This is a genomic window from Gammaproteobacteria bacterium, assembly GCA_032250735.1.
Lineage (GTDB): Bacteria > Pseudomonadota > Gammaproteobacteria > SZUA-152 > SZUA-152 > SZUA-152.
Map to the genome: position 1 here is coordinate 229116 of JAVVEP010000001.1, position 54976 is coordinate 284091.

Annotated in this window: 65 protein-coding genes, 1 tRNA gene and 1 pseudogene (2 of these 67 only partly in view); 8 read left to right on the top strand and 59 right to left on the bottom strand. The window is 56.3% G+C overall.

Features of this window, described 5'->3' with window-relative positions; all coding sequences use genetic code 11:
• The 10 genes from RRB22_01015 to RRB22_01060 form a co-directional block, all read right to left on the bottom strand.
• On the bottom strand, positions 1 to 313 hold the beginning of the coding sequence (locus tag RRB22_01015; protein MDT8382975.1) for a TylF/MycF/NovP-related O-methyltransferase. It extends 428 nt beyond the left edge of the window; the window shows 313 of its 741 coding nt (coding positions 1-313); its start codon is at positions 311 to 313; its stop codon lies off the left edge, out of view.
• A 127-nt stretch (positions 314 to 440) separates the two neighbouring features.
• A complete protein-coding gene (locus RRB22_01020) occupies positions 441 to 1400 on the bottom strand; it encodes a polysaccharide pyruvyl transferase family protein (GenBank protein MDT8382976.1) in 960 nt (319 codons plus the stop codon).
• 4 nt (positions 1401 to 1404) lie between these two features.
• Complete coding sequence (locus RRB22_01025; GenBank protein ID MDT8382977.1) at positions 1405 to 2718, bottom strand: flippase; 1314 nt, start codon at positions 2716 to 2718, stop codon at positions 1405 to 1407.
• Positions 2719 to 3201: 483 nt separating this feature from the next.
• Positions 3202 to 3894 carry a class I SAM-dependent methyltransferase gene (locus tag RRB22_01030; GenBank protein MDT8382978.1) on the bottom strand — a complete coding sequence of 231 codons (693 nt, stop codon included), beginning with the start codon at positions 3892 to 3894 and terminating at the stop codon, positions 3202 to 3204.
• A gap of 172 nt (positions 3895 to 4066) precedes the next feature.
• Positions 4067 to 4924: a glycosyltransferase family 2 protein gene (locus tag RRB22_01035; GenBank protein MDT8382979.1), complete on the bottom strand. Its 858-nt coding sequence runs from the start codon at positions 4922 to 4924 to the stop codon at positions 4067 to 4069.
• Between the two features lie 47 nt (positions 4925 to 4971).
• The gene (locus RRB22_01040) at positions 4972 to 6942 is read right to left on the bottom strand and encodes a hypothetical protein (GenBank protein MDT8382980.1); all 1971 of its coding nucleotides are present in this window, start codon (positions 6940 to 6942) and stop codon (positions 4972 to 4974) included.
• 87 nt (positions 6943 to 7029) lie between these two features.
• A complete protein-coding gene (locus RRB22_01045) occupies positions 7030 to 7473 on the bottom strand; it encodes a pilin (GenBank protein ID MDT8382981.1) in 444 nt (147 codons plus the stop codon).
• Positions 7474 to 7976: 503 nt separating this feature from the next.
• Entirely contained in the window at positions 7977 to 9338 is a 1362-nt protein-coding gene (locus RRB22_01050) for a sigma-54 dependent transcriptional regulator (protein MDT8382982.1), read from the bottom strand.
• Positions 9335 to 11008: an ATP-binding protein gene (locus RRB22_01055; protein ID MDT8382983.1), complete on the bottom strand. Its 1674-nt coding sequence runs from the start codon at positions 11006 to 11008 to the stop codon at positions 9335 to 9337. Before RRB22_01055 ends, RRB22_01050 begins: the two co-directional genes overlap by 4 nt.
• 16 nt (positions 11009 to 11024) lie before the next feature.
• A complete protein-coding gene (locus tag RRB22_01060) occupies positions 11025 to 11279 on the bottom strand; it encodes a PP0621 family protein (protein MDT8382984.1) in 255 nt (84 codons plus the stop codon).
• A gap of 158 nt (positions 11280 to 11437) precedes the next feature.
• Here RRB22_01060 and RRB22_01065 point away from each other — a divergent pair, with 158 nt between their 5' ends.
• Positions 11438 to 12610: a fused response regulator/phosphatase gene (locus tag RRB22_01065; GenBank protein ID MDT8382985.1), complete on the top strand. Its 1173-nt coding sequence runs from the start codon at positions 11438 to 11440 to the stop codon at positions 12608 to 12610.
• Between the two features lie 7 nt (positions 12611 to 12617).
• Here the strand turns inward: RRB22_01065 and nfi are convergent, their stop codons facing one another.
• From nfi to RRB22_01090, 5 genes are all read right to left on the bottom strand, one after another.
• Complete coding sequence (nfi, locus tag RRB22_01070; GenBank protein ID MDT8382986.1) at positions 12618 to 13295, bottom strand: deoxyribonuclease V; 678 nt, start codon at positions 13293 to 13295, stop codon at positions 12618 to 12620.
• Positions 13296 to 13414: 119 nt separating this feature from the next.
• Entirely contained in the window at positions 13415 to 13831 is a 417-nt protein-coding gene (locus RRB22_01075) for a DNA-binding domain-containing protein (protein MDT8382987.1), read from the bottom strand.
• Entirely contained in the window at positions 13812 to 14012 is a 201-nt protein-coding gene (locus RRB22_01080; protein ID MDT8382988.1) for a hypothetical protein, read from the bottom strand. Before RRB22_01080 ends, RRB22_01075 begins: the two co-directional genes overlap by 20 nt.
• Before the next feature lie 353 nt (positions 14013 to 14365).
• The gene (locus RRB22_01085) at positions 14366 to 14596 is read right to left on the bottom strand and encodes a hypothetical protein (GenBank protein ID MDT8382989.1); all 231 of its coding nucleotides are present in this window, start codon (positions 14594 to 14596) and stop codon (positions 14366 to 14368) included.
• 62 nt (positions 14597 to 14658) lie between these two features.
• Positions 14659 to 20127: a hypothetical protein gene (locus tag RRB22_01090; protein MDT8382990.1), complete on the bottom strand. Its 5469-nt coding sequence runs from the start codon at positions 20125 to 20127 to the stop codon at positions 14659 to 14661.
• Positions 20128 to 20160: 33 nt separating this feature from the next.
• Here RRB22_01090 and RRB22_01095 point away from each other — a divergent pair, with 33 nt between their 5' ends.
• Positions 20161 to 20535 carry a hypothetical protein gene (locus RRB22_01095; protein ID MDT8382991.1) on the top strand — a complete coding sequence of 125 codons (375 nt, stop codon included), beginning with the start codon at positions 20161 to 20163 and terminating at the stop codon, positions 20533 to 20535.
• A gap of 197 nt (positions 20536 to 20732) precedes the next feature.
• On the opposite strand, the gene RRB22_01100 is transcribed toward RRB22_01095, so the two are convergent.
• A complete protein-coding gene (locus tag RRB22_01100; protein MDT8382992.1) occupies positions 20733 to 21128 on the bottom strand; it encodes a hypothetical protein in 396 nt (131 codons plus the stop codon).
• Entirely contained in the window at positions 21125 to 23368 is a 2244-nt protein-coding gene (locus RRB22_01105) for a tape measure protein (GenBank protein MDT8382993.1), read from the bottom strand. The genes RRB22_01100 and RRB22_01105 overlap by 4 nt, the downstream gene beginning before the upstream one ends.
• Positions 23369 to 23394: 26 nt before the next feature.
• Here RRB22_01105 and RRB22_01110 point away from each other — a divergent pair, with 26 nt between their 5' ends.
• Entirely contained in the window at positions 23395 to 23697 is a 303-nt protein-coding gene (locus tag RRB22_01110) for a hypothetical protein (GenBank protein ID MDT8382994.1), read from the top strand.
• Between the two features lie 303 nt (positions 23698 to 24000).
• On the opposite strand, the gene RRB22_01115 is transcribed toward RRB22_01110, so the two are convergent.
• From RRB22_01115 to RRB22_01155, 9 genes are all read right to left on the bottom strand, one after another.
• Positions 24001 to 24369 (bottom strand): hypothetical protein, encoded by a 369-nt coding sequence (locus tag RRB22_01115; GenBank protein MDT8382995.1) that lies wholly within the window; start codon positions 24367 to 24369, stop codon positions 24001 to 24003.
• Between the two features lie 64 nt (positions 24370 to 24433).
• The gene (locus RRB22_01120) at positions 24434 to 24649 is read right to left on the bottom strand and encodes a hypothetical protein (protein MDT8382996.1); all 216 of its coding nucleotides are present in this window, start codon (positions 24647 to 24649) and stop codon (positions 24434 to 24436) included.
• Positions 24650 to 24687: 38 nt separating this feature from the next.
• Positions 24688 to 25629 (bottom strand): phage tail tube protein, encoded by a 942-nt coding sequence (locus tag RRB22_01125; GenBank protein MDT8382997.1) that lies wholly within the window; start codon positions 25627 to 25629, stop codon positions 24688 to 24690.
• Positions 25629 to 26060, bottom strand: coding sequence for a hypothetical protein (locus tag RRB22_01130; GenBank protein ID MDT8382998.1), 432 nt, complete (start codon positions 26058 to 26060; stop codon positions 25629 to 25631). Before RRB22_01130 ends, RRB22_01125 begins: the two co-directional genes overlap by 1 nt.
• The gene (locus RRB22_01135) at positions 26060 to 26479 is read right to left on the bottom strand and encodes a phage protein Gp36 family protein (GenBank protein ID MDT8382999.1); all 420 of its coding nucleotides are present in this window, start codon (positions 26477 to 26479) and stop codon (positions 26060 to 26062) included. Before RRB22_01135 ends, RRB22_01130 begins: the two co-directional genes overlap by 1 nt.
• 6 nt (positions 26480 to 26485) lie before the next feature.
• Entirely contained in the window at positions 26486 to 26845 is a 360-nt protein-coding gene (locus RRB22_01140) for a hypothetical protein (protein MDT8383000.1), read from the bottom strand.
• Between the two features lie 94 nt (positions 26846 to 26939).
• Complete coding sequence (locus RRB22_01145; GenBank protein ID MDT8383001.1) at positions 26940 to 27995, bottom strand: Mu-like prophage major head subunit gpT family protein; 1056 nt, start codon at positions 27993 to 27995, stop codon at positions 26940 to 26942.
• Between the two features lie 63 nt (positions 27996 to 28058).
• Complete coding sequence (locus RRB22_01150; GenBank protein ID MDT8383002.1) at positions 28059 to 28460, bottom strand: hypothetical protein; 402 nt, start codon at positions 28458 to 28460, stop codon at positions 28059 to 28061.
• 50 nt (positions 28461 to 28510) lie between these two features.
• Positions 28511 to 29596 carry a phage protease gene (locus RRB22_01155; GenBank protein MDT8383003.1) on the bottom strand — a complete coding sequence of 362 codons (1086 nt, stop codon included), beginning with the start codon at positions 29594 to 29596 and terminating at the stop codon, positions 28511 to 28513.
• 172 nt (positions 29597 to 29768) lie between these two features.
• On the opposite strand from RRB22_01155, the gene RRB22_01160 reads away from it, so the two are divergent.
• Complete coding sequence (locus RRB22_01160; GenBank protein MDT8383004.1) at positions 29769 to 30395, top strand: hypothetical protein; 627 nt, start codon at positions 29769 to 29771, stop codon at positions 30393 to 30395.
• A gap of 27 nt (positions 30396 to 30422) precedes the next feature.
• Here RRB22_01160 and RRB22_01165 read toward each other — a convergent pair whose 3' ends face one another.
• The 31 genes and pseudogenes from RRB22_01165 to RRB22_01315 form a co-directional block, all read right to left on the bottom strand.
• Entirely contained in the window at positions 30423 to 30989 is a 567-nt protein-coding gene (locus RRB22_01165; GenBank protein ID MDT8383005.1) for a phage virion morphogenesis protein, read from the bottom strand.
• A gap of 115 nt (positions 30990 to 31104) precedes the next feature.
• Positions 31105 to 32316, bottom strand: coding sequence for a PBECR2 nuclease fold domain-containing protein (locus RRB22_01170; protein MDT8383006.1), 1212 nt, complete (start codon positions 32314 to 32316; stop codon positions 31105 to 31107).
• Positions 32309 to 32614 (bottom strand): hypothetical protein, encoded by a 306-nt coding sequence (locus RRB22_01175; protein ID MDT8383007.1) that lies wholly within the window; start codon positions 32612 to 32614, stop codon positions 32309 to 32311. The genes RRB22_01170 and RRB22_01175 overlap by 8 nt, the downstream gene beginning before the upstream one ends.
• Positions 32615 to 32786: 172 nt before the next feature.
• A complete protein-coding gene (locus RRB22_01180; GenBank protein MDT8383008.1) occupies positions 32787 to 34370 on the bottom strand; it encodes a DUF935 domain-containing protein in 1584 nt (527 codons plus the stop codon).
• A gap of 2 nt (positions 34371 to 34372) precedes the next feature.
• Positions 34373 to 34609 (bottom strand): hypothetical protein, encoded by a 237-nt coding sequence (locus tag RRB22_01185; GenBank protein MDT8383009.1) that lies wholly within the window; start codon positions 34607 to 34609, stop codon positions 34373 to 34375.
• A 33-nt stretch (positions 34610 to 34642) separates the two neighbouring features.
• Positions 34643 to 35050 carry a hypothetical protein gene (locus tag RRB22_01190; GenBank protein ID MDT8383010.1) on the bottom strand — a complete coding sequence of 136 codons (408 nt, stop codon included), beginning with the start codon at positions 35048 to 35050 and terminating at the stop codon, positions 34643 to 34645.
• A gap of 12 nt (positions 35051 to 35062) precedes the next feature.
• Positions 35063 to 35386, bottom strand: a complete 324-nt coding sequence (locus RRB22_01195; GenBank protein ID MDT8383011.1) for a hypothetical protein — start codon at positions 35384 to 35386, stop codon at positions 35063 to 35065.
• Positions 35386 to 37293: a LamG-like jellyroll fold domain-containing protein gene (locus RRB22_01200; protein ID MDT8383012.1), complete on the bottom strand. Its 1908-nt coding sequence runs from the start codon at positions 37291 to 37293 to the stop codon at positions 35386 to 35388. Before RRB22_01200 ends, RRB22_01195 begins: the two co-directional genes overlap by 1 nt.
• Positions 37293 to 37766, bottom strand: a complete 474-nt coding sequence (locus tag RRB22_01205; GenBank protein MDT8383013.1) for a hypothetical protein — start codon at positions 37764 to 37766, stop codon at positions 37293 to 37295. Before RRB22_01205 ends, RRB22_01200 begins: the two co-directional genes overlap by 1 nt.
• Position 37767: 1 nt before the next feature.
• Complete coding sequence (locus RRB22_01210; protein MDT8383014.1) at positions 37768 to 38082, bottom strand: hypothetical protein; 315 nt, start codon at positions 38080 to 38082, stop codon at positions 37768 to 37770.
• Between the two features lie 39 nt (positions 38083 to 38121).
• Positions 38122 to 39762 (bottom strand): hypothetical protein, encoded by a 1641-nt coding sequence (locus RRB22_01215; GenBank protein ID MDT8383015.1) that lies wholly within the window; start codon positions 39760 to 39762, stop codon positions 38122 to 38124.
• A 136-nt stretch (positions 39763 to 39898) separates the two neighbouring features.
• Positions 39899 to 40756, bottom strand: a complete 858-nt coding sequence (locus RRB22_01220; protein MDT8383016.1) for a DUF3486 family protein — start codon at positions 40754 to 40756, stop codon at positions 39899 to 39901.
• The gene (locus tag RRB22_01225) at positions 40737 to 41132 is read right to left on the bottom strand and encodes a hypothetical protein (GenBank protein ID MDT8383017.1); all 396 of its coding nucleotides are present in this window, start codon (positions 41130 to 41132) and stop codon (positions 40737 to 40739) included. Before RRB22_01225 ends, RRB22_01220 begins: the two co-directional genes overlap by 20 nt.
• Entirely contained in the window at positions 41129 to 41362 is a 234-nt protein-coding gene (locus tag RRB22_01230; GenBank protein ID MDT8383018.1) for a TraR/DksA C4-type zinc finger protein, read from the bottom strand. The genes RRB22_01225 and RRB22_01230 overlap by 4 nt, the downstream gene beginning before the upstream one ends.
• The gene (locus RRB22_01235) at positions 41355 to 41933 is read right to left on the bottom strand and encodes a 3TM-type holin (GenBank protein MDT8383019.1); all 579 of its coding nucleotides are present in this window, start codon (positions 41931 to 41933) and stop codon (positions 41355 to 41357) included. Before RRB22_01235 ends, RRB22_01230 begins: the two co-directional genes overlap by 8 nt.
• Entirely contained in the window at positions 41930 to 42433 is a 504-nt protein-coding gene (locus RRB22_01240; protein MDT8383020.1) for a D-Ala-D-Ala carboxypeptidase family metallohydrolase, read from the bottom strand. The genes RRB22_01235 and RRB22_01240 overlap by 4 nt, the downstream gene beginning before the upstream one ends.
• Before the next feature lie 109 nt (positions 42434 to 42542).
• Positions 42543 to 42932: a Mor transcription activator family protein gene (locus tag RRB22_01245; protein ID MDT8383021.1), complete on the bottom strand. Its 390-nt coding sequence runs from the start codon at positions 42930 to 42932 to the stop codon at positions 42543 to 42545.
• The gene (locus tag RRB22_01250) at positions 42929 to 43651 is read right to left on the bottom strand and encodes a hypothetical protein (protein ID MDT8383022.1); all 723 of its coding nucleotides are present in this window, start codon (positions 43649 to 43651) and stop codon (positions 42929 to 42931) included. Before RRB22_01250 ends, RRB22_01245 begins: the two co-directional genes overlap by 4 nt.
• Positions 43651 to 43977: pseudogene (locus tag RRB22_01255) on the bottom strand (phage protein GemA/Gp16 family protein). Before RRB22_01255 ends, RRB22_01250 begins: the two are co-directional and overlap by 1 nt.
• A gap of 105 nt (positions 43978 to 44082) precedes the next feature.
• On the bottom strand, positions 44083 to 44349 hold the full coding sequence (locus tag RRB22_01260; protein MDT8383023.1) for a hypothetical protein: 267 nt from the start codon (positions 44347 to 44349) through the stop codon (positions 44083 to 44085).
• A 12-nt stretch (positions 44350 to 44361) separates the two neighbouring features.
• Positions 44362 to 44796 (bottom strand): hypothetical protein, encoded by a 435-nt coding sequence (locus RRB22_01265; protein ID MDT8383024.1) that lies wholly within the window; start codon positions 44794 to 44796, stop codon positions 44362 to 44364.
• Positions 44793 to 44963 (bottom strand): DUF1737 domain-containing protein, encoded by a 171-nt coding sequence (locus tag RRB22_01270; GenBank protein MDT8383025.1) that lies wholly within the window; start codon positions 44961 to 44963, stop codon positions 44793 to 44795. The genes RRB22_01265 and RRB22_01270 overlap by 4 nt, the downstream gene beginning before the upstream one ends.
• Before the next feature lie 233 nt (positions 44964 to 45196).
• A complete protein-coding gene (locus RRB22_01275) occupies positions 45197 to 45733 on the bottom strand; it encodes a hypothetical protein (GenBank protein ID MDT8383026.1) in 537 nt (178 codons plus the stop codon).
• A gap of 16 nt (positions 45734 to 45749) precedes the next feature.
• Entirely contained in the window at positions 45750 to 46088 is a 339-nt protein-coding gene (locus RRB22_01280) for a hypothetical protein (GenBank protein MDT8383027.1), read from the bottom strand.
• Positions 46089 to 46254: 166 nt separating this feature from the next.
• The gene (locus RRB22_01285; GenBank protein ID MDT8383028.1) at positions 46255 to 46533 is read right to left on the bottom strand and encodes a hypothetical protein; all 279 of its coding nucleotides are present in this window, start codon (positions 46531 to 46533) and stop codon (positions 46255 to 46257) included.
• The gene (locus RRB22_01290; GenBank protein ID MDT8383029.1) at positions 46530 to 46901 is read right to left on the bottom strand and encodes a transcriptional regulator; all 372 of its coding nucleotides are present in this window, start codon (positions 46899 to 46901) and stop codon (positions 46530 to 46532) included. The genes RRB22_01285 and RRB22_01290 overlap by 4 nt, the downstream gene beginning before the upstream one ends.
• Positions 46894 to 47550 carry a hypothetical protein gene (locus RRB22_01295; protein ID MDT8383030.1) on the bottom strand — a complete coding sequence of 219 codons (657 nt, stop codon included), beginning with the start codon at positions 47548 to 47550 and terminating at the stop codon, positions 46894 to 46896. Before RRB22_01295 ends, RRB22_01290 begins: the two co-directional genes overlap by 8 nt.
• Positions 47550 to 48287: an AAA family ATPase gene (locus RRB22_01300; GenBank protein ID MDT8383031.1), complete on the bottom strand. Its 738-nt coding sequence runs from the start codon at positions 48285 to 48287 to the stop codon at positions 47550 to 47552. Before RRB22_01300 ends, RRB22_01295 begins: the two co-directional genes overlap by 1 nt.
• 87 nt (positions 48288 to 48374) lie before the next feature.
• Positions 48375 to 50507 carry a transposase domain-containing protein gene (locus RRB22_01305; GenBank protein MDT8383032.1) on the bottom strand — a complete coding sequence of 711 codons (2133 nt, stop codon included), beginning with the start codon at positions 50505 to 50507 and terminating at the stop codon, positions 48375 to 48377.
• Positions 50504 to 50986: a hypothetical protein gene (locus tag RRB22_01310; GenBank protein MDT8383033.1), complete on the bottom strand. Its 483-nt coding sequence runs from the start codon at positions 50984 to 50986 to the stop codon at positions 50504 to 50506. Before RRB22_01310 ends, RRB22_01305 begins: the two co-directional genes overlap by 4 nt.
• Positions 50987 to 51106: 120 nt before the next feature.
• Positions 51107 to 51451: a helix-turn-helix transcriptional regulator gene (locus tag RRB22_01315; GenBank protein MDT8383034.1), complete on the bottom strand. Its 345-nt coding sequence runs from the start codon at positions 51449 to 51451 to the stop codon at positions 51107 to 51109.
• Between the two features lie 108 nt (positions 51452 to 51559).
• Between RRB22_01315 and RRB22_01320 the strand changes: the two genes are divergently transcribed.
• Together RRB22_01320 and RRB22_01325 are read left to right on the top strand one after the other, a co-directional pair.
• Positions 51560 to 52036, top strand: a complete 477-nt coding sequence (locus tag RRB22_01320) for a helix-turn-helix domain-containing protein (GenBank protein ID MDT8383035.1) — start codon at positions 51560 to 51562, stop codon at positions 52034 to 52036.
• Positions 52037 to 52049: 13 nt separating this feature from the next.
• The gene (locus RRB22_01325; GenBank protein MDT8383036.1) at positions 52050 to 52412 is read left to right on the top strand and encodes a hypothetical protein; all 363 of its coding nucleotides are present in this window, start codon (positions 52050 to 52052) and stop codon (positions 52410 to 52412) included.
• Between the two features lie 531 nt (positions 52413 to 52943).
• Here RRB22_01325 and RRB22_01330 read toward each other — a convergent pair.
• Positions 52944 to 53020: transfer RNA gene (locus RRB22_01330), tRNA-Pro, on the bottom strand.
• Between the two features lie 91 nt (positions 53021 to 53111).
• Positions 53112 to 54086, bottom strand: coding sequence for an octaprenyl diphosphate synthase (ispB, locus tag RRB22_01335; GenBank protein MDT8383037.1), 975 nt, complete (start codon positions 54084 to 54086; stop codon positions 53112 to 53114).
• Between the two features lie 356 nt (positions 54087 to 54442).
• Between ispB and rplU the strand changes: the two genes are divergently transcribed.
• Both rplU and rpmA read left to right on the top strand, forming a co-directional pair.
• A complete protein-coding gene (gene rplU / locus RRB22_01340; protein MDT8383038.1) occupies positions 54443 to 54754 on the top strand; it encodes a 50S ribosomal protein L21 in 312 nt (103 codons plus the stop codon).
• Positions 54755 to 54819: 65 nt separating this feature from the next.
• A protein-coding gene (rpmA, locus tag RRB22_01345) for a 50S ribosomal protein L27 (GenBank protein ID MDT8383039.1) crosses the window boundary here: on the top strand, positions 54820 to 54976 show its 5' portion. The gene runs 101 nt beyond the window's last position; only the first 157 of its 258 coding nucleotides appear in the window; the start codon lies at positions 54820 to 54822; its stop codon lies beyond the right edge, outside the window.

The window sequence follows — 54976 nt, forward strand, 5'->3', positions numbered from 1 at the left end:
CCTTTGTTGGTGGAGGGATCATGCCGAAAACATCATAAACGAAAAAGGGGCGTTTGTTTTTTTTCATTGAAGCAATTAAAATGCTAGACCCGCCAAGCGCACAGCCAGCTTCTATAAAAATTCCAGGCAGAGCATTAGTCTCTATTTGTCGGCATGTGTGCGCAATGCGGGCAAGTTTTTTGACTGACAAATAAGTAATCATTTGCGAACGAATACGATGTATCAGTTCGCATTCTTCGTGGTTTAATCCGGATAGAATGGATTTCTCTGAAACGCTTATTGTTTTTAAGAATCGCTTGATTCGTTGCAGCATAATTTATCCTGGGTTTTTGGGCTTGTGCTCCATTGTAATAAATGGATTGAAGTAACTAATAGTAAGGTGATCTAAATTTTTTGCCGGTGAGAAAATTGGCGGCGTGTTGTTATATTTGTTTTTTTAGTCATAAGCGTTCAAGCGCTTCCTTCATGTTGGTTAATATTCTTTCTTTAGTAGCTTCAACGTTTATAGCTGTTGTTGGCCAGGCGATGTTGCGATAATAAAAAAAGTATCTTACACGATAAAATATAAACTTGAATAAGCCGTATGTTAGTAATAGGAACCGTTTCCATAACGGCTTGTCCATTTGGCTTATCTCACCTCTCATATCCAAAGAAAAATAAGGGTGAATAGGGATAAATTCCTCAACTAGCTGTAAACGCTTATCATTCTGATCTCCCAGCACAACGACTGGAATTCCCATTGCGATACAGGGTAGCGCGCAATGTAGTCGACTCGTAACAACTAATTTTGCCCGTGTTCTGTACATCTCTAAAAAACCCTCAGCAATATTCATCTTTATATCGTGCGAAAGCTTTGCGGGAAGGATGTGTTTGGCATATTCAATTTTTTGATTTTTGAGTTCTTTTGGCAGGGGTACAAATGTATCTAAATCGACAATAAATATTGTGTCTGCACTGACAGCATATTCTTTCTTTCTCCTGTTGAAAGTAAGTGTTAAGCAGTAGTTGAAGTAGGTGTCGATACCGAGTGAATTTAATATTTTTTCAGTATTCCTGTCTCTGCAACCGATGGGGGAGTTATTTTTAAGGTATGCAATCGCTTCTTTTGTCAGTAGTTTGTTCTGGGTTAAGCTAGTAGAGCTAATATGTATATTGCTAAAGACGGGAGTGATATTTTCGTCTAGCGGAAACGTTTCCTGACTGATCGAGAACCAGCCGTTGATGATGAGGATGCATTCAATATTTCCAAGCGTGGGGTGGTCTCTGTCCAAGTATCCGCTAATACTTAATCCAAGTAATTTCAGGGCGTGGATGGCTGCTAGTGTCTGTATTTCATCACCTACATTTACAGAATCTGGATACTTAAAGCTATATATGTTCTTGTTTAATTGTGATTTCATAAATTCATGCCGTGGGGTTGGTTGGCCTCCAGGAAGGCCATGTTCTTATGTGTTCTTTTTTATACAGATACACAAGAGCAATCATGCGCCAACTAACTAACGCTATGCCGCTGGCTGTGGCTGCACCAAGAGCACCATATCTTGGAATTAATGCTATACAAAGTGCTATGTTAAGTAAAATTGATAGGATGGATATTTTAAGTGCCGCGGCTTGATATATGGTCATCATCATAATTATAGCCACAGGACCTGCGGCTGCGTTGATTATTTGCGCGACAACTAAGACCATCATGGCTGGGTAAGCAGAGGAGAATTCCCTCCCAAAAGCGCTAAGCAATACTGGGCCAAATGCCAATAAAACTATCCCTATAATAATCGCTACGAAAAACCCATAATTTGCAGACCGGGTAAGTACTGTCTGAAGGGTTCTATTGTCACGCTTTTGAAATAATTCAGATGCAATTGGCGCAAAAGCCATATTGATGGTGATTAATCCAAAGGAAGTTAATTCAGCGATTCTTGCGGCTACTGAATATAAGCCAACAGACTTGTCGTCTGACAATATGCCTAGAATGATAATCCCAAGATTCATTTGTGCCACGGATAGGATGCCTACCCCGTAAAGAACCCATCTTACAGAGGCCCATTCCTGTTGTTTTTCTTCTGGCAAAGGAGATGAAGATTTATCTAATTTTATATGATGCAAGAACACGCTGGATGCAATCAGCGCTACGCTCGCAGAAAGAAGGTGGATATAAAGCATCATGTTGGCTTTCGTTGAGAAGCCGAAAAGAATAAGCGATGCTGAAATTAGCGCAAGTAGCCCCGGTCTTATAATGGCATCAGGGACAAAGCTTTTCTTCATGTATCGCAACCCTTGCAGGATGCCTTGCCTGACAGTAAGCGTAGCGAGTATAAGGATTAACAATGAGCCTGCGATTAAATAGCTGCTTATTTCCGATGTGTTTAATTTAATTAAAAGAGCCAAACCAAATGCCGGAATGGTTAGTGTGGATAATAATAGAATAATGTTTTCAGAATATCTTCGAAAATGAGAAATTGATAACCAGTCTTTGTCCGAGCGATAGCGAGAAACAAAGCGTGTTGCAGCAGTATCTAATCCGCCTGTTGTTAGTCTCGCCAGTACTACGATCCAGGCAACCACGAAAGAGTAGAGTCCGAATTCGCTTGCACCCATTAACCTTGCAAGTAATATTTGCGTAAGGAGCAGAATGGCAAGCGATGTTGCACGGATGATGAATGTGCCTGTAGTGCTTCGCAACAATATCGCTAGGTAGTCGGGTCGTAATTCAGACATATATGGTCACTTGATTATACACAGTAAGTCGATATTAATGCTTCAAGCAATTATCGATTTCTAATGCGATGATGTTTTAAACCAAGGCTGATTAGCATGCTGGTCGGGTTAAAATAAATACGTTCCATGCTGCGCGCTGTGCCTTTGGAATAAAATTAATAAAGCAGAGCGCGATAATTTGTGTGATTGCTCTAGTACAAATACGCGCTTCAAATAATCGTCTCGTGGATAGCAACTATGTCCTCTATGATAATCCAGTAAATTATTAATCGACTGCTTTCCAATACGCATGACGGAGAGGTGAGCGTTAGCGCTTGTCTGTTCGGCCTTTCACTAATCAGAAATTCTTTGTTCTATATTTATGGCGTGAAGAGTTCCAGCACATCCTCTTAAATACAGAAATCTTTTCGTTAGGCTGGTGATTCCTCCTTAGGCTCCGACACAATTTGTGGTTGAGATAAATGAGGAGACCCTTTTCATATGTTAATCAAGTACGAGTAAATAGCCAACTGCAAAAGGCGTGCTGCTACTGCTTTCTGGTGATTGGCTTCCGATAATGGCGAGCAGGTTAAATAAAGGAACGACGATGAATGTCAACACTGCCAGAGGTAGGAGAGCCAATGGTGATACATGCAACATTTGCCATGCCAAAGATAAATTGAATAGCAATACACTTGATTCAATAGCATTGCCAAAGACAACTGATCGACGAATAGCCAATCCGCTCTTTCTTGTAAGGTGTTGCAGGCCGTGGTACGTCCAGCGCGTGTAGTCTCCTGGCGCGTCATGAATTGGATAAAGAAATGGCGTGGAAATGATTATGCATCCTCCGGGGGAGACGATGCGACGCGCTTCTTGCAGAGCGAAATATGGATCAGTGAGGTGTTCCAACACCTCAAGCATCACTATAGTGTCGAAGCTTCCGTTGGCGAATGGTAACTTATGCGCATCGCCGAATACGTCTGGGCGAGCGGCATACAGTTTTTTGCCCGTCATTGGGTAGTCCAAGCTGTAATAATCGCAGCTCGTTTTAATATATTTTCGAAGCGGTTGGCGGCCGCATCCAATATCTAGAATTTTGCCTGCGGCTTCATTGGCAACAAGCTTATAACGCCTGTGTTCAAATCGATATGCTAAATATTGTGGATGAAACAGCGTATAGCGCACATGGTGCATTATTTGTCGAAGGAGTGATGCACGTATCATACGATTTACATTTCTGACTTAGCGGAAGTAAAAATAGAATTTGTTGCCCATAGTTCTAACTTGGTTCTGAAGTTCTAATGATGATCTTACTATTTATGTCGATTTGAATGTTTAAGATGATGCGGTCAATTTTAATGAAATGTTATTTGTCATTTTTCTCAGATTTGTACATTAATTGTGTGATTTGTTCGGAAACAAGACCAATAAGAAATATGGTCACTGATGCTGTGAGAAGAAAGATGGTCGCGAGTGACAGGCGGCCCTGTGTTGCAAAGGTGTAAGCATAATACGTGATGCCAGCTAGCGCGTGCAGAAATGCGACGGGAAAAAATAATTTGAGTGGCGAATACAAAGTTCCAATTTTGAAAATGATGAGTAGAAAACGCACTCCGTCTTTCACTAGATGAATATGGCTATTGCCAAGTCGTTTCGCTGCCGTTATGGAGATGTATGCAACCGGATAGCCAGCACGAAAGAATGCCATTGTGCTAGTGGTAGGGTAGGAGAAACCGTTCGGTAGTAGATAGAGATATTCGCGAAAGCGGTTCGCTCGTGCTGCACGAAAACCGGATGTGAGATCTTCGATTTTCTGTCCTGTCATGTAGCTTGCTAGGCGATTATAGAGGCGGTTAGCGATGCTACGCCCGGCACTAGCCTGGGAACTGAGGCCACGCGCACCCACTACCATTTCATAGCCTTGGTCGAGTTTTTCCAACAGGCGCGGGATGTCGGCAGGGTCATGTTGGCCATCAGCATCCATGAACACGATGATGTCTCCCTTCGCCATACGGGCGCCACTCTTAATCGCTGCTCCATTACCCATGCTATACGGGTGATGCAAGATGGTCGCCCCATGGTTTAGGCCAACCTGTGCTGTATCGTCGCTCGAGCCATCGTCGACGATCAGTATCTCGGCATCAGGACAGGTAACGCGAAGCTGTGGCAGGAGATGGTTCAGGCCCGCGGCCTCGTTTTTGGCAGGTAGTACAATCGTCAGCATAGGGCAATGTACCTGTGTGATGTCGGTTGGGCACCTGTTGACAGTAGTCATTGAGCTAATCCTGTGGCTGTGGTGGCTTTTCTGCGACTCTGCATTTGGTCAATCATCCGAAATTTTTCTGCGTACAGTTCATTGTTGCTCATGTGGTACCACGTTTGCTTGGCATGTTCCCGCGATTGTGCCACCGTTAGCCATTGGCGTGCATCATCAAATTGTTGCGCCAGTAGATAAAGGTTGGCGACGCGTTGCGCAGAAGCAGCGGTGGGCGCGATTTGGTCGATGATCTGATAGGCCGTCAGTGCTCCGGATGGGTTCTCCTGTTTACGATACAAGTCTCCGCTCAATACATACATGCCGGAGATGCTGCGATGCCAGAGTTCATTATCTTCTAGATTAAACAAAGCTGGTATCAGATTATGCAAATCGGCGGTCTGGTTATGGCAGCTGGTCGTGAGTATGCCTGAAAAAAGGCTTTGCATCGCTGGCCGCAGGCCGTCGGTCATGCGGTGAGAAGGCGTTGCTGAGGCGAGTTCGCTGAAATGGTAGCGCAGGGGTTTGTTGTTCCGGCAGGCAATGTCGATAGACATGATCGGTATGCTCAAATCGTGTGGGAATCGCCGATAGGCTTCGTCGAGTTCATCTAGCGCCACACCAGCCAGACCAGCACCAACGAGTGTTTGCGCGTAGGTACGCTGGGCCCGCGGGGAATCGGGGTGTTCCACTGCCCATATCGGTATGATGCGCATGAGTGAGCCCCACTCGCTGGCATAACCCCAGGTAGTGGCGGCAGTGATGCCGATGATGATGGTTGCCAATACCGGCGCCAGTCGGCGTAGATCGGAGGTGTATTTTCCCAGAGTATTATTGATAGCGACCGTCGCAGCCAGCAGTGGGCCAAATATAGGCAGGTAGTTTCTGTGCTCGAAATACAGCTCCAACGATACCGTGGTGGATTCCAGCAGATGCCCTCCAAGGAACCACAGCGCACCAAAGCTTAGTAGCGGACGATGCAGGCGATAACGGATGGCTCCAATCAGTGCAACCGTGATCACGAGTGCGCTGAACAGGGCCATGGGTTGTAACAGGCTGGAATAGATCGGGAAGTCATCATGGAACAGCCCCAGCCCCGATACGCGCATGCTGAACAGGCTAGACAGATAGTCCAGCAAGACGACTGGTTGGGTGATGACCCGCTCTAGCAGAGTGAAGTCCCGTGTCTGATAAGAACCGATCCAACGAGGTAAGTAGGCGAGGTAAGCGACCAGAGCAACGGAGGGAAACACGATGAAGGTGCGACGCCACCAAATGAATGCCCGATTGGTGGGAAGGTGCGCAAGCAGAGTGAATTCCACCACCAGTAGATACACCGCCAGCAAGATGCCTGATTCCTTGCTCAAGACTGCTAGCAAGGTGCTGAGTCCCAGCGAAAGTGTCATCCAAACCATTGCGCGGCTATTGGGGTTCGGGTTGCGCAGGCGTAATTGGAGATGTAACGCGACACCGATGACCACAAACAGCGTGGAAAGTTGGGTCATGCGTTGAACCACATAGCTTACTGTGGATACCTGTAATGGATGCACCAACCATAGGGCCATTATGGTAAGCGCCAGCCAATCGGCCCCTGCCGTGCTGGTAAAGGGCCGTAGCATCTGCCGTCCTGCGATAAATAGCACTATCCCAATGAGCAGGTGCAATAAGAGATTGGTACGTTTGAAGCCTCCCGGCTGTGAGGGCCAGGCGTTGTCGTCAAGTAGAAATGACAGTTTGGAGATCGGACGTCCAAGGGGGCCGGCTTGGCCATCTCGAAGGTATCCACGTAGTGACTCAATGTCGTTCACCGGGCGTAGGGTACCTAGGTTGTCGAAGTCATCCAGCATGAAAAAGCCAGGAATCGCTGGCTGGAAAACCATCCAGGTCAGTGCAAGCAGTCCGAGGAATGTTGCTGCGACTAGGAGGGGATGCCTAGGATTAGGCAGGTTGGAGCTAGAGTTGTTCAATGTGGTCAAATCATCACGCATTAGCAGTTTATTATGTGTAGTTGCGCACAAAAATAAAGCCCCCTTGCGGGGGCTTCATCACATCATTCTCGTCATGCTACTGCCGGGTTATAAGCGGCAATTAGCGGGGCGATATTTGGCTGGCAGGGTGCCGCCAGTACAATCAACCTGCACACCATTCGCGTTGCCTATGACTTGATACAGGAACGTTGTGGTATCAGCGCCTGCGCCAAGATTTGCCAGGGTATAGGTCAGCAAGGTGCCGCCGGAGCTGGTTGCAAAGGCGATGGCGCTGACAAATTCACTCTGGTCTGCATTTGTATTGATACCTGCGGCGGCGGTTGTGGCCGGCATGCTGCCCGTAGAAATGTAGTATTCAGCGACGCTGGTACGGGCAGCGCTGGCGAGTACCAGTACTTCACTCACTTTGGCGCGAATGGTGTAATCCTGATAGGCCGGAATTGCGATGGCGGCCAGGATGCCGATGATGGCTACCACGATCATCAGTTCGATCAGGGTGAAACCCTTTTGTACTGTTCTTATGTGTTGCATGGATAAATCCTCCAGTGTGTTCATGAAAAACCGTTTGTTGCGCATTTCCCGATGTTGAGTATTACCGTCTAGATCGGTGGTGACGTTTTCCTTATTCGGTCGTTGCCGCAGATTCTTTAGTCTCTGTGGCGGGCGCCCAAAACGGGGAAATCCGCACTTGCCAGAGTACTTGCATGTGGTGTGCCAAAAGCTATCGGGGTGACTGTTTTAGCCGGCCGGGGTATTGTGAGTGGATAAAATGCCAATTATAACAAAAAGTTATAATCGTGTTTTGGGGCTCGAGGTTTCGGGTCGGTGTGCGGGGATTGACGCCCTTCGCCTTGTTGGGCAGGCGGCGCCTTTCACGCCGGGTCACAATGTGACAATTTTGGTCAGTCTGTTAGGGGTAAGTGCTAAGTACTAAGTGCTGAGTTGGGCCGGCACTATACGCAGTTTATTTATGTGTCTGCGTATAGTGTCTGGATGTTTTCTGTTCCTGGCGAGTTCCCGTTGCTATTCCAGTGCTATTCCAGTCCCAGTTTTTTGAGGCGATACCGCAGCGCCCTAAAGCTGAGCCCCAGCAGCTTGGCGGCGGCGGTCTTGTTGTATCGGGTCTGCTCCAGGGCTTGGAGGATGGCCATCTTTTCGATCTCGCCGAGGTGTGCTTCGAGGTGGATCTGGCCGGAGTCCAGTGGGCCGGGCATGGGCGGGATAAGAGAGGTGGTGTCCGTGGTCTGCGGCAGGTGCAGGTCACGCTGGCGTATGGTGTTGTCTTCGCACAGGGTCATGGCCCGTTCGAGGATGTTTTCCAATTCGCGCACGTTGCCGGGGAAGCGGTACTGGCTGAGCGCCCCCAAGGCATCGGGGGCGAGGGTGGGGGTGGGCAGGTCCATCTGCCGGGCAAGTTTGTGCAGGGTGTGCGCGGTGAGCTGGGGGATGTCCTCGGCGCGATCACGTAGCGGTGGCACCGGCAGCTGGATGACGTTGATGCGGTAGTACAGATCCTGTCGGAATTTGCCCTCTTCGACCAGCCGGCTCAGGCCCTTGTGGGTGGCGCTGAGGATGCGTACGTCGATGCTGGTCTCGTTGGCCGCGCCGACCGGGCGGATGGCCTTTTCCTGGATGGCGCGCAGTAGTTTGACCTGCATGTGCAGGGGCAGGTCGGCGACCTCATCCAGAAACAGGGTGCCGCCATCGGCGGCCTGGAACAGGCCCGCCTTGTCGGCGATGGCGCCGGTGAAGCTGCCCTTTTGATGGCCGAAAAATTCGCTCTCCATGAGTTCGTCGGGGATCGCTCCGCAGTTGACGGGGATGAAGGGCTGATTGGCGCGCGGCCCCTTGCTGTGGATCAGCCGGGCTACCAGTTCCTTGCCGGTGCCGGATTCGCCGCTGATGTAGATGGGCGCCTGGCTGCGCGCGACTTTGGCGATGGTGGCGCGGGTGTGGCGCATGAGTTCGGAGTCGCCGAGCAATTCATCGCGGGAACGGCGATCCAGCTGCGGCTGACTTTCGGAGACCCGGAGCGCGGTATTGACCAGGTTGCGCAGGATGTGCAGATCCACCGGCTTGGAGACAAAATCAAACGCGCCGGCCTTGAGGGCCTTGATCGCCCATTCCATATTGCCGTGGGCGGTGATCATGGCGACCGGGATCTTCGGGTAATGCTGCTGGATGTGTTCCACCAGCTCCAGGCCGTTGCCGTCGGGCAGTTTCATGTCGGTGAGGCACAGGTCGAAGTGGTGTCTGGATAACAGGTCCCGGGCCTGGCCGAGGTCCGCCGCGGCGCGGGTGTCGATATTCATGCGCCCCAGCGTCAGCTCCAGCAGTTCGCAGATGTCGGGTTCGTCGTCGACGATGAGGGCATGGGGTTGAGTGGCGGTATTCATGGATTTTTGACGCGGCTAATGGACTCTGTGGTGGATTTGGCCGACACGGGCGCATTGGCAAATTCTAACCGAAAACAGGCCCCGCCGGTGGGGATCGCCACATAATTGAGCCGCGCCTGATTGCTTTCACACAGCTCGCGGGCGATGTACAGGCCCAGACCGGAGCCTTTGCTCTCGGTGGTAAAGAAGGGTTCGAAGATGTTGGGTGCGACATCGGGCGGAATGCCGGGGCCCTGGTCAATCACGTCGATGAAGGGGGCGTGGGATTTGGTGGACTGGCCACAATGCAGTTCCAGTTTTGGCTGACGCGGAAATCCCTGGCTGTGACGCAGGCCGTTGTGACACAGGTTCCACAGCACCTGGTGCAGCTGGGTGGCGTCCATGTGGGCGGTGATGTCAGCCGGTTCCACGTGCAGGCGGATGTCGGCCGGATCGCATTTCTGGCTGTGCACAAATTCGTTGACGAAGTCTTCCAGCCACGGTTTCAGGGCAATGGTTTCCGGCATGGAGTGATCGCGGCGGCTCAATTGCAGCACGTTTTCAATGATGTCATTGACCCGTCGGCTGTTGGTGTGAATGATCTCCAGCAGGCGTTTTTCCGAGGGATTGTCGCTGGCCGTCTCCGTCAGCAACTGCTCGGCATGGCTGATGGCGCCAAGCGGGTTGCGGATCTCGTGGGCGATGCTGGCGGTGAGGCGGCCCAGCGAGGCGAGCTTCATCTGCTGGGCCTGCTGGGCCATGCGTGCGGTGTCCTCGAGAAAAATCAGCGTGCCGGCGCGGGCTTCGCTACCCAGCGCCGTCATGTTGGGCAGCAGTTCTACCGAGCCGCCGCCGGGGCGAAACATGCGCGCCTCCGACAGGCCGCCACGGCGCCAGTCGATCAGTTGCTCGGCCAGCTCCGGGGAGATGAGTTTCAGGCTTTTGCTGCTCGTGCTACCCATGGAGGGCAGGCCCAGCATGTACCAGGCCGATTCGTTCATCAGTCGCACCCGCAGGTCGGCATCGACCACCACAATGCCGGACTGCATGCGCTGCAGGACGTGTTGATTGAGTTGCGCAAGATTGGCCAGGTCGACACCGCGCTGCGCCGCCAGTGCCTCGCTCTCGCGTATGCGCGACGACAGCACATGGGCCAGAAAGGCGGTGGCAAACAGGCTCGCCCCCAGGATCCCGGCCTGGGTGAAATTGGAGGTCAGTGCCGGATCCTGATGGGCGAGCACCTGTTCGCCCAGTACCGCGATGGCCGCGATGGCCGCGAAAAGATTGGCCGCCCGGCTGCTGAGCAACAGGCTGTTGCCGGCGATGGCCACGATCAGCAGCATGCCAAGCCCCGTCTCGATGCCGCCACTGGCGCGCATGATCAGGGTGAGCGAGAGGATGTCGATGACCATCAGCCCGTAGGTGAGGACGCGGAATTCTGTCCACCGCAGACGGATCGCAAAACTGGCAGCCAGGGCGACGCCGAGATAGACAAAGCTGATGGTCTGAAACAGCGAGGGGTTGGCGCTGCCCAGTACCGGCAGGTTGCCCTTTACAAACACGGCGCTGACAAACAGCGCCGCCAGGGTAATGCGATACAGATTGAGGTAATGCAGCGGGCGCCAGGCGCGCTCACTATCAAGGTGCGAGAGGGTGCTGGTTTCGGCCTGGGAAAAACTCGATGTGGGCACGGTTTATGGGGTCTGATCAGTGGCTTTGATATTGCTGGCGGCAGTCCGCACTACAGAAATAGCGGCCATCCTGATGAATTGTTTCAGTTTTTGGCGCATGCGTCCGACAATGGTCACAGGCAACGGTTTGGGCGTAGGCCATGCTGCGGGGAGGTCTGTCGGTGGTTTGCTGGCGTTGACGCTGTTGTTGATGAGACCGATACAGCTGGCGAATCAGCAGTAGGGCCAGGCCGATGGCTGCGATCAGAAATATCCCGCGAAGAAATGGCATGGGCGAGAGTATACGCGGCAGACTGTGTGGCGGCGAGTGGGGCGGTCTCAATATTAGATTAGGTGTTTTACGGCAGCGAGGGATGTGCGGCTATCGGTCGTGGATTTTGCAATCGCTTATGTAATCGATGATGCAATCGTAGACTTTGGATCAAGTGAATGGATGTTAAACCGTTAAAAATTCTGGCTGTTGATGACACAGAAATGAACATCAACCTGCTGGGACGTTTTCTGCACAAGTTCGGGCATGAAATGGTGGTCGCCACCAATGGACAGGAGGCGATTGATTGTTTCGAAACCGAACGCCCGGACCTCGTGTTGATGGACGTGATGATGCCGGTGATGGACGGTTATGAGGCCACGCGGGAGATTCGTAAACGCAGTGGCGAACAGTGGGTGCCGATCATTTTCATGAGCGCCAAGGCCGCTGTCGAGGACCAGGTGATGGGGCTCGATGCGGGGGGTGACGATTACCTCACCAAGCCCGTGAACATGCACATCCTCGGGGCCAAGATAAAGGCCATGCAGCGCATCGCCGAAATGCGCGATGCGCTGGCGGTGCAGGCAAAGGCGCTTGAGGCCTATCAGGCCAAGGCCGAGGAAGAAAAATATCTCGGCAATGTGCTGATGGAACGCATGACCCGCACCAGCGATTTAACGGACGAGCTGGTGGACAGCTGGTTGCTGCCGGCAGAGCATATGAGCGGTGATCTGGTGGCCTCCTGCCGCGGCAAGGATGGCCGGCTGTATGTGATGGTGGCCGATGCCACGGGTCACGGCCTGTTGGCGGCCATGATGCAGATCCCTGTTTCGCAAACCTTTTATCACATGACCGATCGTGGTTATTCCCTGAGCAGCATTGTCAGCCGCATGAATAGCCAGCTGCGGGTGCTGGTGCCGCGTGACCGTTTTGTTGCCGCGACGCTGATCATGGTGGATGCCCACAACCGGCTGATCGAGGTGTGGAATGGCGGGGGTTCGGAAACACTGTTTCTGGATAGCCAACGGAAAATCCTGCACCGTTTTACATCCAACGCCGCGCCGCTGGGAATTATTCCGGAACAGCAGTTTGAGCCGCAGACGCAGGTCTATCAATGGCAACAGGCCGGTGAGCTGCTGGCCTGTTCCGATGGCGCGGTGGATGCCCTCAATGATGAACAGCAGCCCTACGGTGAAGAAAGACTGGCACAATCGCTGAGCCGCTATCGCGATAAAACGGCCTGTGCCGCCGTGGCCGAGGGTCTGCGGGAATACCTGAAAGGGGGGCGGGCGCAGGATGATATCAGCGTGGTCAGCGTGTATTGCCCGATGCCGGAGAATAACCTTAATTAGTTGTCTATCAGCCCGATGCCAGGCGGTGCGCCCAGCGCGTGGTCTCCGGCAGCCGGAAACGCGTGGTGCAACGTAACACAAAGTTGATTGCCGTCGGCAGGTCCACTCGATGGCCGATCGACACAAACAGCGGCCGCACATGATCCCGCGTGCGCAGTACCGCCCCGATCATCTCTTCCTCTTCAGTGTCACCCCACAATGGCTCCCAGGCCCCCTTGTCGCCGGCCGGTTCCTGATAGTGGCCGATGAGTCGCGACTTGGCGACGCCGATCGTCGGCAGGCCGGAAAGTACCCCCAGGTGGCAGGCCAGTCCGAAGCGACGCGGGTGGGCAATGCCCTGACCATCACACAGCAGCAAATCAGGCATGGCATGCAGCTGTTGCAGGGCCTGCATGACCCCCGGCAGTTCACGAAAGGACAGGTAGCCCGGCACATAGGGGAAGCGCGTCGGGACGCGGGCGATGGTCTGCTCGTGCAGCGTCAGGGCGGGGAAGTTCAGTACCGCGATCGCGGCACGGGTGGTCTTGCCGCTGTCTTCAAATCCCACATCCACTCCGGCCACAAGGCCGATCGGCTCCGGCAGCTCATTGCGGCGGATCACCTGATCGCGCAGCTGCTGCTGAATAATCCTGGCCTGGTCGATCCGGGTAGGCCAGTTGATGTCGGGCAAATGGGGCATGGGCATTGCCGGTGTAACGCGACACATGAAATGCGAATCCGCGACAATGGAGTTGCGAAACACATAAATCGGAGAATTAAGGGGGTTTTTCGGCACTTAAACCTTGCGAAAACCCCCTTTTAAGGTCAATTTTCGGCGTACCTACTACGGGCCTTAAGTCCTTCTCTTTTCATGCGCCGCCTAAAGGTGTTTTCAGACGGCACATCCCACTTCTGCCGCAGCCCTTCAGCCACCACCTCTTGATACGCTTCAGCGATATTTGGGGGGTCTATTTCCTCGTATCGTTTCTTAAAGAAAGACCACGCAGCAGGCGTCATGCTGGCGGTAACGGTCCGCCCTTTATACTGGCTTGCCAGCAATTCCACCCATTCGCCCCGGGGCTGCCCTTTAACCGTGTCAAACCACCTATAAAGAGCCGCCTTGCTTACGCCAAACTCTTCGCCGGTAAGCTGCCATGCCTGGACTGGTGGGACCCCCTTTTTGATTAGAGCCAATCCGTATAGCAAAGCCTTGTGTCGTGTTTCAGCCGAGGTCGCCACCATTCCCCCCTTGCAGCAATGATTCAAAGCGGCTAGCTATTGACTCCAGGCGATCGAGGACCGCGCTATCCATTTTTTTAGGGATGACGCAGTTCTTCAGAAAGGCATCGAAGTGCTCCATTTTGCTCTCTGATTTATGACTACCCGCATCAGAGTTGAGGGGGAACCTAATAATTTCAGCCATGACGGCCTCCTTATGCTTTAGTAAATGTTGCCGCTTAGTAGGCGGCGGGACTCAACTACCGGCATAAGTCGGCGGAGGGTATTTCCCCGAAGGGTCTTGTATTTTCCTCTCTAATCCCACCTGGTAATTAAGATACCATGTGATGGGATAATTGTCTGACAATGCCAGTAGTAGTCCTAAAGGTAGACTGTCTCGCTTCATGTGTCAATATGTATTTATTTAAAAGGCATTTGATGTGCCCGGCTGCGTCGACGCGGCGGGGGGCCTTGCCTGGGTCACAGTGTTCACTCACTGCGGTTTAGGGTCTGGGCCGTGTTGGCGCACGGCTCAGTCGCCCCTTTTATTATTGCCCTCTACTCGGCTGTGGGCGATGCGTCGCTGTCGCCTTCATCGCTCGCGCCATCATTACTCTTGGCCGCCTTTTGCGGCGACAGACATTCCACTGTCTGCAGGATTACACTGATCTCATCGAGGCGGTTGCGTATCATTTCAGTGCGCTTTTTCAGGTGGAACAATTCCACTGCGAGCTGGGCCTGTTCATTGACGTGCTGGTTGCGCACGTCTGTTGCTGTGGTCGTGGTCATATCATCTTCCCTTTGTTGGTTATACATTCTGATTTTGCGTGGCCATGCTGGCCAATTAACCGTTACTGCCCATAAAGCACTTTCAACTCCCCCACCCTCATCGCGGCCCAACTGCTCCCTGCCGTAACCGTCTTACCGTGAATTCTGAATATTTCGGCGGATGAGACGGATGGCATCAAGCCCCAGCCTGTTATTGTCCCCCCTAGAACACCATCAACATAAAAATTTGCAGTGTAAGTGGCCGCGATATACTCGACTTCCAGCAAGTAATCGGTATTTATGAGCAAAGTGGCAATCGCGGACGTGCGGGTTTGAGTGGCTCCTCTGTTGGCCTCTCCCATTAAAACTCCGTCCTGAACAATAAATCCAAGGGTATGTGTTCCCAGGGTAGAGCCAGTCGTGACGGACCAATGCCGCCCAGAATCCATCGCATTCTGGTAAAACCGGACTTTAGTTTTAAACTTTCTATTCACTGTCCACAAAAACCCGTTACTAGCGAGCATCAGTTGCTGCTCAAGTGAACACCATGCCTCACTGTCCAGTGTTGCCATTGTCAATATCTGTATGCTGGTAGAGGGCACGCTCGTCACTGAGCCGTCAAGGGCTGTGCCTGTTATATAGTTGCTAGGACTCCGCATCAGCTCATGGATGTAAACTGAGTCGTTATCGTAGGCGCTTGCACCCAGCAACTTTGTATTTTCTCCGACGACCAAATCAGTGCCGTTAAAATGAATGCTCTTTTTGGCGTCATGATCGCCCACGTCAAACTGATAGGCGCCGCCATCGTATCCGAGGAAAAACCCAGCCCCGGCGCCCACCACTTTCCCTGTGCTTTTGATAGCGCCACCCGCGGATAGCGTTATGCCGCCGCCAGTGAGCAGCGCATCCAGGGCGGTGATTTTTCCGTCGGTTGAGGAAAGACGAAATACGGGTGTGGCACTGTTGGCTTTATAGCCGTACAACCCGGTGTCGTTCGCCAGTATGCCTTGCCCATTTGCGCTGCCGTCACCTACCGTGCTGCTGGTGCGCAAAATGCCCGAGGAGGTGATGTTAAATATCGTGCTATTGATGATGCCGCTAGCAAAAAGGGGGATTGATCCATCGGTCGGTAATTTAAATACAGTACCCAGCGTTGCATGCACACCGAGAATGCCTTCGGCGTCCGACCTGACGTAAGTTGTGCCCGCTGCGTTTTGTAACTGTATCCGCTGATTCCCGGCATCCAGGATGACCCGGTTATTTGCGCTTTTTATAGTTGATGCACCAATCGACCAGCCACCAATTGTGCCGGCTTTGGTGGTCAGTGCGCCCGCAGGTGTAACGCTAAAAGGTGCATTGGCAATCAGGTCGGCACCCATCCAGATGCCTGTGGTGGGGTTCAGCTCAAGATGGGCTACACCTAATCCAGTGCTGAGTTTACCGGCAGTAATATCCCAGCCGCCAATGGTGCCCGCTGTTGCGTAAATTGTGCCTGTTACCGCCAGCGTGGTTCCGTCCCACGTGAGTCGATTGCCACCCGACACGCCGACAGAAAACTTCCATTTGGCCGCGTCATAACCAAGAAAGAATCCCGTACCGCCATTAAAGCCTGTTTGCCCCGCCCGGATGGATGGCGCTGCCCCCGAGGTTATGATTAATCCTGAGGACGAAAGATTAGTAGCCGAGAGAGTCCAGCCGCCGATGCTGCCGGACTTGGACGTCAACGCACCGGCAGGTGTAACACTAAAAGGTGCATTGGCAATCAGGTCGGCACCCATCCAGATACCCGAGGCAGGGTTCAGTTCAAGGTGGGCTACACCGGATCCAATGCTGAGCTTGGCGGCAGCGATATTCCAACCACCGATGCTGCCGGACTTGGACGTCAACGCACCGGCAGGTGTCACACTAAAAGGTGCGTTGGCAATCAGGTCGGCACCCATCCATATACCCGAGGCAGGGTTCAGTTCAAGATGGGCTACACCGGACCCAATGCTGAGCTTGTCGGCAACGATGCTCCAGCCGCCGATACTGCCGGACTTGGATGTCAGCGCACCGGCAGGTGTAACACTAAAAGGTGCATCGGCAATCAGGTCGGCACCCATCCAGATACCCGAGGCAGGGTTCAGTTCAAGGTGGGCTACACCGGATCCAATGCTGAGCTTGGCGGCAGCGATATTCCAACCACCGATGCTGCCGGACTTGGACGTCAACGCACCGGCAGGTGTCACACTAAAAGGTGCGTTGGCAATCAGGTCGGCACCCATCCATATACCCGAGGCAGGGTTCAGTTCAAGATGGGCTACACCGGACCCAATGCTGAGCTTGTCGGCAACGATGCTCCAGCCGCCGATACTGCCGGACTTGGATGTCAGCGCACCGGCAGGTGTAACACTAAAAGGTGCATCGGCAATCAGGTCGGCACCCATCCAGATACCCGAGGCAGGGTTCAGTTCAAGGTGGGCTACACCGGATCCAATGCTGAGCTTGGCGGCAGCGATATTCCAACCACCGATGCTGCCGGACTTGGATGTCAGCGCACCGGCAGGTGTAACACTAAAAGGTGCATCGGCAATCAGGTCGGCACCCATCCAGATACCCGAGGCAGGGTTCAGTTCAAGGTGGGCTACACCGGATCCAATGCTGAGCTTGGCGGCAGCGATATTCCAACCACCGATGCTGCCGGACTTGGACGTCAACACACCGGCAGGTGTCACACTAAAAGGTGCGCTGGCAATCAGGTCGGCACCCATCCAGATACCCGAGGTAGGGTTCAGTTCAAGATGGGCTACACCGGATCCGACGCTGAGTTTGGCAGAAGTGATGAGCCAGCCGCCGATGCTGCCTGCCAGTGCGGTAATAGAGCCCGTAAGATTTACATCAACAGCGGTGATCTTGCCCGTGCTGGCATCAATGCGGGTTTTTTCAGCGCCCGTCGGGCTGTATCCGACGATGGCATTGCCGCCGATAATGAGCCCCTGGCCATTGGTCACCTCGCCGACGGTATCGCTGGTTTGCACCTGGTTGCCGCTGCCAATAACAACAATACCCGCCGTGGCCTGCACGGTGTAGCTGTCTTCGATATAGGCATCGGAAACATTGCCGTTAATGGCGATGGGGTGGGCCTTGATGTTGTAGGTAGCCGCATCCGCAGGTACCCAGACGACCTTTTCTTCGTTGCCGGCGGCATCGCCCACCAGGGTCCATGAATCCGTGCCTTGCAGTTTTATATAGAGCCGTGATGCCCGGTAGTTGGTGTCTGTTGGCGGGTCTACGGACAGCTCAAGCCCTATGATGTTCAGGCCATTTTTTGTGGCCTGTTGAACCTGCACATTGATCGACAGTGCGCGACCGGTTTCGCTTGGCGGATCAGGTTCGGGGGCAATGCTGTCGTCTCGCAAATGCTGGATGCGCAGATTGGCATCGGCGCGAGAGCCGACCGGCATGCCGACGTAGTGCGAGGTGGTAGTGCCGTACGGCGCGTGGGGCACATAACCGGCATCCAACACCGTGCCGACGGTGGGGGACAGGCCCTGGTCTGCCGTCAGCGTAATGAAGGCGAACCCCGGCCCATCGATAACGGCCAGTAGCCCGCTGGGCGCACCGCCGGCACCGGCACCGGCGCGCATGGTGCGGCTACCATTCACAACGTGATCGGAACCTTCAGCGCCATCGCCGCCGCTGAGGTTGTAGCTGCCGGCGGCGCCTTCGTAGATGTTTTGCGCGACAATAATCAGCGCTGCCGGTCCATTGCCGCCGTTGCCACCGGCCACGCCTGGCACGCCCTCCATAAAGGTGCCGCCGCCTGACGAACCAGGCGTGCCGCGCAGGTCGCTGGGCAAGCCGACGAGGTTGGCACCGTCCCAGCGAATGTCGAACACCGGCAGCGATGTCCAGGAGCCCTCAACCACGCCACCCCTCCACGAATCTGCACGGAACCCGCCGCCGGATCGGTGGCGGTAATTGACAGAGCCGCCCGACTCCGTCACGCCAATCGCGCCAGGCGAGGCCAGCGTGAAGCGGTTCGACGTACTGACCGGCGGCACCGCCACCGCGCCGGGAAGGCCGCGACCCACGCCATCGACCGTGCCATTGCGCGTCCATTCCTTTATACGCAGCTGCACATTGTCATCAATGTAGAGCGTCACGCCCGGGTCAAGCGTCACAGAGCCGTTGAATGAATAGATGGCGGAAAGGTTGTTGGCATCGGCATGGCCGACCAGCGTGCTGTCGGCCGTGATATGCCAAACCGGTCCCACATAAGCGCCGGTGGTCACTGTCGTGATATCCGTGCCGGCCTCGTAAAAGCCATCAGGCAGTATCGCGTTCGCCGCATCGGCAATTGGCGCCGCCGCCTGGCTGGAGCCAAACAGCACCAGCACCACCTCGCCCGTCATCCAGTTCTTGCGCGTGCCAAGGATGATGAATGAGCGATCCAGATCGCCGCCGGTAATCGGGTCGCGGACTGCCGAGGTTTGGCAACGCACGATATCGCCGCACTCCAGCACGTTCAGGTGCGGCATGCCTTTTACCGTCATCAGCAGTGGCCCACCGGCGTGCATGTCGCGCGCGGAGTCCCGCAGGCCGGCCAGGGTGGCCTGGGTGTGCGTGTAACCGGTCAGCCCCTCGAAGCTGAACTCCATCGGGGAAGTCGCGCCATGCACGAGCACCGAGTCAGGGTCAAACAGGGTCTGATGCCGATTGGGCTTACCGGTCGTTGAATCCGGGTTCCAATGGAAGGTAAAGACGTTATGAATCTGCTCGAAATCCTGTTTTAGATTTCCCCAGCCACCCTTTGCCACATTGTTGTCATTCAGCACCGCCACATAGGCGGAATCCGGCGCAACACGGCCAAACCGACGAAGCTCAAGCTGGCCATCGTTGCGCACCCGCATAAAGCAGCCGCCCAGACGCAGCAGCTGCTCCTCGATAAACTTCTTGCCGTCACGTTTTGAGAGCTTTTGAAAGTGCGCAGTAAACCCCAGCACATCATTGCTGGTGTCCCACAGGTCGGCTCCTATGCCCAGGAAGGAGGCGGTGGCCACCCACTTCGTATCGATGCCCAGGGTCCAGTTTGACGGGAACGGTTGCGCCTGACCTTCCACATTGCCGGTGAGCATTGCCAGCAACATTTTCACCAGCGGCATTTCGATGTAGATGTTTTCCGTGACCTTGGTGCGCCGGTCGGGCGCATCGCTGGTGTTTATCTCGTGCGCCACAGCGCGGGTGTTCAGCGCGCCCCGGGTGCAGTTATAAAATTGCACATCCGCCAGCACGTTAACGTTGGCGCCCGCCGCCTCCGTGGTAACCGACTCCAGCACCAGGATCTTGTTGGCCGCAGGTCCGGTGGGCGCGATGGTAAACGCCACATCGTTGAGCGCCGAGCCCGTGATGATCAGCTGCTGGCCACTCGAGAACACGGATAAATCCGTGGCAACAGAATTGATGGAGTTGTCGGCAGCGCTGAAGCTGATATCGCTACCGATCAACGAAATGGCAACATCTACCTTGTCGGTAGCACGAACCGTCTCCTTGTCGACATCGACGTAGATCACTGTCTCATTCGGTGCGTCGGTATAACTGCTACCGTGAGTATTAAATTCAATGTCGCTGGTGGAGTAGACCGGCAACACTGTGTCGGTATCGGTGATGGACGCCCGCAGGTTGGTCTCGCGGTTCTCGAACACGTTTTGCCGCGTCAGGCGCTGCACGTCAGAGCAGTTGAAATCCCGCAGGCCGCCCTTGAAAGACTCATCGGTGATGATTTGCGTTTCGGTCTGAATATAGCTGTCCCACACCATACCCTTACCGCCCATCCACACCCGCACCACCTTGTGGCGCAGGCCGCGGCCGGCCGCAAGCTGGGCGCTGATCAGGTTGGTGACCTCGCGATCAGCATCAACCAGGCTGAAATTGATCGACCCGATACTGCTCCAGCCTTTGATCGGCGTCAGTTTTTGTGAGGATGCGCTAATGCCTTTTGCGCGAATGACATCCCACACCACATTGGTGCCCACATAAGGTGGCACCGCGCAATCGTCATGGGACGTGATCGCCCAGGTCTGGGCCTGATCATTGGGATCGAATTCGATCTCGATCGTGTAGCGTGGGTCTTTGTCTTCGGAGAAATTGAAATCCGCAAAGGCGAGGTTGTCATTCCTCATACCGCGCGCACCCGGAAGCTGATGCGGAACGTCATGGTGGTCCCATGCCGCGCCTCTTTGTAGTCACCGACACGCTTGACTGAGATGGGATCTACCGGCACGGCAGCGGTGCCGTAACGATCAAACGTAAACACTTCACCACCGTCCGTGGAGTCCAGGAATTCATACCAGGCAGGCAGGTCGGTTGACAGAATGCGAATCGTCGTTACATCGAATTCAATGCTTTGCTTGTAGCGAATAATCTCCAGGCGGCCACCCACCGACTCATGCTGCTCCTTGTCGGTTTCCGGCAGGCGGTTATTCTTGCCGGCCTTCATGTCCAGGTCATAGGTATCATCGGCAACGTGGCCGGCGATGATGGATCGCTTCGCAGTGTAGTTAACGGTGGTCATGCGGCCCGCTCAACGCCTTCCGTCAGTTCCAGGCCCTGGCGGCTGTTGCGAGTGAACAGAATCCGGTCACCGCGCTCTGTGGCTTCCTCGATGGCCGTAAACATCTGCTCCACCTGCTCGCCGCTGAGCTGGTCATTACTGGTGCCTGCAAAATTGAAATAGCTGACACCGCCACCGGTTGAGCTTTGCGCGGTCTGCGCACTGGCGGAACGGGCGAACGGATCCGCGCTGGAGGTCGGCAGGCCGGTAGAGGGGCTGGCGGAATAGGTGCCCACGGCGCCGCCGCCACCGAAGCTGGCATTCTTGATCGCGCTGATATTCGCCAGGCCAGCGGCCAGCACGATGGGCGCCAGTATGGGTCCGAGAATCGGCCCCATCGCCCAGGCCTTCATCACGCCCTCGTAGGTTGAGATGGTGGCATTGGCAATACCAACCACCTGGTTGATCTTGAACAGCTTCTTGTTATGTTGCGCTGCAGAACCCAGCACGCCAGACATAAAGCCGAGCACGGTTTTGGATTGGTTCAGCGCCGACATCTGCTCGAATTTTTCGCGGTCACTCAGCCCCTGCTGGGTGATCTTTGTCAGCCGGTCTTCATGCTGCAGCTTCAGCCGTGTGCGCAGTTCGTCATAGCCGACCAGCGTCTTCAGCTTGGCGTCTTCGGCCAGCTTCAGTTGGTCCAGGGCCGCCTGGTACCGCTGCGCCTCCAGCTCTGTCTCGGTCGCCGCCATCTGGGTAACGGCGGCCAGGGCATCGACGGCGGCCTGCTGCTTCTGGGCCGCCAGTTGCGCATTCGTCGCAATGGCCTCGTTTTGCGTGGCGATGGCATCGCGCACGGCCTCATCATTGGCCTTGATGAAATCCAGCTCGTTGGCCTTGTCGATCAGCAGGTCTTTTTGGGCTGCGCTGAGGCCCTGCAATGCGCCATGCTCAATCTCATAACGCACCTTGGCTTCCTGGCCTACGGCACCGTAGAGGGCAATCTCACGCTCGAGCTTTTGTTGGAGACTGTCGCCGGCCTTGGTGGCGGTGGCATCGACGGGAGTTTCCGTTGTCCTAGGAGTTTTATTTTTGGATTGTTCGGATTCGATAGTTGTAAGACGACCGTAAAGTGCTCTCCTATCTTCAATCAACTGTTGCAATTGTCGATTTTCAATAGCGAAATGGCTTGCACGTTTGCTTCTACCCGAGCCAGTAGTGCTAGTCCGCTGATTTTCTGGAATGGCAGCAATACGTGATTCTGCTGCATTGATTTGAGACTCAAGAGTGGTTATGGCATTCCTAATTTGATCAGGGTTACTTGACCCTAATCGCGCCTGCAATAACTCAGCTTGGAGTTCGGCCAGGTGGAGGGTTAATCCACCTCTGCGTCCTCGGCGATTAGTGGTGCTACTGATTTTTGTTTCCAGTGCGGCAATGTCAGCCTCAATGTCGCTGATGCTGCGAGGCATACCGGATAAACTATTTGTCAACTCAGTGATTAGGCTAATGCTGTCTTTTAATACACTATTGAGTCCAGATTTCTCGCCAAATGACCTGGCTAATTTAGTAACGGCATCTTCAAGGTTGGAGAAATTACCGCCCAAGGTATTCATCTGGCGCTCCATTCCGCCGGCAAATTCTACATCGCCGATGTTGCGCAAGTATTTTTCTATTTCCGTTGCGCTGTTGCCCACCTCGGTTGTTATGCCTCGGAAGCGGAATTTTACCTTGTCACCTTGAACGCTTGATTTGATGCCAAACTCTTTGAGGCGCTCAAATTCCCCTGTGGTGGCATCGGCCACAGCTTCGATCATTTGATCCAAGCTCTTACCCATACCGGATGCAGTATTACCATAGGCGCGAAGCGCTGCCTCCGAAGGGTCAAGGCCTAAGGCCTTTAATTTTATGAATGCCCCGACAACCTCCTGGAGCTGATAGGGTGTCTTGGTGGCAAAATCCTCAATGGTGGAAAAGGCGATGTCTGCAGCCTCTGCCGAACCTGTCACCGTAACCAGGCTGGCATGAAGACTGTCGAACTCCACGTTTACATTAATAATGTCCCGCACCAACCTACCGATTTGCAAGGCAGCAAAACCGGCAGTGAGCAGCTTTACTGCCCCGGATAAATGGTTGACATCTGCTGAAGAATTTCTGGCCTGGTCACCAAAATCCTTGGTTTCATCGGTAGCCTTGCGAACACCCGCCGTGTATTCTTTTCCATCGACGGTTATGACAACATTAACTTTCGGATCAGACATCACATCCGCCTTCAGGAGACTTCACCATGAAAAAATTGTACTTGGCGCTACTTTTAGCCTTTCCATTGATCGCACACGCAGGGTGGGACGGCGCTATATCAGAAATTAAGAGTGAGCCAAAGGTGAAAGATGTTTTACACAAAGGTGGCATCCTGTACGTTGGCGTGATCTCTGACGGAAAAAACCGAGATGGTTATGCGAGTTATATTTGCGAAATACTGCGCGACCACGCCATTAAAGGAAGCATTGATATCTATATTACGGATATCGTTAAAGTCACGCGAGACAATGATTGGGCAAAGTTGGGTAAGCATTACTGTCGCCTTTAATCCATCACTCTTCGTTAACATCTTTTGTCAGAAATGCGGTCTCGATGCATTTCAATAAATCCAGCGCCAGATCAACGTCCCAGCCTTTTGCCACGATGCGTGGCATGTAAACGTTTAAGTCCAGGCCGACAGGTGTCGCATCAACGTAGCGCCACTGGCTGTTTAACTGCTGATAAAGGCGCCATAAAGGGGCCTCCCATTGCAGTCCCGGCGGTAGGTCGTCAGCGGTCGGCTCCTCACCCAGATCCTGCAGCGCCTCAATCCCCTCTGGGCCGCCTGTGCGAATCCAGCCGACCAGGGCGCTTAGTCTTTTTTTGCGTCTTCGGCCTCGTTGACGATGTGCAGCGACAAGCCCTTTACGCTGGCGAAAACGAAATCAGAGGCCTTATCAATCAGCATGAAGCTGTCGATATTCTTCTCGGTGCACTTCAGTGGTTTCTTTTTGGCATCCACAACACCGCTCCAACCCTTGATGCAATGGTTGCCAACCAGCTGCGCATAGCGGGCCGTGTCGCGCAAAATATTCACCAGCTTGCCGTCGTCATCGCGAACCTCTTTCATTGTCGCCGCGATAAACTCCTGATCCTTGTCCTCCGGCAGCGGAAGCAGGTCCAGGGAAATGCCGGCCTCTGGCCAGTCCTTTTTTTGCGGTGGTGCGCCTAACATCAACATCCGTTTTTCTCCTTTATGCCCTATGTCGTTTCAGCGAGTTAAGTTGCAGCCAGGTACGTTGCAGCTAGGTACGCTGCAGGCCGTACAGATTATCCAGCGCCTCAATCAGCGCGGGCTCATCCACGGTCACCTTGCTATTGATTACCGCCAGCGTTCGCGTGCCGCCATTCACCGTAAGCGCCAGGGTGCGCTGCTTGTAGCCGGCGTCATGGAATGTCACCGGCGTGGTTTTGGTTGCCTTCTCTGCGGTGGGTTTGTCTGTGGGTCTGTCTTTGGCCATTGTTCAATCCTTATCGATAATCTTGTGAGCATTTATCGCTAGTAGGTAGCGATACCGTTGACCAGTTCGATCGTTGCGGTGCCGTGAGCGCTCCACTCGGTATCAACCACCAGGCCTTTGGACGTTGCCACCTTGTGCTTGATCTCGCCGAACTCCACGGCGGACAGGATCAGCTTCATCCAGTTGTCGCCGGCCTCATTGGTGCTGATCAATGTCATGGGCTTGCTGGTATGGTCACGGCCGTGGTCGAAGATGTTCACGGTGTCGTCAAACAGCGCAGAGACCGATCCGCTTATCGCAGGCTGGCCGACCAGCACCTCGCCGAAGCCTTCCGTGCCGTCGGCAATATTCTGTCCCTCGTTGTCGTTGGCGATGGTGACCGAAGCCTTTGTGATACGCCCCAGCGTGGATGCACCATCCACGTCATACACCTCACCGCCCTTGCTCACTGCGCGGTTCTTTGCATAGACAGTGGGCGCCGCATCAAACGCCACCACTGGCTCGGGGCTGGTCTCCTCGCCGGCCATCAGCTCAACCGTGAAGGACTGGTCCGCCTCTTTCACTTCCCACGCCAGGCTGTTGACCATCACCCCCAGCCACTGCGGGAATTTGCTGGCATTGATATACCCCAGCTGCAGCAGCGCATCTGGCCGCTGGCTGAGGTCCAGCGTAAACGTGTGCGTGTAGGGTCCAGCGCCGGTGGTGACCGGCGCACCCCACAGCAACGACAGCCATTGGCCGATGTCATTCAGGCACAGAATGGCCTTGATGCTGCCGCCGAACACCGGCTCGCCGCTATCCTTCTTGCTGGCCAGCGGTGAGTTCGTGATGGTTGGGTCTTCCTGCCGCTGAGGATCCCGCCCCATTTCAAGTTCCGAGAACTTCATGCTGAAAGCACCGACCGGCGCCGGCACGGCGCGATAGGCTCCGGTGTTGCGTTGCAGTAAAAGTTGAGTGTTACGACCGTGACGAATAGGCATTAGGATTCCTCCGAGATATCGAATCTAAAAATAATTTCATAGATGGCGGATACTTTATCCACCAGCACCGATGCGATGGACACCAGGTACAGCGCCCCGTTGCCGGCGTCCGGCTGAAAGCCCAGCAGGGCATCACCGGCGGCAGTAATCAGCTCATAGGCGCCCGCGCTCTCCTTGCGTGCTGCCCCTTTGCCGCGCACGTTTCTCGCCACCACAAAAACGGACACATCCAGAGTGCCCTCCTGGTAGTTTGAATGGCCGATGGGCGGGCTGAATTGGCCGCGGCCGATTAACACAAAGGCGCTGGCCGGCGGCAGCTTTGAATCGAGCAGATCTTCCTCGCTATCCAGCGTTTCCACTTGACGAAAGACCGTTGCGGACGCCTTCAGCCGGGTGATGATGGCGTCGTCCAGTGCGGCGAGATCATGCATTACATAAACCCGTTATCGTCGCGGCCAAAGGTGCGGCCGCCCGATTGCATCGTGGCGCCATCGCTGGCCTTGGGTTTTGCGCCGGTATCCGACAGCCCCAGCCTGGTGCGGCCGCTGGATACCTGCTTGAGGAAATCCATCGCCGAATTGTAGCCACGCTCCACCGCCTTGGTGGCGCGGTCGTCATACAGGAAGTAGCGTGCTAGGTCCGCGCAATACAGTTCCAGTACGCGCGGCACCGTGGACAACGGCAACGCATAGCGACTGCCGATGTAGCCATCCATTAACGCGCTGGCGTTCTCAATCGCCACCATCAACACAGTGGAGTCAATCACCCCGAGGTTGTCGCGGTCGGTCAGCTGCACCATTTCCACATCGCCATAGCGATCAATCATGTCCTGTTCGGTGCAATACGGCATCGCGGCTTAGTCCTGCTCAGCCTTGTCCTGGCTCAGCCGGACAACACCCTCGAGCGCATCCGCATTGATGCTGCCTTCCTCCACCACCAGCATCGGCTCGCTCATGATGCTGTCAATCTGCTCATCACTGAGGTCGCTCACCAGCACACCAAAGCCGGCCTTTGTAAAGCGCAGGCCTGCGCGATGGAAGTGGGATTTTTTGCACTTCACAAACAGCACGGCGATCTGGTCGCCCGGCTTACTATCTTTTGCGGCAGACTTTTTCGTGGCAGACTTTTTCGCAGCAGTCTTTTCTTGTGGGGCCGGCGCCTGCGAGGCATTCGCCTTGGCGCTAATGTCCTGATCGTTATTGTCTTCGGTTGGCATCGTCATTGCTCCTGATCACATTCGGTTCGTTGTGCGCCTTAAGAAAAAGGGCGGCCACTGATAATCAAGCCGCCCTTTTGATCCTGCTACGCGCTTAGGTGGTGCCCAGGGAGCCGTGGCTTAACTGCCACAGGCCGTAAGCGCCCGCCGCACGCGCTTCCGCGCCGAACTTGTATTTCTTGCGACTGAATACATCGTCCGCCTGCATGTCGGTCTGCGACACGAACACCGGTGCCTTACGCTCCTGGTAGATGAACGGCTTGACCGGCATGTTGGTCACGTGCAGGAACCAGGCAGTGGTGGACGTCAGGCGGGGATTCACCATCACCGTGGCCGTACCCCGATAGGGGTTTGGCGTGTCGTCGGCCAGCTTTTCCATTTCCACCAGGTTACGCGCCGTCATCTCCAGCGCCGGCGGCACTTCCAGTACGTCGGGGATCAATGCCAGGGGGCGGCCTTCGGCATCTTTCTGGCTCAGCACGGCCGTGCGTGCGACGCCGTAACTGGCATCGGCAGCAGCGCGGGTGGCGGCCGACAAAGCCTTCGTCATCTTGTTGCTGGCGACGCCGTTGCCGACGGGGTGATCCGTGTCGTAGAAGTACTGGCCGTCAAAGCACTCGCTGGCAAAGGCGGCGTTCTTCAGGTCGGCGTCGATTTCATCCGGCAACTGCCGTGCGGAAAATCCGGCCATCTGTGCCTGTGGTGCATAGATGCCCAGGTTGTCGTCTTCGATATCATTGCGGTCCACCTCGACCGTGGCCTCGAAGTCATCATTGGTCACGGAGTACTTGAAGGCACCCAACGATTTAACGACCTTGTCACCCACCCACTTACGCATTTTGGGAAAAGCCGTTAGCCAGGTGTAATCGTTCTGGCTGGATCCGCTGGGCACCAGCATGGTGGTCCGCTCCCAGTTGCTGGGTGCCGCTGCAAAGGCATTGTTGAAGATGGTCTTGATCGACGTGAAGGCCGCGCCCAGGGACTCCTTGTTAACGATCAGCCCGGCAAAGCCCAGCATGGGCAATCCTGCGCTACCGATATCGGTCGCTACCATCGTTTGAAAATCAACCGGCGGCACGCCCGCAAAGGCGGCCATCGCCACGCCGACCAGGGCGATCGTTCCTATCATAAAAACTGCAATGCGTTTCATAGCATTTTCTCCGTATTTAATAACTGTTAAATAAACTGTTTACTGCGCGCCAAAATGCCGGGCTTATTCGATCCACACACCGTCGGCATCAATGCCGATCACGATACCGGCGGCCGATCGCGTACCCGTACCGTTGGTAGCCGACACGGTTTCGTCGTCCTCGATGTAGCAGACCTTGCCCAGGCTGGCCTGGGTAACGGCGTCGCCGGCCGAGTTCGCAAACTGAAAGGCCTTGTTGCGGCGCACCAGCACATCAACCGCGCCATCCGCGCCGCCAGTGTTGTCCTTCTTCTCTTCAAAGCGTCCCAGATAGGTGAGCGTGGTGGCCACGGATCCCGGTGCGGCAAACCCGGTCGCGTTCGCAACCGCCAAACCGCCGGCGAAGCAAACGGCACCAGCCGCTACCGGTACGGGAATAATCTCACCGTCCTTCATGTATGTATTTCGATCTGCAACTAGTGGCATGTCCTTCTCCTTATCTTTGTCTTTTGGGTGTCGTCAGGGTTGTTGGCGGGCTAGACGGCCAGGGATTTCTTGTAGTCTTCTTCGCTGATGCCCATCTGTTTGCAGACCGCGATGGCCTCATCACTGAGCGTGACGTCATCAGCATCGAGCTTCTTGCTGTCGCTCTGGTTGCCCTTCAGCGCGGCAATGGGTTGCGCGGACTCCAGGTACGCCGTCAGTGCGGCCACGTCTGATTCGCCCAGATCCCGCGCCCACTCTTCCTGGGCGGGTAACAGCTTGCCGTTGCTCAGCCCGAGCTCGACCAGGTCGTCCACCCGGGCGGTATTGATCTGGGTGGTCAATGCCGCCACCTGTGTTTGCAGGTCTTTCACCACGTCCACTGGTACAAACTTGGCAGGGTCAGGTTTCGTGCTGACGGCACTCTTTAAAGCAGCAATTGCAGCAACACCGTCATCATCATCCGCTATCACCAATGCGGCATTCATCGCCGCTAGTTTCGTGGTCAGGGCTGCCACGGCCTGTTGAACGTCTTCTTCATTCGCGTCCTCATTCAGGCCGAGCAGCTTGAGCAGTGCTTTGTTCATGATGTTTTTCTCCGTAGGTTCAGGATTGAAATTGAAGCGAGCGGCCGCCAGTTTTGCGACGCCTTCCATGCCATCTATGGCGGGATCATTGGTGAGCGCGGCATGGAAAAAACCCATCACCGCGCCGGTGGTTTTGTTGTAGGGAAATACGGGGGAAATAAATTCGTATTCATCGTTCTCGATGAATGCTTTGGCCTGGGCTGTCCACTCAACATCAATGGCATACAGCCCATCACCTTCACGCCACTCCAGCTGTGTGAATTTTGCCGAGCGCGGCGCAGGCTTACCGTTGTCTTTAGACAGCAGGGTCTGGTGTTCGTAATCGATCAGGTAAGGGGTTGTGCGCAGTGCGGCATCGGCGATCAGGCGCCGGGCGATCCCGGCGTCGATGTACCAGCTGTCCACCTCGTTCGGTCGACCGTCACGCGCTTTAAAGCGGCCGGCAGGGAAGAGTTGCACTTCCGTGCTGGCCGCACTGACCTTAAACGCGCAAGCGGCGAAGCCGATCTGGCCGGAGAGGTAATTGGGTTTGGCTGAGGGAATACCGTACATGCCGCCAGAGTAGCGGGATGCACTGATAAAATTACGGGGGAACGTGTTCCGGGGGAGTGCGGGGGAATTGACGGTTAAGGCTATCTTGTTCGCTCACGAATGACAAGACCGCGGTGCGGCGGTATGCTGCTACTCTTTGTTATCCTTTCACGCTCACACGGGGGAAATTTAAATGGATCTTAGACTGATGTTTGTTGGCCTCTTTTTAATAGCCGCATCAGGCTGCGCGACAATCCAGGCAACAGCGCCAACCAGTATTAATCCTGACGTCAATAAACCGGATACAGTGCAAGCGGATGGTAAGGATGGGGAAACGGTCCGCACGTTCTCATCTGGAGTTATGCATTATGATCGACGGTACCAGGCTTGGCAGACAACCAGAATAAACGACCCGTTACAGCCCTCTCCAGAAATAAAGCTTTGCGCTCAATTTGAGCCGAACGAAAAAAATTCATTTTATATGGATCCTAAATACACGAAGCCGAAATTTTGCTTCCGTTTTTATGGAGCGACATTAGTGGCAGTTGAGCCATTCAAGCCCTTCAGCAAAGGATACTGGCCCTATTGCGATTATGATTACATGCCCTACAAAGTCGACAACCATAAGCCTGATACTGTTCCCGTCAGGAGGCCTGGGGGTGGCGTATGCTCAACCATGCTGCACCCGTCAGACAACGCATTCATCCGACAGATGCTAACCGGCGAAACGCTTTTTGTTCAGCTACACAATACTCGCGGCCAGGTTGCGCTTAACGGTTTTGCTGCTGCCTGGGAATACGCACAAGCGCAGTTTAAATAACAAACCGCCAGGCAGCAGCATAATTCCTCAACCCTGTTTTTCCGGGCGCAGATGCCGGCGCAGGATCCGCAGCACGATCTTCCTATCTTCGCGAGAGACGCCCAGGTACGGCCGGGCGGGAATGGTCACCGCGTGCGCGCCGATGCTGGTGAAGGCCACGCCAATGGCGCCGCGCTTGCGCTTGCTGGCGGCCTTGCGGCTGGTGAAGCGGCCACGGCCGTTAAAGGCCAGGGTCTGGCTGCGGGCCTTCTTTTTGATCTCGCCGCCATTTTGGTGGATCGCGCCATAGGGGGAGTTGGTGCCCCAGACCACGCGATTCGTGCTCGCCTGGTAGGCCATACTGCCGCGCAGGTAGCCACGCTCGGTGAGGATCTTCTTGTTGCGCTTGTGCTTCAGCGTGCGCGGGCTCAGCGGGGCCCAGGCGCTTCCCTCGGGGTCTACCTGGCTGCGAAATCGCTTGTCCGTGGAAATGAGCATGGCCTCGCCGATGTCGCGCATCGCGGGCTCGGTGTGCCGGCCTTTGGACTGCATTTTGCTGAACAGCGCCTGCACCTCGCGGTCCTGGTAGGTCAGGTCGATCTTGAAGTTACTCATGGCGTTACCTATACTTTGCGTTCGATGTTGCCGCGAGGGCTGCGCCCCGTTTGAGCTGCTGCATCCGCCCACCTCCGCCGGAGGGGTGATGGCCCCATTTCAGTCCTGCGCAGAATTAGCGCCCTAGCATCAAAAAGCCCCGGCGCTGCTGTTTCAAATACTTCATGTCTGACGTAGGTAAAAACGTCCAGGCCTCCAGCATGCCCTTCACGGCGTTGGCCACCACCAGCACCCCCTTGCCCTTGCCGATGTCCACCGCCTTGATGATGCGCTGGCGCAGCACCACCTTGCCGGTTGCCTGGTGTTTATCAAAGCTCAACCACACCTCATAAGGGTCGTTTAAGGTCTCGTTAATCAGGGGTATAAACTCGGCCCGATTTGCATCAATATGCTGTGCCAGGCTTTGCGCATTCACCAGCAGCGGCTGCCCGGCCACGGTGAAGACCTTCTCCGGTCCACCCAGCGCGGTTTCCAGCGCCGCCTGCACATCCTCCACGGATTTGACGCGACGCCCCAGCGAAGCCACGGGCGCTTCCAGGGGAATGTGTTCAGGGCGCCCGGCGGTTTTCCAGCCACCGGGCGTAAGCGGGGCCCAGGCTTTCGCGCCCTGAGCCTTCCAGCTGGCCATCGCCTGTTCGCTCAGCTGGCGGCCCCAGGCGGCATCGCCCACGTTATAGGCGAAGCCCGGGTCGATGCCTGCCGGCACCCGGTGCACCTCGCCGGTGGCCTTGTCCAGCCACTCATAGCTGCCATCGCTCGGGGCGGCAGGCGCAACCTTAAAACCGCGCAGCTCGGCCTCGTCCGCGCTGATCGAAAACTTCTTGCAGGAACAGCCCCAGCCATTCATGGGCGTGTGGGTTCGCCACCAGGGATCGTCCAGGGGCAGCACCAGGCCATCCCAACTCAGATGCAGGGGCCGTGGTGTCGCGGAATCGCCGTGACGATAGAGCCCGTACGGCCGAGTCTCGCGCAGCTGCGGATCCGCCATCTGCAGTTCACGCCCGGCGTTGTATGCCTGGCGCACGTTGGTGTCGTAAATCACCCGGGAGCGCCAGCCGCGCCCCCCTTTATACGCCCAGCCATGTTTCTGCACGATACTGTCGAAATCCTTGCGGAAGGTGTCCAGCGTCACGCCATCGGTGATCGCCCGATCCACCGCACTGCGAAAGTCCGTGAGCAGATCCTGCTTCATCGCGCCGGCCACCACAAAGGCGCGGGCGTGCATGCCCTCCCAGATGTCCGTCCAGGTTTCAGTGGGCAGGCTGAGCTTCTGGCGGAAGAAGTCGATGGCCTCGGGGAAGGGAAGTTTTTCGTAGGGTTCAGGCATGGGGTTTCAGGTCTTCAATTCCGATAAATGCAATCAGCACGTCGAGCGTTCCATACATCGCCTGCACCGCCTTTTTGTTTTCAGGGTTCAGATGTTGGCCGTACACCTTCGCAAAGAAACAAACCTTGCCGATCATCCGTGCCTGTTTTCCATATCCCTTGGACAAAACCACCTCACGCCCAACCGTGCAGGTTTTTTCATTCCAGCGAGGACCATACAGGCGCAGCTCTCCAGTTTTGCTGCCGTCCTTATAGGCATTGAAATATTGGGTGTACAAGGGAAGGAAGAGAGGCCTCATTGCCCAAAATCCCCCCTCATTCGCCAAACCCCGACATCCACCATCCCGTCCCACCCCGAACCGGCACTAACCCCGTTTAAATCGGCCCGAAAACGTTTAAAAGGTTCGCGGCCGGGCCAGCGTAGCCATTTCCCGGCTGCGCGGCTCTCAGAGCCTCTCAGGCGGCATTTCCTCATTGGCCGTTTTGCACCTCAAAACGCCCCGCCAGGTCCACGGCGGCGAAGGCCAGCTGCATCTGGGTGGCCAGGGTGGATTCGTCCATTGTGCTGCTGAGTGCCACGATGCCGTCGCGGATCTCTTCCAGGCTGCCGGCGGCCATCACCAGCTGGGCGACCGGGTCGATGAGGCCGGCCAGGGTGGCCTGGGTGACGGCGTCCAGCTGGGTGGTGTAGGTATCGGCCACATCGGCCGGGCCGGTCTCGGCGCGGGCCTTGAGCGCGGCCAGCCCCGCTTTGAGGGCAGCGGGGATGGGCAGGGTGTCAGTCGGAGGGGTGGGCGTTGCGGGGGCCCCCAGGGTTTCTTCATCCTCTTCCGCCTGCGGGATGCGCAGCTTTTCGTGTGCCCAGGCCACGGGAATACGCATGCCGGCTGCGACCAGCTTGGGCACGGCCTCGGAGATTAGCGCCAGGTCTTCCGGCTCCTGGGTGTCAAACACCAGGCGCGGGCAGCGGCGCAGGCTGGTGACGCCGGCACGGTTGAGCGCGAGGATGGGAAACACCAGGTCACGGGTGAGCGTGGAGCCAAACTGGCGGGCATCGGCATCCATCAGGTCGTGGCGCACTTCATTGTGCACATTGCCCAGGGCGTTGGTGGATGAGGCGCCGTCCGACTGGGAGGTGAGCGTACCGCCGAGGATGGCCTTGGATTGGGTGCGTTCGCACCAGTCCATCATCGCCTCGTAGGGATCCTTGTTGCCCTTGGCGGACTCCTTGAAGTCGATGACCATGCCCTCCGGCACGATGCCGGCCGCCGCATGGCCGATGTTGACCACGGCGTTTAACAGGGTGGCCTTTTCGTCGTCGGACGCGCCGGAGGGATACGTGCCGAGGCGCATGGGCAGGCCGTAAATCTCCAGAAATTCGGCCAGATCCCGCACGCTGTAGTTTTTGAACAGGAACGGCCAGGCCAGCACGCGACCCAGACCCGCCCGGGTGATGTAGCCACTCTTGGCCTTATGGATATGGCTGATCCAGCCGAAGGGCTGCAACGCGGCGCCGTCCACCGTGGCATCGCGCAGGCGCAGTTCGTTGCGGTCATCCGGGCGCACCTTAAACCAACTTTGCGGACGGTATTCGATTTTGGGTATCCATTCACCGTCCGCCCGGCGCCACTCCAGTTCCAGATTGGAAAAGCCCTTGCCGATGGCGTCGCCCATGTCCAGCAGCACGTCCTCGAAGTTGGGCAGGTCCTGGATGAAGTCCCTGGCGTAGGCGGCGTCGTCCTCTTCCTGTTTGCTGGCATTGCGCGGCGGCACGATGTCCCAATCCAGCCCCAGCAGGGCGCGCTTGCGCTTGCCCAGCTCGGCGAAGATGTGCCCGTCCTTTTCTTCCATGTCCTCGAACAGGTCACACTGCGCGCGCAGGTCACCCTGCTCGGCCTCTTCCAGGATGCGGGCCAGCTTGCCGGGCGATAGCCCGCGCACCGGATGCGACGCAAACTCCTGGCGAAGATGACCCAGCCGGGCCGTTTGCGGCTCGGTGATTTCTTTGAGCCGAAACGGCTGGCCGTACGGGTCGAGGATGCGGGACGTTGCCATTGCTATTCTCCGTTGACACCTTCGGCGGATGCGATGCCACCGGGGTTAAGCACTTGCAGCTTGGCGCCGTGCTTTTCCTGCAGCTTTTTCACGTCCTCGGCCAGCGCAGCATCGGCGCGTTTTGCGTCGAGCACGGCGACCAGTTCCTTTTGCTGTTCGCGGATCTCGGCCTTGGCCTGCATCAGCCTGGCGTTTTCGTCTTCCAGCTCCTGCACCGTCATCGTGTTGTATTTTTTCATGATCACTATCTCCGTTGATTATTGACGCTTCGCTTACAGCTTAAAGATTTTGTTGGCGCCGGCATCCCACTGCGTCTGGATGTCTCCGCCGTTGGGGGTTACCGGCAGGCCGCTGGCGGTATCGATGTAGGCGATCAGGCGCGAGGTAGCCTCCACGCCGGTGTCCTGAACAATGACTAGCGCCTCCGAAGGGTCGCCCACCACGGCAGAGAAGGTCACATCGTCCGCATCGGCCACGCCGGCCGTTACCGTCTTGCCGGTCATGTTGGCCGAGGTCGCGACCCTGGCGCCGGCGATAATGTCAGACAGGAATTGGTGGGTAGCCAGGTCGACCACATAGTCGGCAGCATCCACCAGGATGGTTTTAATGTTGTCCGTGTCCCAGTCTATAGAGCCGTCCAGAAAACCCTCGCGGCCTTTGTCATATAGTGCATTTGGCATTGTCTTTGCTCCTTAGTTTGAACCGATGATTACTGTAAAAAACTTCTGCCACTCGCGGTGAAAGCCGCCGCCGGCATCGGCCACCACCACCGCCTTCACCTTTTGCTTGTGTGCGAGCGTCAGCGTGTAGGCTGCCGTTGCACGATAGGTGCCCGCGCTGCCGGCAACATAATCCATCGCCAGCGGCCAGACCTGTCCGGGTATCTCCGTGTCGCCGGTTGTCAAAAGCGTGAGCTGCACGGTGGCATTGTTTACCGCCGCGCCAGTGAGGCCGTTGGTGAGCGCGGGGATCTCGATGATGTTGTCGCTATTGAGAATGAGAGTGTCGTCTAACATTATTTGTCTCCTGGTCGCGCGCTAATGTCGCCATCGAGCGCGGGCGTGGCCTGCAGTGATCCATCCATCGCCGGCGCTGCTGTCACCTGTGCGGCCAACGCCGGGTATGCCGTAATCGCGCCGAGCAGCCAGCCGATAAAGACATTACCGCCGACGATTAAAATGGAGCCGAACTGCTCACCGCTTTCAATGCCGGATGGCGCAATCACCGTGGCGCCCGGTATCACAAACGCATCACCGAACAGCTCTGCACTCACCACACCATTGGGCACGATAATCACCGAGCCTGGCTGCACCGTGAGCGCGCCAAAAGCCTCGCCGCTACCGATGCCGGCAACATCAATGGACACTGCACCGGGCGCCACACTCAGCGCACCCACGGCCTCGGCGCTGGCGATGCCGGTCGGCAGCAACAGGCCGCTGGCCACAATCTGCGGACTGCCCAGAGCCTCTGCCGAGGCGATGCCCAGGGGCTGCAGCGAGATCGCGCCATTGAGCAAGGTGACGGCGCCAAAGGCCTCGGCACCGGGAATGGCAGCCGGCTGCACAGCCACCGCGCCAGGGACAACCGCAGGGCTGCCCAGCGCCTCCAGGGAGGCGATGGCCTGCGCAATGATCGTGGTGGCACTGGAAAGACTGTGTGCGCCGACGGCCTCGGCACTAGGAATGGCAGACGGCTGCACCGCTACCGTGCCTGGCAATACCGCAGGGCTGCTCACCGCCTCCAGGGAAGCGATGGCCTGCGCAATGATCGTGGTGACACTGGAAAGGCTATGCGTGCCGATGGCCTCGGCACTGGGAATGGAAGATGGCTGCACCGCCACCACTCCAGGGGCAACCGTTGGCGCACCAATAGCTTCGGCGCTGGCAATGGCGGACGGCTGCACCGCCACCGTGCCAGGCAATACCGCAGGGCTGCCCATCGCCTCCAGGGAAGCGATGGCCTGCGCAATGATCGTGGAGATGGCAGACAAGCTGTGCGCGCCAAAGGCCTCACCACTAGCGATGCCGCCAGGCAGCAACACCACCGCCCCAGGGGCAACCGTTGCCGCGCCGACGGCCTCGGCGCTGGCGATGGCGGAAGGGGTGAGTATTTGAGGGCCGCCTCCTGCCGAAACAGGAATGTATTGGGTGCGCGGCCGAAATGCCCGCCCATTAAAATCTTCTGAGTAGTAAGCAATTTCCTCATTACTCATCGCCCTGTTGTGGATCGCAAGGAAATCGCCAGTACAGTGTGGGCCGTTTGAAGAATCAGACCAAAGCCCCCTAATAAAACCAGACGCGTGATCTATTGGCTCCGCCTGGAAGTCCGACGAAATAGCGACTGAGTGGACCTCCACACCGTTAGCAAAAAATCTAAGCGTGGAAAAATCATAAACGACCGCGACCACCGTAACCTCATTAACAGTGGCGACAGCATTGGGCGTGATATGTGTATGGATGGCAAGCGCAGAATCAGTCCAGCGGAAGAACAACTTCGTAGCGTAATGATTCGTGGGATTTATGATGAAATTGTAGTGCTTGAAATATCCGCCAGGATTCCACCCAGTATCTGAGTCTGCGAGGATAATCTGCCCATACTTATTAGTCTGGTGCATATTAACGCGCGCCATAATTGTAATCGGCTTATTCGGGCGGACCTTGCCTCCCGCGCCAGCATGTAACTGGCACGCCACATTGCTCGTATTTTCTGGAAACACCCAGCTGCGCCCTAGTGAGCGGCTAATACTGGGGGCGAGCGTTCCGCCACCCAAATTCCAATCCCCCCTGGTCTGCGGCGCTATATTCGCCCAACCAGCAGCAGCTGGCACGATAAACTGCCACAAATCTTTTGCAAACTCACTGGATGGTTGAGCGCCCGAGGGCGGCTTCCGAGTCCACGGTCGTTTTTGGAAAATTAGTGGCATTAGGTAATATCTATGCTTACTGAATCACCGTCCGCCCCAGATGCCGGAATGGTTTGCCCGGAATTGTTGTCTACAACGAAACCGAAAAACTGCGGGGCTACAGAACACCCAAGCACCGCATTAATCGAATCAATATTGACCTCGACCTCTGCGCGATTCGATGCGTTATATACAGTTGTATAACTGCCCACCCACTTCAGTTCAGGAGCAGCATCAACCTTAGCCGCTACATCACCCACGTTCGCTGGATCAATATTGGCATCCCACTCAACTCCGTCCTGCGATGTCACGCAATAAACGTCATAAGTCCCAGCTACCGCGCTGGCGTTGATAGGGATTTGTAGATTGATTGAATAGTCCAGCTTACCGCTCGAATTATCAATCCCACCAAAAGCCTCCGCCACGCCGTTAGCGTTTGAGTGCAGCCGGTCAGTATTGGCCAGTGCAGTTCTTGTACCTGCTGTGTATGCCATTTTACACCCCTAATAATCTGTCAATTGATTCGTCAATGGCGGCCTGAACGATCGCGTCATTAGTGTCAGTATCGCCGTCAATGATGCCCATAATTGTGGCCAGGGTGGCGGCACTTTTATCTGCCAGCACATAGTTTATTGCCGCCTCCAGTTTTGATTCTGGATTACCAATAGCTGCTTTAGCCCATGCCATTTTCTCAGCGACAGGAGTTGCTTCTTGCGCAATAGCATGTGCCTTCTTTGCAATAGCCATAGCGCACTTGTTTCGCAGCAAAGAATTTGACCGTAATGTCTGTAATTCTAAATATGTCGCCATGTCATACGTCTCCGTTATTTTTCAGTTTATCAATTGTCATTACCAAGCCCCCTTGCCAACAACCCGCACATCGCCAACGTCATCCGCATCGGGATCCCAGCGGCTGGCTTTGGTGGGGGCTGCGGTGTATTCGATGGGACAGGCGTCCTGGTTGCTGGCGTAGTACGCCAGGGCGATGGCGATGGCGGAATCGCCGTGGCGTTTGAAGGCGGCGTTTTTGGTGTCGGCCTGGCGCAGGCCCGGCAGTTTGATGATGCCATCAATCATCTGCAGGGCGCGGATGTCGTTTTTAATGTCGGCATCCTGCGGCAGGTCCAGCATCTGGTCCTGGAAGGCGGTTTGGAACGGCACCATGTTGTCGCGGTACCAGGCGTTGTTGAGCATCACCTGGTCGATGCGGGTGTGGCCGAATTTGTCGGCGGTGTACTCGGCGATGGTGGCACCGTTACCGGTGGCGTCCATCGCGCCTTTGCGGAACTTTGGCAGGGCCTTGATGATCGTCCAGAGAATCTGCTCTTGCTGGCGCGTGGGCACGTTGTGCATCTCGACCAGGAAGGGGACGCGCCGCACCAGGCTCTGGCCGATTTCCATTGGCGCGATGACGGAGAAGTCACCGTGGCGTGCAAAGTCTTCGCCGTAGACATGTTCCAGGCCGGGGCTCAGGCTATCTAACAGCGGCTTTAAATTGACGTTAATCCACGCCTCACACCACGTCCGTCGATACTCTTCAGAGCGCAGGGCAAAGTCGCTTTGCAATGCCAGGCGCAGCACGGGCCGCTTTTCATGCATGCAGTTTTCGACCAGTACGCCGGGGATGGCGACGCCGGATCCGTCGCGCGGGATGACGTCCAGCTCTTCGCGCATGGCGGCGGTGTTGGCGCCGTAGCCCTTGCGGACTTTCTCGTACCAGGCCTTCTTGCCTTCCTCGGTGGGCTCCCAGCCTTTGACGAAGCACACGCGCTCATACAGGCCGTTGGCCACGGCATCATCAAACGACACATAGAAAACTTTGAAGGCGTTGAGGCTTGACCTGGCATCTTTGATGAGCTGGTTGAACGGGTTGTTGGTGCCGTTGTGGGTGGAGATGATGCGGATCTTGCCGCCCCAGATGATCAACGCCGTGGCGGCGTCGATCACCGACTGCACGTTGGCATGGAAGGCGGCTTCATCGATTACCACGATGCCCTGCAGGCCACGAATGTTGGCCGGGTTGCTGGACAGCGCGACGATCTGAAACCCGGAGGCAAAGCGTATGCGATAGGCGGTGATGTTTTTGCTGGTGCCGTCCGGCTGCTGGTCTTCAAACAGGAAGACCTCGATGCCGTTCCAGCCTTCGGCCATTGCCATTGCCATCACCTTGGCCATGTGTGCGCAGTAGCCGATAAACTCCAGGCCCTTCTCTTTGGTGTCGCCGACGTAGTAGACGTTATCGCCGCCGGCGTCCTTGCGACTGGCGGAGGTGATGGATGAGTCCAGTGCGGTGGCGTAGGTGATGCCGGTGCGTCGGCCCTTTTCCGAAATGGTTAGATCTTCTGCGTGACACAGCGCCAGCCATTGCTGCTGGTGCAGCATCAGCACGCCATCGGCCAGCGGGTTCTGGGCGGCGGGGATTTCGCGTACCGAGGCCGGCAGCTCTTCCCAGCTGACGGTGCGGATGACGTCGGAAGGTGCGCCCTGCATTACCAGCCACGCGCAAGGCACTGGTGAAAAAACAGGGCTCCAGCAATACAGGCGCCCCATGCCCAGAACGGTCCGCCTGCGACGATAACAATCAGGCTGCCTGTCAGGCAGACATGGTTGCGTGCTACATCGCTCATCACTTCACACCCAGCACTTGCTGGCGCCAGAACTGCGCCTGGTCCTTGGTGAGGCCCTGCTGCTGGGCGGCAATCTCTACGGCGTCGGCGGCTTCGTCCAGCGCCTTGTGGCGGGCGGCCTGCTCGATCTGAAACTTGCGGGTGTTGACGTCCGAGCGGTTGAGGCTGGCAATGCTGCGGATGAGCGCCGGCAGCTTGATGTCTTCATCGTATTCGCCGTTGCGTATCACCGACATCAGTTCCTGCTGCGCCAGGGCGGTGAGGGTCTGGTTCATAGCGGCGCCGTCATCACCCACTACCTCGGCAAAGGCCTTGGCCATTTCAATAGATTGCCTTAGCTGCTTCTGCTCCTCTTTGAATTTCTTGCCGTAGCGGCCGATGGCGCTCTTGCTGATTTCATAGCCCTGGCCTTCGAGTAGTACGGCCAGGTCGATATAGCCGGTGAAGCGCCGGCGCACCAGCTCCTGGTCAAGCCATGCTTTGACCTCCGACGGCAGCGAGGTGATGCTGGAATTGCGTCCGTGCAGGCCGGTGGTGTCGGGCTCGGGTTTTTCGGATGGATGGTAGACGCCCTCCACACCATTGGTATTTTCGGCGGCGAGGAAGGCCATGCCCAGGCTGGTGACACGGCCTGCCATCCAATCAGAATTATCCACGCGCAGCAATTCAACAAGGCCTTTTTCTCCCAGGGTAGACAATGAGCGACGCACGCGCTCAATGGTGGGCGATAGCTCGGGGTCCGTTTGCAGGGCGTTAAGCACGGCGATCTCGCCTTGCGGATCCGGATAAGAGCGGTGCAGCGCCTGGAGGATGCGCAGGCAGCGCAGCCGATCAAGATTATCGTTGTTCGTTTTCATTGGTCTGGCGTTCTATATCGCTTTTGACTTTTCCGTTGTGTGCGCCGATGAGCTGGTTCAGGTCTTTGGCGACGGCATCCATCTTTTTGAACATGGCCTTGAAGTTGTCGCTGGCCACCTTGGTCATGTTCTGCAGGTCGTTTCTGTAGGTGTCCTCGCGCACGTAATCCTTATGGATCTCGTCGCGGGTATCGTTGATCTTTTTCTCGTTGGTCCGGATATCCGTACTGTTCTTTTCGATCTTGTTGTGGTGCTCGCTGAACCGCTCGTCGATACTCTCCTTGTGTTTGTCGAGCAGGTAGAAGACATACTTCAGCAGACCGGCAACCGAGCCGGCGATGGCGACCACGACGCCTACGGTGTTCCAGTCGATCATTTGTGCTTTCTCTCCCAGTCCTGTTTGCAGTAAATACAGCGCACGGCATCCGGCCTGGCTTTGAGTCTTTCCTTGGGAATAATGTCGGTGCAATCGATGCAGATAACCCGTCCGCGAGTATCGATCCGCTGTTGCTCGCCCTGGCCTTTGTCTGGCGCTGACAGCGCGGCATCGATCGATCGCTGGCGATGCTCCATCTCCAGCTCTTTGGCGCGGTCCAGATCATCCATTGGTTTTATTCCCGGTGATGCGCTGCGCCAGTGCGCCGGCGATGCCGATCGGCAATGCCTGGCCGGCGGCAATGGCCTTGTCCTGGCTGCGCTTATGCACGGAGATGCCGAGCACGGATAATGCGACACCCCAGATCACTGACAGGCTGGCCATCGCGGCGATCAGGCCAGCGGCTTCTTTAGGATGCCAGACAATGACAATGCTGATGGCCAGCATTTGCATGCCCCAGGTGATGGCGACGATATAACCGAAGAACGGGCGCCAGCGGCTAGTAAACTTGTCACCGCTTTGGCTCTCTGCCCGCATGGTGGCGTTGACGGATTCCAGCCGTTTGGTGTCGGCCTCCAGCTCGGCCACCACCATTGGCGTGATGGCGTTCTGGAATTTGATCCGTAGCTCGGGGTCTTTCTTGATGGCGTCGATGGCGGTGTTGACATCGCCGATGCCGGTAATCTCCTGGGCAACCTCCAGCGCCTTGTCGGCCACATCGGCGGCCTTTTTTCCACCCAGCAGACGGACCAGTCCGGGGACGTATTCAGCGAGCCCCAATACAGCGGCGATAGATATCATGCGATCATCCTCAGTGCGTCTTCCATGCTCAATAGACCGGGCACATAGACCGTTTTCGGTTTGCGTAACAGGCGGGGTTGTTTGATGGCGGTGAGGGGTTGCGCGCGATCGAACACCACGGCAGCAGAGGTTGACACATGCGTCCACTGGCCGAACTCATGGATCACCTGGTCATACAGGCACGAGTAATAGATCCAGCGCGCAACTTCTAACGGCGTGTGGCCGGTGACAACAATGTCCGCAGCGCAGCCGGAGATGTGTTGCGATGTCTTTGATCCGCCAATCAGGGTATTGAGCTGCACGGGACGCACGCCGCTCAGTATGTGCACCGGCCCCAGGGCCTCTCGCAGGGGTTGCAGTACGTTGATGCACAGGCGCAGCAGGTTCAGGTAAACCGCGTCATTGATCTGCACGTCAATGACAATGCCGTGGCGCGCCGCCACATCAGAGCGGGTGAATTCGTCGAGATAAAAATTGTTGGTTAGCTGTATGCGGCTCATGCCTACAGACTAGGGGCATGGGGCCGGGGATGGACGGGGGAACGGGTACCGGGGGAATGCTTAAGGGGTGCTTTTTACATTACAGCAAGGCGCAATAGTGGGCAATAGTTTAAAACAATTCCTGCTGGTCATCCGGCGCCTTGTCACCGACGCGACGCTTGAGCTTGCGAATGCCGCGCTCGGTGTAACCGTAACGACGTGCAAGCTGAGAATTAGATTCGCCCGCATTGACAATTTCCTGCTCTCGGAGCGCGCGCATGGCGGCATGGCAACGGGGGATCTCGATCTCTTCGCCGGCGTACATGTCGACCAGGTTGTTAAAGGCTTGCGCACCGATTCCGTCCATCAGCCAGTGGTCGTGCCGTACCCGCGTCGGCACGCACAGGCGAATGCCACCACGCTCTTCGACGATGACCAGGGCGGCAGCCAGGCCGATGACCTCGACCAGGTCCTGGACTGAGGCCGGGAGGCAGTCGATGGATGCGCTAGACAGTTTCATTCTTTCGGCACCTGGCTCAGCACATCACGCACGGAGGGCCAGCGCTCCTTCGTGTCGGCGGCGGTGGTAAAGGCGTCGCGCAGACGTTTGGCGCCACGGAACCGGCAGCGCTGCTGCCAGTCACGCTTGGGCCATAGCTCGCGCAGCCATCGCTCGGCCTGCAGGGTCAGGGTGTCGTACGCGGGCATGCCTTCCATCGACATCATCACCAGCTCGGCCAGTGAGCCGCACACGGTGCGCGTAAACCATTCGGGCACACCTTCGGGGGTTGGGTAGTGTTGCAGCGCCTCGATGGCCTGTGCCGTTTTTGAGGGCGGCCTGGTGGGACTATGTGCAAGCCCCTGCCCGCTGGCAGGCAGGGCTAGTGCAGTCACTGAAACGGTCTCCAGCACGCGCTTCAGGTAGTTATGATTGGTGAGTGGCTTGAATGCCCCTGCGTCCTGTTTGCTGCGCATGGATTGCACGCTCTCGTGCATCGCTGCGGCGAGTACGGCCGGCTCGGTGTGCAGGGCCATTGCTTCGCGCATCAGGCGCAGGGCGCGGTCATTGGCCAGGTCGCGGGTAGCGGGCCGGAACAGGCCGAGGTAACAGACCAGCGCCGTGCCGGACAGCGTGTCGAGCTGGGACAGCGTGGCGAGCAGCTCTCGGCCGGATTCATCCTGGCACAGCGCAACGAGGTCAATTCGCGAATGGCAAATGGGGCAACGGTTGAGCTGCATTACTCTGTTCTCCTGCCGTGCCGGGCGGCATCAAACACCAGCGCCGCGACCAGGCGATGCAGCTGCCCATACTCCAGCCACTCAAAGCGCTCGATGCCGAACATATTTTTTGCCATGCCATCGGCGTAGGCGTCAGGCCGCTGCACTTCGGCCAGCATGGCGCGGACCTTTTTCACCATCTTCTTCTTGTCTTTGGCGGGGCGCGTGCGCCGCTGCTGGGTGAACACGGCGCCGCATTTCGTCAGGTGGTTAATCACCATTTTACGCCCGGTTTCGTCCAGATCTTTCGCGGAGCGAACGCGGGCAATCACCCACAGCATGTCGCGATAGGCGTCATCCTACATACCCAGCTGCTTGGCAGCCAGGTGGATCTTTGCCAGCTCGATGGTGCGTGATTTGTAGGGGGCTTTAGTGCTCATTGCATTACGCCGTTATGCGACCTCACCTATCAACGACTCGCCGCAGAATGGGCAATAGCTGGCAATCATTCTTTCCTTAATTCTCTTGGTTTTTGTGCCTCCGCTTTTTGTCGGCAGATCGAAACTTCCCTCAATAGGGAGCGAGGGCTTCATGCCAACAGACCCACCAATCACATAGACATACCCACCTAAACCAATATTGATTCCGGTTGCTTCCGGATTGGCATTCTGCACTCGCTGCAAAAGCTTTTTTTCAAGAACCGATCTGCAATCACACATATCAATACATCCTCAGCTAGTTGTTGTCTGCTCGTCGGTAACGAGCTCGATGGTTTCATTGTTGGCAATGAAGTGGCGCTTGAGCGGACCGAAGGCTTTCCAGAAGATTTGCCTCCCTTCGATACGGCCGTCGATGTTGAATTTTTCTCGGGCGTCCTTCTTTCCAAAAACTCTGATCAATTGTTTCTTTTCTTTTTCGGAGTACCTCGCCTTTGTGCGCAACGGAAGAAACCGCCTTGCTTCTTCGCACCATGCGTCATCCTTCTTAAGGAGCCATTTACCCCTAAAGACTCCGTCAACGTAGAGCCGAATGGCGTTATTGAATTGATCGACACGCTCCAGCACCAATGTCACTTTGTAGCCATCGCAGTTGAGGTAGACCGGGCTAAAAAACTGCTTCAGTCTTTCCTCGACCTCTTGCCACTGCTGTTTGGTCAGCTTGCTCATTTGTTTTCCTTCTTCACCACGGCCTGGGCATAGAGTGTTTCGACGTGCTGATTTTCACTCAGTGAGCACGAGACGCCGCCCTGCGGCACCCAGCCATTTTTTATGCGCTCATTGACGGCATATTCCAGCAATTCGGCATCGTCGGCGGTAACAATAAAATATTCCATGAGGCGTTCCTTCTGTTTAAATTGGTGCCGTACTCTCCGAGCTGTCACACCACTGGCCCCGATTATGTGCAAGGCTTTGTGCAGGTGTCGCACCCTGGGCGATAGCTGCATCGCGTTAGGGCTGTAAATTGTTAAGCCCGTCTCGTGGGCCAGTCGGTCGAGTCACGCGATAGAGGCTGTCGCGCCTCGACTGCTGGTGTTACCCGCCACCGCCAGCTGGGCGCTCTCCGTGTTCAGGCGGCGCTGTCCGTCTGCCGGGTATCTTTCTCGGCCTCGGCAAGCAGGGCGTTCACCAGCTTGTCCACCTCGTCATCCACGGGCTTGATGGTGACGATGTCTTCGTCGGCGGTGATGCTGATGCCCAGGCGCTTCAGATCGGCGGCGGTGAGGTCCGACACCGAGGGCTTATGCACGCTTTCTTTTACCGTGATCATTAGGTCTGCCTGGTTCTTTGGCAGCAGGGCGCGCATGCGCTTGATCACGGCCTCGTCATCCGCGATCACCACCTTTCCCCGCTGCTTCATGTAGCCGATACGGATACCGGCGATCGTGAGCGTGCGGGGTTTGATGAACAGCTCGGGACTTGATTCAAGCGCCGCCTTTAGTTTTGCGTGGGCCTCGGCAGACTGGCCGACACCCTCCCGGATGACCGGCAGCACCGGATGCTTGATGCGCTCCAGCTCTTCATGCAGCGCGGTGATGATGCCAGTGAGATACGCGCGCGATTCGGCATAGTCGCGGGTGAGTGTTTCGATTTCAGCGAGGGACATGGTGTTTCCTTGGTGGCTAGGTTGGCAGGTGCAGCTGGCCGCGCAGGTCGGGCAGCGATATGTTTTTCATCCGGGCGATCTGCTGCAGGCCGGTCATCGCGCGGCCGTACAGGAACTCACAGGTCTGTTCCAATTCTTCAGGGGTGTCCGCCATGAAGTAGCCGTCGCAGGGGTGGGCGCAGATGTGATGGCCGCTCATTCGCAATGTGGTGATGTGGGCGCGCAGCATCCGCTGGCCGGCCATGTCGGGGCCTGGTTGGCCGGTGATCTCCGACACCAGTACATCGGCCCGTGCACCGTTCTTTTGGCCGATGTGGCGGGCCAGTGCTTGCAGTACGTCATCAGTTGCGAACATTGCAGACTCCTTGTGGTTGATCACTACCGTGGCTCTTTACTTGGGTTCTTTCATGGCGTTGTACAGCCAAATCGCGACAGCGATGAGGGTGGCAATGGCGCCGGTGGCAAAGCTAAGTGCGGTTTCCATGCTGCTCTCCTTTTTTGGGTCGTCGGGTGTTGTCGGGTTAGTGCACAACGGTCCACTGCACGCGGCAGCCGTTAACGTCGGCCTGCATGGTGGATTCGCGGTTGTTCCACTTGTATTCACCGCCGCCCAGCGATGCGCATCGCTGTTCTGGCTGGATCCAGATCACTGGCTTGTGGTTTTCGATGACAGCCCTGAGTACGGTGAAGCCGTCTTCCGCCAGGCGTAGTGCGCAGCTGTAGGCGAGGCTTAAGGTGTCCAGGGCGTGCTTGTTCTGCACGCCGATGCTGGCGGCTGGGTGCTCGATGCGTGGTCTCATACATTTCTCCCGGTTCGGTTGTTGGTGCAGTCGCGGCAGGCGCGGAATAGCCTGACGCGCGTGGGGTTGGTGGCGGCAAACTTGCGGCGCTGGTATTCGAGACAGTGGTGGCCTTCGAGGTCGCCGTACACGGGGCATTGCACAGTGGCGTGCATTAACGCCCCTTCAACGGCCTGTTTAACGGCGCCAATATCGCCCTTGTATTTGCAGCCCAGGACGGTGTTCACTACGGCGGGCGAGTAACCGATCCTGGTGGCGAAACTTGCCTGGGATGTCTGGTCGCAGTTCTCGGCCATCAGCTGTACCCAGTCGGGTAGTGACGGACCCCACGCCTCGCGTGTTTTTTCTACGGTCGTTTTTTTAATCATTTGCGGTGTCCTCTTTGGGCCATACCACTTCGCCCAGGTTGGGGTCGAACACCTGCCTGATGCGTTGCACCATCGGCGGCCGTGGGCCGGTGTAACGGCTCTTGAGGAAGCGGTAGCGGGCCTGTGCGCCGGTGCCGGGCTTGTGGCCAGGCTTCGCCGGCTGGACCAGCACCAGGTAGCCGGCCTTGTGCAGGTACTTGATGTAGTCTTTCGCGTCGGAGAACTTCACTGGCGTCTCTTCCGTCGATGCCGTGCTGGCCAGCTCGCGGGCGGTGAAGTCGGCAATGATGCGCAGCGTGCGCCACAGGTTTTCGCGCACCTTGCCCTGCGTTACCTCCTTGCCGTCGCGCGTGACTCGCGGGGTATCGGCGCCGACGTCACGCGCCAGACACCAGCGGCTCTCGATGAATTTTCCCTTCGCATTCTTTTCGCGCTGAAGTCCTTCGATGCGAGTCAGGTAGCCGGCCTTGGCCAGCCCGACCACGTAGGTCTTGATGGTGCCGGTGGCGACGCGGGTCTTGTCCTCGATGTCGCTGATGCCAAATTCACACAGCTCCCGAATCGCGGCCCAGACGGCGTCGCGGTCAGTGATGTGACCGTGTCGCAGTTTGTGGTGCACGGGCTGGCGCTTGTTTTTGGTGGCGGCCATTACACTCTCCTGCGCGGCGCTTCGCCGGTGAACAGTTGGCGGGATCCCCAGGCGGCGAGATCCATATGGTCCGTGCCGAAGGCCAGCGCCTCCTGCTCGATGCGATCGAGATTGACGCAGATGCGACGCACCGAGCCGCGCGCTTCATCGGCAACCTTGGCCATCAGGTCATCGGCGATGGTGATCTTCTTGACGTACAGGCTGCGCAGGGCCTTGGCGTCTTCCAGGTCGGCGGGCTGGGCCAACACCCAGTCCAGCATCCGGTTGTGGAAGCGCTCCCACTTGCGCAGCTTGCTGGGCAGCTGCTCTTCGCCGATCAGTAACATGGGTGCGCCGCCGCTGGCCTCATACAGGTCCTGCACGATTTCGACGGCCTTCTTATCAGCCATGTACTGCATCTCGTCGATGATCAGCGGCCGACCGGACAGGGCCAGCTCTTCGCCGGCCTGCAGGATCATGTCGCTGATCGTGCGCGCGGCTTTGATGCCCAGTTCTCTGAGCAGATTTTCCATAAACGATTTTTTTGACCAGGCACTCATGCACTGCAGGTAGTAGGCCCGGTACCGGTTGGCGGTGTACGCGGCGGCCGTGCTTTTTCCCCAGCCGCTGGGGCCTGAAAAACAGACCATGCCGGGCAGATGGTGGGCTCGCGTCATGGCGCGCTCCAGTGCGGCAACGCAAATGGCGACGTTGGCCAGCGGTGCGACGGTGTTGACGGGTGGGCTGTGTTGATCCATGCTTGTTCCTCCAGTAGTTGTTTTTTGTTTTTTGTTTTAATCGTTCGTTAAGTACACGCCCGCTGCTCCCACAGCGGGTTTCTTTTTTTAGGCCTCTTGAGCCAGCCCAAAATCTTCTGCGACCGCGCGCTGTGCGCGGTATTCCGGTGTCTGCTGATACCGGGTGTGCCATGTGCGGTCTTGTTCGGTGAATTCGTTTCCTGCCTTGATGCCTTTATCCAGCTGCACCCATCGCTGATAGCGCTGGCGCGGTTGCTCGGGCATTTCGTGCACGACGGGTTCGCTGGTGAGCGCTTCGATGGCCTTGCGCTCTGCCGCCGTAAGCTCGCGGCGCTGCGGCTGGTTTGAATGATGTGTGGCAGGTCGAAACTGACGCACAACCTTGGCCTGTGGAGTGCCGGAGGCAGCGGTTGTAGGCAGCATGCTGGCAACTTCGATGGCGTCCATCCGTTGCTCGGCCTTGGCGGCGATCTTGGTGGCTTTCACCATTTCACGGCGGGCACGGTTGTGCTCTCGGGCGGCTTCGGTATCGCCAAAGCCGGTGGCAGTAACGCAAGCGGCTTCGGCGATATAGCGGCCATCCAGGGTGTAGGCGTGGATGGTTTCATGGAGCTGCTGCGGATCGAACCGCACAACAATTTTCTTGCCGACGAATTCGTAGAGTGCGTCGGCGTGGTAGCGATTTTTGCCCATGCCGTAGGCCTTGCCTGCATCGAGCGTGAGGCTGCCATCTTCAGCGACCCTGATACTTTCGGCCGCCATCAACCAGAGCCGACGCTGTTCTGCGGTGGCCTTGCGAATGGTGGCGCGCTGGTAGCTTTCCGCGAACGCCTGGTCAAAGCTCAGCGTGCCGTCGCAGATTTCGGTGCGGCGGCCTTCGCGCGCATTCCAGGCGGCGACCTCGTCTGCCAGCACTCTCATGAAGGTTTCAAGTGGCACAGCCTTATCGCCATAGTTGGCAGGCTTGGCCATCGGGTTGTCGCCGGTAAACGCGCCTGCAAAGGCAGGGTGTTTGTCGACGTATTCGCCCATGCCGCCGACACCAAAGGAACGCTCGACCGGTTTTGCCTGGCCGTGACCTTTGCCGGCGATGACCGATGTCCAGTGCACCTGCACGCCGAGCATGGGCATGATGCCGAGCGGGTCGTCCGCTTTGACCTTAAACCGGTACCGGTTGGGCACGCCGCCCGTCATCCATTTGTTGGCGGCGGCGCGGGTGTTATCGATGGTGGCGTGTTCGGGGATGCCGTACTGTTCGACCAGGTCGCCAAAGCTCAGGCGCAGCATGTCGGTGTTTTCGGTTTGGTCAGTGCGGTAACTTAAATATTTGCGGCTGCGGATGTCCTGCCAGAACCAGGTCTTGGGTCGGGCAATGGTGCCGTCGGGCCATTTCACAAAGACGTTGTGTTGATAGCCGTCGCCATTGATCCATTGCAGGGCTTGAATGTCGCGCACGCTGCGCTGCTGTGCCGGGAACATCTTCACCAGGGCGGACTCGCCCTCGCGCAACAACACCAGCATGGTGCGGGGGATTTCTTTGCTGATCCTACGCTCGACGGTGCGCAGGCAAGGGATTGTCCAGCCATGCGCTTTGGCGGTGCGTTTCAAGCGCTCATAACAGGCAGCGGCACCGGGCTGTTCTTCTCGCAGGTAATCGGCCTTGAAGACCTCCCATGCCTCTTCGCTGAAGCTGGCGGCGGTGAGGCGGCCGGTGAATCCGGGCACCAGGGCGGCCAGCCAATCGGCGCGCGCATAATGTCTTACGCCGGGCGTGCCGTTGCGGCCGTTGTACCAGCCATAGAGTGTGGATTTGTTGGTGTTGTTGGCGGCGGCGACCGCTGCCCATGCCTGTGTCTTGGGTGTGCCGTGCTCAATCAACGCGAGCGCTGAAAGAATGGCCTTCAAACGGTCGTTGGCGCGGTCTTTTTGCTTCTGCGTTTTTTTGTCAAAGTGCGTCCATAGGCCTTCGGCGTCGTAGGTGAACTCGGTGCCAATTTCCGGGGTTTTTATTGTCTGTGTACTCGGCACTTCGCGCTTGAGTAGTGCGGCCTGGGTTTCAATGGGCAGGTCGTCAAATGCATACACATCACCCTTTCCCTTGGGCTTTTTTTGAGACTCCCACGCGCCCCGTTTGGCTCGTCGTATGACGCCACTCTCGGTTTCCGGCATCCCCGGCAACCCGGCGAGTATGGCAACATCGTAGTAGCGGTTTTCGCTCATTCCTCGGCCTCTTCAAACAGGCCAAGCTCAGGCGCCAGGGTCTTGCTGACGTTCTCCCGATGACCGGCGATCTGGCTCATCACACTGGTGAGTGCCGAGATGGTTTCGTCGGCATCGGCACTGTCTTTGTAGAATCTCGCCAGCAGGTTTATGGCGTCGTTAAAGCTGGTCTGCAGGCCGAGCACGCTGGCGTCATCGACCTTGGCGCCCTTGGGGATATCCACCACCAGTTTGTGGGCGCTGGCAGCGATGTATTGGGTCACAAAAGTGCAGCCGCAGGCGTGCTCGAAGGGGCGGATTTTATTGCTGGGCAGATAGCCGTTGGAAAGCCACTTGTAGACGGCCCATTCGGTCGTGCCGATCAGGTCGGCCACCCGGGGGACGGATAGATTTTGCTTTTGCTGGGCATAGTCCAGACAAAGGCGGATTGCATGCTGCTGGCTGCTGGCCTGCACCCCTTTCCAGCGCCGCTTAGCCATTGGAATCACCTCCTGGGGCGTTCGTCCAAATAAAGCCCTGGGCTGCCGTAGCCAGGACAACATGTCCTCGTCTAGGCTTTAAACAACACGGCAAGGAGCCAGCAAATGAATACAGGAGCATCATGCGGCCTCTCTCTGCGCACTATTCCGCGCAGGCTTCGTTGGGGTACACTTTCCACCCAAACAACCGTTAGATTTTTTGGCCTTGCCCCGGTCAGGCTGCCCCTGGTCGTTGTAGCGCGTGGGCCAGATCAGTTGTGGAGCAACACCAAGGGCGGCTGCGATCAGGCGTTCGGCCTTTGGCCAGGGTCGGCTCAACGCATGCTTGAGTGTCGATGGCGATTTGTAACCGTGATGAAGACTCAGACGGCGCAGGCTCCACCCGGCTTTTTCCAGGGCGGCCTTTATGTCCGCCTTGTGCCAGTCCAAAGAGGCTGGTTTTTTTGAAAGTGTTTGTTTACTCATGGGGATGAAATGTAGCGCGTGATTTCACGCATGTCAACGGAATATGACGCGTCAGATTCTTTTTTTAACGAATTTCCACGCACCAAATAACAAAATGGCGATATAACAATGACTTACAGCGAATCTGACGCAACAAAAAAGAAAATGACCGACGGTCAGATTCCCGATAAAGAATCTGACGCCTTTGTTGAAAGGTTAAAACAGGCTATGGGGCACAATAGCGTGCGCGGGTTTTCGCGCATATGCGGCATTCCAGAAGGCACATTTCGCGCATACCTGAGAGGTGGAGAGCCACCACGACCGGCGTTAGTTGCTATTGCTAAGGCTACAGACGTGTCATTGGTGTGGCTGGCAAGCGGCGAAGGCGCTATGCACCCGGAAGATCAGTCACGGGTGAATGAGAAAGACCTGGACGTCCTGGAGGAGCTGATCAAAGAGGTTGAAGGCTGGATTCAAGATGCGGAAGTCACAATTGACCCCTCAAAAAAAGCAGTTTTGTACCGATTACTGTATGAGGAAGCACTAGAGGGTCGCCGGATGCCGAAAAAAGCAGACGTGGCTAGATATTTAAAGCTGGTATCTTGAGGAGTGGTAAGCAGTGGATATGGTCAATGAAGGATGCAAAAAAGATCAGTTAAAACAAATACTAAAGGAAGTTTCTGACGGTAAAAAAGATACGACAAAGCAACGCAGAGAATCAAAAATTGCGGATAATTCAGTGAATATCAGCTGCGGTAATATTTATGTCGGCAATCACGATCATTCAGGAAAATCCATAAATTTACAGGCGGCCGTATTTATCATAATCATCGCAATATTTGCGTATCTGGCGCTGCATGTTGGGCAGGAAGCGCATGCGTCCAAGACCATAGTGATACAATCGGATGGAGATTCCCTGGAGTCCCTTAAACGCCAAGCAATAAAGCTATTTGAAAATAATCGTCTGGATTTCACGCCTTAAACAACAACAACAAAAGGAGATTGTCATGGAATGGCTGATATTTTGGATTCTGTGTGGTGTTGGGGCCGCATTAATAGCATCAAGCAAAGGGGGGAGCGGATTTCTGTGGTTTATTATGGGGATTCTATTCGGCCCTTTCGGGCTTCTTTTTGCGTTTTTTGCGGGACCATCGAGGGTCGACTGCCCCCATTGTAAAAGCAGGATCCGAGAAGATGCCACAGTCTGCCCCAACTGCCAGCGAGACTTATCGAGCCCTGCGGCAGCCGAAGAATAATTGCATTCGCAAATTAAGTGTCGCGGTCAGTACATTCCGCAATTTTTCGCATTTTTAACAAATCGTTAACCGGGGCTTTAAATCGGCCTGTAAGCCCCGGTTTTCAACGCCTTCCCGCCCGATCCACCTTCTTCCCGGCCAGTCCCGTATATTTCGCATAGTAAGAGTCGGCTAACAGCCGGAATATAGTCGAGGGCGTTAAACGCGGTCGGCGTGGTCAGGCGCAACGAAATGCAGGGTTCGGGAATAGTAGTAAGTGGTCGGCGTGAGAGGATTCGAACCTCCGACCCCATCCTCCCGAAGGATGTGCGCTACCAGGCTGCGCTACACGCCGAATCAATCTAGTGGTAATCAGGTTTTATGAGCCGTCCTGATAGCGGGTATTGGCTATTCTACTAACTATTCTACTGGCTATATTCTGCTGGCTAGTAGGTGCGGCTGACGGAGAAATCGGCGAGGGTTTTCAGGGCGTCAGCATATTTGGAAGCCGGGATATGTTGCAGCTGCTGGATGGCCAGATCGGCCTCCTCCCGTGCTTTGCGCGCAGTGTACGCGATGGCATCGGTCGATTCAATGGCGCTCATGACCTCGCTGATATGGTCGCGACCACCGCTTTCAATGGCGTTGCGAATCAGCGCGGTTTGCTCGGCTGTGCCCTGGCGCATGGCGCGAATCAGCGGCAGGGTCGGTTTGCCCTCGGCAAGGTCGTCGCCGACATTTTTGCCCATTTCCTCGGATGAGGCGCTGTAGTCCAGCACATCATCCACCAGCTGAAACGCGGTCCCCAGATGCATGCCGTAGCGTGCCATGGCCTGTTCCTGTTCAGGGGGCGCGTCGCGGAGTACGGCTCCCAGCTGCGCGGCGGCCTCGAATAGCTTGGCGGTCTTGCAGTGGATGACGTCAAGGTAGCGTTGCTCGGTGGTGTCGGGGTCGTTGCAATTGAGCAGTTGCAGCACCTCGCCTTCGGCGATGACGTTGGTGGCATGGGCCAGGATTTCCATCACCCGCATGCGTTGGGCGTCCACCATCATCTGGAAGGCGCGGGAATAGAGAAAGTCACCCACCAGCACGGCCGCCTCATTGCCCCACAGGGCGTTGGCCGTCTCCTGGCCCCGGCGTCGGTCGGAGGCGTCCACCACGTCATCGTGCAATAGCGTGGCGGTGTGGATAAATTCCACGATGGCGGCCAGATTGAAGTGCTGGTCGCCCGCATAGCCGAATGCCCGTGCCGAAAGCAGCACCAGCACTGGCCGCAGCCGCTTGCCGCCACTGTCGATGATGTAACCGCTGATCTGGTTGACCAGCGCCACCTCGGACTGTAAACGCTTTTTAATCAATCGGTTAACAGCGGCCATGTCATCGGCCACGAGCAGATTTACCGCATCAATGGTGTGCGGCATGGGCGTGAGGCTGGGCTGTTTGGCGAGGTCGTTAAGGGCGTAATCGGGCATAATCAGACGTGTCTAGGCATCAGCAGGCCGTGGTTTGGGTGTGTATTCGCATCATGATAGATAAAGATAGGCATTATGGGTTTGACGCGCCGTGGTGTAAACGCTAAAATTCGCGGCCCTTGTCGGTACGTGTCAGATCTGTCCGGGATTTCCCGCCTGGCGAGTGTGAAGTTAAACGCGTAGCAAAGCGAATTTATTTCGAATGTGGCTTTACTTGACGCAGGACGTTTTATTCGTAGAACGTTTGGAAGAGCAACATTAAAAACGCATTTTTAGTCTGGTAATTTATTTTGGAGAATACGGCCATGTACGCGGTAATTAAAACCGGTGGCAAGCAATACAAGGTTTCAGAAGGCGCGACAGTTCGGGTCGAGAAAATCGCCGCCGACGAAGGCGCGACCGTCGAACTTGACCAGGTGCTGATGGTTGTTGATGGCGAAAACGTGAACGTGGGCTCGCCGCTGGTGGCGGGTGGTATGGTCACGGCAACGATCGTGGCGCACGGCCGTGGCAAGAAGGTCGAGATCATCAAGTTCCGTCGTCGTAAGCACCATCGTAAACAGATGGGCCATCGCCAGAGCTATACCGATTTACAGATTACGGGTATCAAGGCCTAAGGGCATTTGGTTCCGGGTACAGTTGATTAGGGTACAGTTGATAAGTAAGTACAGAGGAATTCACCATGGCACATAAAAAGGCAGCCGGTAGTACTCGCAACGGCCGCGATTCAGAATCCAAACGCTTGGGCGTTAAACGCTTCGGTGGCGAAGCGGTCAAGGCAGGTAGCATCATCGTGCGTCAGCGCGGCACCCGCTTTCACCCCGGAACCAACGTGGGCT

Bases quoted from the DNA above. Each gene is read 5' to 3' on its own strand.
- RRB22_01020 (MDT8382976.1), bottom strand. From the start codon at position 1,400: ATGAAATCACAATTAAACAAGAACATATATAGCTTTAAGTATCCAGAT.
- RRB22_01025 (MDT8382977.1), bottom strand. From the start codon at position 2,718: ATGTCTGAATTACGACCCGACTACCTAGCGATATTGTTGCGAAGCACT.
- RRB22_01030 (MDT8382978.1), bottom strand. From the start codon at position 3,894: ATGCACCATGTGCGCTATACGCTGTTTCATCCACAATATTTAGCATAT.
- RRB22_01035 (MDT8382979.1), bottom strand. From the start codon at position 4,924: ATGCTGACGATTGTACTACCTGCCAAAAACGAGGCCGCGGGCCTGAAC.
- RRB22_01040 (MDT8382980.1), bottom strand. From the start codon at position 6,942: ATGCGTGATGATTTGACCACATTGAACAACTCTAGCTCCAACCTGCCT.
- RRB22_01045 (MDT8382981.1), bottom strand. From the start codon at position 7,473: ATGCAACACATAAGAACAGTACAAAAGGGTTTCACCCTGATCGAACTG.
- RRB22_01050 (MDT8382982.1), bottom strand. From the start codon at position 9,338: ATGAATACCGCCACTCAACCCCATGCCCTCATCGTCGACGACGAACCC.
- RRB22_01060 (MDT8382984.1), bottom strand. From the start codon at position 11,279: ATGCCATTTCTTCGCGGGATATTTCTGATCGCAGCCATCGGCCTGGCC.
- RRB22_01065 (MDT8382985.1), top strand. From the start codon at position 11,438: ATGGATGTTAAACCGTTAAAAATTCTGGCTGTTGATGACACAGAAATG.
- nfi (MDT8382986.1), bottom strand. From the start codon at position 13,295: ATGCCCATGCCCCATTTGCCCGACATCAACTGGCCTACCCGGATCGAC.
- RRB22_01075 (MDT8382987.1), bottom strand. From the start codon at position 13,831: ATGGTGGCGACCTCGGCTGAAACACGACACAAGGCTTTGCTATACGGA.
- RRB22_01080 (MDT8382988.1), bottom strand. From the start codon at position 14,012: ATGGCTGAAATTATTAGGTTCCCCCTCAACTCTGATGCGGGTAGTCAT.
- RRB22_01085 (MDT8382989.1), bottom strand. From the start codon at position 14,596: ATGACCACGACCACAGCAACAGACGTGCGCAACCAGCACGTCAATGAA.
- RRB22_01100 (MDT8382992.1), bottom strand. From the start codon at position 21,128: ATGACCACCGTTAACTACACTGCGAAGCGATCCATCATCGCCGGCCAC.
- RRB22_01105 (MDT8382993.1), bottom strand. From the start codon at position 23,368: ATGTCTGATCCGAAAGTTAATGTTGTCATAACCGTCGATGGAAAAGAA.
- RRB22_01110 (MDT8382994.1), top strand. From the start codon at position 23,395: ATGAAAAAATTGTACTTGGCGCTACTTTTAGCCTTTCCATTGATCGCA.
- RRB22_01115 (MDT8382995.1), bottom strand. From the start codon at position 24,369: ATGTTGATGTTAGGCGCACCACCGCAAAAAAAGGACTGGCCAGAGGCC.
- RRB22_01120 (MDT8382996.1), bottom strand. From the start codon at position 24,649: ATGGCCAAAGACAGACCCACAGACAAACCCACCGCAGAGAAGGCAACC.
- RRB22_01125 (MDT8382997.1), bottom strand. From the start codon at position 25,629: ATGCCTATTCGTCACGGTCGTAACACTCAACTTTTACTGCAACGCAAC.
- RRB22_01130 (MDT8382998.1), bottom strand. From the start codon at position 26,060: ATGCATGATCTCGCCGCACTGGACGACGCCATCATCACCCGGCTGAAG.
- RRB22_01135 (MDT8382999.1), bottom strand. From the start codon at position 26,479: ATGCCGTATTGCACCGAACAGGACATGATTGATCGCTATGGCGATGTG.
- RRB22_01140 (MDT8383000.1), bottom strand. From the start codon at position 26,845: ATGCCAACCGAAGACAATAACGATCAGGACATTAGCGCCAAGGCGAAT.
- RRB22_01145 (MDT8383001.1), bottom strand. From the start codon at position 27,995: ATGAAACGCATTGCAGTTTTTATGATAGGAACGATCGCCCTGGTCGGC.
- RRB22_01150 (MDT8383002.1), bottom strand. From the start codon at position 28,460: ATGCCACTAGTTGCAGATCGAAATACATACATGAAGGACGGTGAGATT.
- RRB22_01155 (MDT8383003.1), bottom strand. From the start codon at position 29,596: ATGTACGGTATTCCCTCAGCCAAACCCAATTACCTCTCCGGCCAGATC.
- RRB22_01160 (MDT8383004.1), top strand. From the start codon at position 29,769: ATGGATCTTAGACTGATGTTTGTTGGCCTCTTTTTAATAGCCGCATCA.
- RRB22_01165 (MDT8383005.1), bottom strand. From the start codon at position 30,989: ATGAGTAACTTCAAGATCGACCTGACCTACCAGGACCGCGAGGTGCAG.
- RRB22_01170 (MDT8383006.1), bottom strand. From the start codon at position 32,316: ATGCCTGAACCCTACGAAAAACTTCCCTTCCCCGAGGCCATCGACTTC.
- RRB22_01175 (MDT8383007.1), bottom strand. From the start codon at position 32,614: ATGAGGCCTCTCTTCCTTCCCTTGTACACCCAATATTTCAATGCCTAT.
- RRB22_01180 (MDT8383008.1), bottom strand. From the start codon at position 34,370: ATGGCAACGTCCCGCATCCTCGACCCGTACGGCCAGCCGTTTCGGCTC.
- RRB22_01185 (MDT8383009.1), bottom strand. From the start codon at position 34,609: ATGAAAAAATACAACACGATGACGGTGCAGGAGCTGGAAGACGAAAAC.
- RRB22_01190 (MDT8383010.1), bottom strand. From the start codon at position 35,050: ATGCCAAATGCACTATATGACAAAGGCCGCGAGGGTTTTCTGGACGGC.
- RRB22_01195 (MDT8383011.1), bottom strand. From the start codon at position 35,386: ATGTTAGACGACACTCTCATTCTCAATAGCGACAACATCATCGAGATC.
- RRB22_01200 (MDT8383012.1), bottom strand. From the start codon at position 37,293: ATGCCACTAATTTTCCAAAAACGACCGTGGACTCGGAAGCCGCCCTCG.
- RRB22_01205 (MDT8383013.1), bottom strand. From the start codon at position 37,766: ATGGCATACACAGCAGGTACAAGAACTGCACTGGCCAATACTGACCGG.
- RRB22_01210 (MDT8383014.1), bottom strand. From the start codon at position 38,082: ATGGCGACATATTTAGAATTACAGACATTACGGTCAAATTCTTTGCTG.
- RRB22_01215 (MDT8383015.1), bottom strand. From the start codon at position 39,762: ATGCAGGGCGCACCTTCCGACGTCATCCGCACCGTCAGCTGGGAAGAG.
- RRB22_01220 (MDT8383016.1), bottom strand. From the start codon at position 40,756: ATGAAAACGAACAACGATAATCTTGATCGGCTGCGCTGCCTGCGCATC.
- RRB22_01225 (MDT8383017.1), bottom strand. From the start codon at position 41,132: ATGATCGACTGGAACACCGTAGGCGTCGTGGTCGCCATCGCCGGCTCG.
- RRB22_01230 (MDT8383018.1), bottom strand. From the start codon at position 41,362: ATGGATGATCTGGACCGCGCCAAAGAGCTGGAGATGGAGCATCGCCAG.
- RRB22_01235 (MDT8383019.1), bottom strand. From the start codon at position 41,933: ATGATATCTATCGCCGCTGTATTGGGGCTCGCTGAATACGTCCCCGGA.
- RRB22_01240 (MDT8383020.1), bottom strand. From the start codon at position 42,433: ATGAGCCGCATACAGCTAACCAACAATTTTTATCTCGACGAATTCACC.
- RRB22_01245 (MDT8383021.1), bottom strand. From the start codon at position 42,932: ATGAAACTGTCTAGCGCATCCATCGACTGCCTCCCGGCCTCAGTCCAG.
- RRB22_01250 (MDT8383022.1), bottom strand. From the start codon at position 43,651: ATGCAGCTCAACCGTTGCCCCATTTGCCATTCGCGAATTGACCTCGTT.
- RRB22_01260 (MDT8383023.1), bottom strand. From the start codon at position 44,349: ATGTGTGATTGCAGATCGGTTCTTGAAAAAAAGCTTTTGCAGCGAGTG.
- RRB22_01265 (MDT8383024.1), bottom strand. From the start codon at position 44,796: ATGAGCAAGCTGACCAAACAGCAGTGGCAAGAGGTCGAGGAAAGACTG.
- RRB22_01270 (MDT8383025.1), bottom strand. From the start codon at position 44,963: ATGGAATATTTTATTGTTACCGCCGACGATGCCGAATTGCTGGAATAT.
- RRB22_01275 (MDT8383026.1), bottom strand. From the start codon at position 45,733: ATGTCCCTCGCTGAAATCGAAACACTCACCCGCGACTATGCCGAATCG.
- RRB22_01280 (MDT8383027.1), bottom strand. From the start codon at position 46,088: ATGTTCGCAACTGATGACGTACTGCAAGCACTGGCCCGCCACATCGGC.
- RRB22_01285 (MDT8383028.1), bottom strand. From the start codon at position 46,533: ATGAGACCACGCATCGAGCACCCAGCCGCCAGCATCGGCGTGCAGAAC.
- RRB22_01290 (MDT8383029.1), bottom strand. From the start codon at position 46,901: ATGATTAAAAAAACGACCGTAGAAAAAACACGCGAGGCGTGGGGTCCG.
- RRB22_01295 (MDT8383030.1), bottom strand. From the start codon at position 47,550: ATGGCCGCCACCAAAAACAAGCGCCAGCCCGTGCACCACAAACTGCGA.
- RRB22_01300 (MDT8383031.1), bottom strand. From the start codon at position 48,287: ATGGATCAACACAGCCCACCCGTCAACACCGTCGCACCGCTGGCCAAC.
- RRB22_01305 (MDT8383032.1), bottom strand. From the start codon at position 50,507: ATGAGCGAAAACCGCTACTACGATGTTGCCATACTCGCCGGGTTGCCG.
- RRB22_01310 (MDT8383033.1), bottom strand. From the start codon at position 50,986: ATGGCTAAGCGGCGCTGGAAAGGGGTGCAGGCCAGCAGCCAGCAGCAT.
- RRB22_01315 (MDT8383034.1), bottom strand. From the start codon at position 51,451: ATGAGTAAACAAACACTTTCAAAAAAACCAGCCTCTTTGGACTGGCAC.
- RRB22_01320 (MDT8383035.1), top strand. From the start codon at position 51,560: ATGACTTACAGCGAATCTGACGCAACAAAAAAGAAAATGACCGACGGT.
- ispB (MDT8383037.1), bottom strand. From the start codon at position 54,086: ATGCCGCACACCATTGATGCGGTAAATCTGCTCGTGGCCGATGACATG.
- rplU (MDT8383038.1), top strand. From the start codon at position 54,443: ATGTACGCGGTAATTAAAACCGGTGGCAAGCAATACAAGGTTTCAGAA.